We start from the raw sequence: 56,860 nt of genomic DNA, 5'->3' as shown, positions 1-56,860 counted from the left end.
TTTACCGTATTAATTGATATATGGTATAGTCGCAGTTTTCGAAAATTATCACTTCACTCAAAAATAATGATTATTGGAACAGTAGTACTAAATGTTATAGCAATGATTGTGATTTTTGTATTGGAATATAATAATGTGAAGACGTTAGGGAATTTATCTTTAAATGAAAAAATATGGGCTTCCTTCTTTCAAGGTATTACTCCGCGGACAGCTGGATTTAATACGGTTGACTATGGAGGTATGGAAGAATCATCTATATTATTTACGATGATTTTAATGTTTATTGGTGCAGGAAGTGTATCAACAGGTGGAGGAATTAAATTAACGACGTTTGTTATCTTAATTACATCTGTCCTTTCTTTCTTTAGAAAAAAGGAGGAAATTGTTTTATTTCAGCGTACAATTAAAATGTCGACAGTAACGAGGGCCTTAGCGATTGCTGTTGCCAGTCAAATACTTATTTTAGCAGCGGTATTCATATTAATGCTTACAGAAAACTTCAGCTTTATTCAATTATTATTTGAGACAATATCAGCGTTTGGCACAGTCGGATTAACGATGGGAATTACTGCAAAGCTATCGGCATTCGGAAAATGTATTATTATGTTTGTTATGTTCTGCGGATTAATTGGACCATTAACACTTGTGTTCTCTTTAGCGCGACCAGCAAAACAAAAAATAAAATATCCATCGGAAGATGTGTTTACAGGATAAGGTATCCCGCGTTAAGCGAGATACCTTTTTCTTTTTTAGAACAGGGAGAACAATAGACCAATAAGTGCTACTCGGAATAAAATTGCGATAAGTGCAGCAATTCCACCGACAACTGCAGCGATACCGCCAGTTACAGTAGCTCCGCGATTATAAGCGTAAATACCGAGTAAAACAGAAACAAGACCAAATAGTGTTGGAAATGTAAATAGTGATAAGATAGATAGCGCAAGAGCGATAAAACCAGCAGTTGATCCAGCAGCGGACGATTTTACAACATCTTTATCGTCTTTATCATCGTAATCATAATCAATGCGTTGTGGTGCAACCTCAGCGGCGTACTCTTCTTTATAGTCACTATAATCACTATCTATTCTATCTCTTTTTTTATAATCATCAAATTTCTCAGTCAAAGTCATGACTCCTTTCATAACAAGGTTCAATAGTAGTATGTATCTCTTTTTCTTTTTTATCCCGCTATTTGTGGGAGTCGAGCTACGTACACATCCCACTGATTAAAGTTTCACTATACCGGAGCATGTACAGGGAGTAGTATCTTTTAAAAGAAGGAAAATGTTTTTTTGAAATAGGAAAAGTTAGTATGACTTCCTCTATTTTGGAAAATATAAAAAGGAATAATGAGGAAAGGGTGCAATACATAATGGAACATCCAATTGAAAATTTAATGAAAACGGCAATGACAAATTTAAAAGAGATGGTAGATGTAAATACAATTGTTGGGAGCCCGGTTTCAACAGCTGACGGAAATGTAGTATTAACAGTATCTCAAGTGGCTTTTGGTTTTGGAGCTGGTGGAAGTGATTTTAAAGGGGATTTCATCACTGAAAAACATAACGGTGGGCAAAATCAGCATAAAGAGAACAAACAAGGGCATCCATTTGGAGGAGGAAGCGGGGCTGGGGTTTCCATTAGTCCAGTAGCTTTTTTAGTAGTTGGTTCTAATGGGGTGCAAGTATTACATCTCAACAGCAGTACACATTTAATTGAAAAGGCTTTAAATACTGTACCAAGCACTGTAGATAAATTTGTGAATGGTCGTCAAAAGTGAACTTGCATTTTTTAGGAATTATGATATATTAGAAAAAGTGCGCTTTAGGATGATCGGAATAATTGAAATGTAAATATATATGATGTGTGGAATAAGGGAGAGGAATTTATGATTAATATCAAAAACTTAGTAGTTGGCTTATTTATGTTAGTAAGCGGCTTTGTTGTATATGTAATAAAAGAAAAAGCTCCATTCTAAAACAGACAAACCGTTAATGTCTGTTTTTAGTTTGCGGAAAAAAGTTGACAAGTTATTGTATTGGTGTTAAAATTTTAATTCGTGTCTCGGTTACAGCTAGTGTAAAGTAAATATCTCTTATGAATGCAATACGAAAAGTTTGCGAAAGATCGGGTAATTTTATCAACAACTTTTGTGAACAAACCCTATAAATTGTATTTGTAAGCTATATATGTATACTAGTGAATCAAGGAGCGGTCAGTGGAACCGTAATGATGAGAGAGAGGTAGGGCTTTCATCCAGTATATGTTACTTTCCCGTTAGGTGAATATAAAAAAGAGGACTCCTTTTAAAAGGAGTCCTCTTTCATTTTTTAAGTGCGACTTTCAACTTGTTGACAAATTTCATCCGTTGTTAAACCGTGAGCTGTAATGACTGATCCTTTAATTGATGTATCTGCAATGCCCATCACATTAGAATCTTGCCCAGTTACAATGCAACAATCACACCCTTGTGCATCCTGTTCTGAGTTAAGTGTAACAACTTCATGACCTTGTTGTTGAAGAGCTTGTTGAACGTCTGTTAATGAGTTTTCAACGCCAATTCTAGCCATAATTATCACCTCCTACCATCTAATTGCTAGTATGCTCAAGTTCACTGCATATATTTATGAAAAGACGGTAGGAAGTAAATCTTTGTTTAGTCGTTATATACGCCAGTAAGCATTTGACTAACGAATTGATCGTTTAATGTATCTTGTGCTGAAGAAGTATTTGAATGGATGTCGATTGAAGCAATAAAATGATTATGTTCTTTCGTATTTGGTTCTACCTCTACGTAATTATCGAATTTACAAAAACCTTTCGTATCCATTAGATCAAATAATTGCAGCATTTCTACTACCTCTTGTCTCGTTCCTTTAATTTGTACACACGCCATATTTATTTCCTCCTTTATTTTGACAAATTGTTTTTTAAAAATAGGATTATGATTACGAAATGAAAAATATGAATGTTATTTTTAGACAGCGCTATTTTTGTTATTTTCCCCCTTTTTCAGCAAAAGTCGTTATATATCCCCGGATTTATAAAATCGGACGTCCGTTTATTGAATACAATAGATTCGTATCAATTGATGAAAATCCTTCTTTTAAACAAATATTTTTTTAGTGGAAATTGGCGAAAAAAATTTTTTGACTTTTTGTAAACGTTAACAATGTTGTTAAATCAGTATAAGCAAAGAAGTACGTACGATTAAAAATTATAAATTTTCTAAAAATTCACTTGATTTATTTAGAAAGGAGAGTAAACTAGGAAACAATAAAAAATTCATAGAACATAGGAGGCGCTTCTAGTGAATGAGCAATGGATTTTCTTAAATGGAGAATTTGTTCCAAAAGATGAGGCAAAAGTTTCAGTATATGATCATGGCTATTTATATGGCGATGGAGTGTTTGAAGGAATTAGAGTTTATAGCGGTAATGTTTTCCGTTTGAGAGAGCATCTTGTCCGGCTGTATGAATCAGCAAAATCAATCCTTTTAGAAATTCCATATTCATTAGATGAAGTAACAAATATTGTTGTTGAGACGATTCGACAAAATAAATTATCTAATGGATACATTCGCCTTGTTGTATCAAGAGGAGCAGGAAATCTTGGATTGGATCCCGATTCATGTAAGAAGCCGAATGTAGTAGTAATTGCAGAACAATTATCTTTATTCCCACAAGAATATTATGAGAAAGGGATTCCAGTTGTAACAGTTGCAACGCGCCGAAATCGTCCCGATGTTTTATCCCCTCAAGTAAAATCTTTAAATTACTTAAACAATATTTTAGTTCGTATTGAAGCGAAATTAGCTGGAGTACAAGAAGCACTTATGTTAAATGATCAAGGATATGTAGCTGAAGGATCAGGAGATAACGTGTTTATTGTTAAAGGAAATAAATTAATTACACCACCAAGTTCTGCTGGAGCGTTAGAAGGTATTACACGAAACGCCATTTTAGAAATCGGCGAAAAACTTGGGTATGACGTAAGAGAAGAGTTATTTACAAGACATGATGTATATGTAGCTGATGAAGTGTTTTTAACAGGAACAGCTGCTGAAGTGATTGCTGTTACGACAGTAGATGGTAGAACGATTGGCTTAGGGCAAACAGGTCCACATACGAACCGTTTATTAAAAGAGTTTCGTAAGTTAGTTGTAGAAGATGGAGAGAAAATTTACGAAGAAAATAAAGTTGGATAACAACTTTTTTAACATAAGAAAGCGTTGATAGGGAGGAGTAGTTGATTGTGAAGCCTCACAGAGAGTCGGTGGTTGCTGAAAACCGATGGTTCACGTCGACGAACATCGCCCTTGAGTGCTAAGCTAAAGCATTTGTCTAGGCTTAGACGGTAGCTCCGTTATTAGCTAGATCCATTTATGGATCACTGAGGCAAGAGTATTCTTGCGAAGAAGGGTGGTACCGCGAAATCTTTCGTCCCTTCAGCACATAGCTGGAGTGTGGACGTAGGATTTTTTTATTGTATAAAAGTTTGAAAAAGGGGGCTTATAAGAACAATGTCTTCAAAAACGGAAGAGAAACTGGCAACTGGTGCACAGCTATTGTTAGAAGCGCTAGAAAAGGAAGGCGTAGAAGTGATTTTCGGTTATCCGGGTGGTGCCGTTTTACCTCTCTATGATGCATTGTATGATTGTGAAATTCCGCATATTTTAACAAGGCATGAGCAAGGGGCAATTCACGCTGCTGAAGGGTATGCCAGAATTACAGGGCATCCAGGGGTTGTAATTGCAACGAGTGGGCCAGGTGCTACAAATGTAATTACGGGTCTAGCTGATGCGATGATTGATTCATTGCCACTTGTAGTATTTACAGGCCAAGTAGCAACAACGTTAATTGGGAGCGATGCTTTTCAAGAGGCAGATATTATGGGACTTACGATGCCAGTGACAAAACATAACTATCAAGTGCGAAAGGCCTCAGATTTACCTCGAATTATTAAAGAAGCATTTCATATTGCTAAAACTGGAAGACCAGGACCAGTCGTTATTGACCTTCCGAAAGATATGGTAGTCGAGAAAGGTGAGCAATGTAGCAATGTACAAATGGATTTACCGGGATATAACCCTAATTATGAACCGAATCTACTTCAAATAAACAAATTACTCAAAGTAATTGAAACCGCAAAAAAACCGTTAATTTTAGCTGGAGCGGGTATATTGCATGCGAAAGCTTCGAAAGAATTGACAAATTTTGCTCGTAAATATGAAATCCCTGTTGTGCATACATTACTTGGTCTTGGTGGTTTTCCACCAGATGATGAACTATTTCTAGGGATGGGAGGAATGCATGGTTCTTATACAGCAAATATGGCGTTATATGAATGTGACTTACTCATTAATATAGGCGCGAGATTTGATGATCGGCTTACAGGGAATTTAGCTTATTTTGCTAAAGGGGCTACTGTTGCGCATATCGATATCGATCCAGCAGAAATCGGGAAAAATGTGCCAACTGAAATTCCTATTGTTGCAAGTGCTAAGCGGGCATTGGAAGTATTACTTGAACCAGAAGGGGGAAAAGAAAATCATCATGAATGGATCACTTTATTAAAGGGGAGAAAAGAACAATATCCATTCTCTTATAAAAGAAATTCTGAAAGTATTAAGCCCCAATACGCAATTGATATGTTATATGAAATTACGAAGGGAGAAGCGATTGTAACAACAGACGTTGGGCAACACCAAATGTGGGCAGCCCAATATTATCCGCTGAAAAATCCAGATAAATGGGTAACTTCTGGTGGATTAGGAACGATGGGGTTTGGATTTCCAGCAGCAATCGGTGCGCAAATTGCAAAGCCTGAAGAATTAGTTATTGCAATTGTTGGTGATGCTGGGTTTCAAATGACTCTACAAGAATTAAGTGTATTAAAAGAACACGCTTTACCCGTTAAAGTATTTATTTTAAATAATGAAGCTTTAGGAATGGTAAGACAGTGGCAAGATGAATTTTACAATCAAAGATATTCACATTCTTTATTACCATGCCAACCAGATTTCGTCGCTCTTGCGAATGCATATGGCATAAAAGGTGTTCGTATTGACGATCCACTTCTTGCAAAGAAGCAAATCCAGCATGCTATTGAATTACAAGAGCCAGTCGTAATTGATTGTCGTGTACTTCAATCAGAGAAGGTTATGCCGATGGTTGCGCCAGGAAAAGGTGTTCACCAAATGGAGGGAGTGGAAAAAGGGTGAAGAGAATTGTTACAGCGACAGTTCGAAATCAAAGTGGTGTTTTAAACCGAATTACAGGGGTTATGACACGAAGACATTTTAATATTGAAAGTATTTCAGTAGGTCATACAGAATCATCAGATATATCGCGAATGACGATTGTTGTACACGTTGAAAGTGAACAGCAAGTGGAGCAGTTAATTAAACAACTGCATAAACAAATTGACGTACTGAAAGTATCAGATATTACAGAAGAAGCGATGATTGCTAGAGAACTTGCTCTTATTAAAGTAGCAACTTCTGTAGCGAGGGCAGAATTATATAGTTTAATTGAACCGTTTCGAGCCGCTGTAATAGATGTTGGGAAGGATTCCATAGTTGTGCAAGTAACAGGTACGCAAGACAAAGTAGAAGCGTTAATTGAATTACTTCGTCCATACGGTTTGAAAGAAATTGCTAGAACAGGTGTAACAGCATTTACACGTAGTATGAAAAAACAAGATAAGCAAGTTATGTTAATTCAATAATCATTTAAATATAGGGGGAAATGAAAATGGCAAAAGTTTATTATGAGAAAGATGTAACAGTAAATGTATTAAAGGAAAAGAAAGTAGCAATCATCGGATATGGCTCGCAAGGTCATGCACATGCGCAAAATTTACGTGATAACGGATTTGATGTAGTAGTAGGTTTAAGAAAAGGTAAGTCTTGGAATAAAGCGAATGAAGATGGATTTTCTGTATATACAGTAGCAGAAGCAGCGGAAAAAGCTGATGTAGTAATGATTCTACTGCCTGATGAATTACAACCAGAAGTATATGAAGCTGAAATTGCACCAAATTTACAGGCTGGAAACTCCCTCGTGTTCGCACATGGATTTAATGTTCACTTTGATCAAGTAAAACCACCAGCTAATGTAGATGTATTTCTAGTAGCGCCAAAAGGACCGGGGCATCTCGTACGCCGTACGTTCGCCGAGGGCGGGGCTGTTCCTGCATTATTTGCAGTATATCAAGATGCAACAGGAGTTGCGACTGAAAAAGCACTTTCTTATGCTGACGGAATTGGAGCAACGAGAGCTGGTGTACTAGAAACGACGTTTAAAGAAGAAACAGAAACAGATTTATTTGGAGAGCAAGCTGTACTCTGCGGCGGAGTGACTGCACTTGTAAAAGCAGGGTTTGAAACGTTAGTTGATGCAGGATATCAGCCTGAACTTGCATATTTTGAATGTTTACATGAACTGAAGCTAATCGTTGACCTTATGTACGAAGGTGGACTTGAAAATATGAGATATTCAGTTTCAGATACAGCGCAGTGGGGAGACTTCGTATCAGGACCACGCGTTGTTACTGAAGATACGAAGAAAGCGATGGGGGCAGTATTAGCAGAAATTCAAGATGGTACATTTGCAAGAGGCTGGATTGCAGAGCATAAAGCAGGAAGACCAAATTTCCATGCGACAAATGAGAAAGAGAATAAACATGAAATCGAAGTAGTTGGACGTAAATTACGTGAAATGATGCCTTTCGTACAGCCGCGAGTAAAGGTAGGGGTTAAATAATATGAAGCAGGTTTTGTTCATGGATACAACGCTTCGTGATGGCGAACAATCACCAGGAGTAAATTTAAATGAACAAGAGAAATTACAAATTGCTAGGCAATTAGAGAGGCTTGGTATTCATGTAATGGAAGCTGGATTCGCGGCAGCTTCCGAAGGTGACTTTCAATCGGTAAAACGTATTGCGAATACAATTCAAAATGCTACGGTTATGAGTTTAGCTAGAGCGAAAGAAAGTGACATTCGAAGAGCATATGAAGCTGTGAAAGGTGCTGTATCTCCTCGTCTACACGTATTTTTAGCTACGAGTGATATTCATATGAAATATAAACTTTGTATGTCAAAAGAAGATGTGTTAAATAGTATTCATCGCTCGGTTACGCTTGGAAAATCATTATTTCCGACAGTACAATTTTCTGCAGAAGATGCGACAAGAACAACAAGAGATTTTTTAGCTGAAGCAGTAGAAGTTGCGATTCGTGCAGGAGCGAATGTAATTAATATTCCAGATACAGTTGGATATACGAATCCGGAAGAGTATTATTCTCTTTTTAAATACTTACAAGAATCCGTTCCATCATATGAAAAAGCGATTTTTTCTTGTCATTGTCACGATGATCTTGGTATGGCAGTAGCAAATTCGTTAGCTGCGGTTGAAGGAGGAGCATTGCAAGTAGAAGGAACGATTAATGGCATTGGAGAAAGAGCAGGGAATGCAGCGTTAGAAGAAGTTGCGGTAGCTCTTCATATTAGAAAAGATTTTTATAAAGCAGAGCCTTCAATGACTTTAAAAGAAATTAAGGCGACGAGTATATTAGTAAGCAGGTTAACGGGTATGGTTGTACCGAAAAATAAAGCAATCGTTGGAGCGAATGCATTTGCTCATGAATCGGGCATTCACCAAGACGGGGTTTTAAAAGAAGTAACAACTTATGAAATTATCGAACCAGCGCTTATAGGAGAATCTCAAAATCTCTTTGTACTTGGGAAACATTCTGGCCGTCATGCGTTTACGGAAAAAATGAAAGAGCTTGGTTATGAATTTACAAATGAAGAGCGAGATGCGGCATTCGAAGCATTTAAAAAGTTGGCTGATCGTAAAAAGGAAATTACTGAAGAAGATTTACGCGCACTTATGCTTGGTGAAGCAGCATTTGCAGCTCAGCAATATAACATTACGCAATTACAAGTGCATTTCGTATCAAATAGTACACAATGCGCAACAGTTGTGCTGAAGGATGAGGAAGGAAATGTATATGAAGATGCAGCCACTGGTTCTGGTAGTATTGAAGCGATATACAATGCGATTCAAAGAATTTTAGGATTAGAATGTGAATTGGCAGATTATCGCATACAATCTATTACACAAGGTCAAGATGCACTTGCTCACGTTCATGTTGAATTAAAAGAAGGTAGTCACCAAATATCAGGTTTCGGAGTTGCGCAAGACGTATTGGAAGCGTCGGCGAGAGCTTATGTCCATGCAGCAGGGAAATTAAAATCTCTTATAGCGCTTGTGAAATAAATATTTGATAGGTGAGAGAAGCTTTCCTCACCTATCAAATTAAAGTTCTGAAAATTCAGTTAAAAGGAGTGTTAAAAATGGAAAAACGTATCGTTTGTTTAGCTGGTGATGGTGTTGGTCCAGAAGTAATGGAAAGTGCGAAGGAAGTATTGCATATGGTAGAAAGGCTATATGGACATCATTTTCATTTGCAAGATGAGTACTTTGGTGGTGTTGCTATCGATTTAACTGGGCAACCATTACCACAGCGAACACTTGCCGCCTGTTTAGCGAGTGATGCGGTTTTACTTGGAGCAGTAGGTGGACCAAGGTGGGATAGTGCGAAAGAAAGGCCTGAGAAAGGATTATTAGCATTAAGAAAAGGACTCGGTGTATTTGCGAATGTTCGCCCTGTAACGGTAGAAAGTGCAACTGCACATTTATCACCATTAAAAAACGCTGATGAAATTGATTTCGTTGTCGTTCGTGAATTAACAGGCGGAATTTATTTTTCTTATCCGAAAGAGCGAACGGAAGAAGTGGCGACAGATACACTTACGTATCATCGCCATGAAATTGAACGTATCGTTTCGTATGCTTTTCAATTAGCGAATAAGCGGAAGAAAAAAGTAACATCTATTGATAAAGCGAATGTTTTAGAGTCTAGTAAATTATGGAGAACTGTGACAGAAGAAGTAGCACTTCGCTACCCAAATGTGGAAGTAGAACACATTTTAGTAGATGCAGCAGCTATGGAATTAATTCGGAATCCAGGAAGATTTGACGTTATTGTAACGGAAAATTTATTTGGTGATATTTTAAGTGATGAGGCTTCAGTATTAGCTGGATCATTAGGAATGCTTCCATCAGCAAGTCACGCTGAAAAGGGGCCTTCATTATACGAGCCTATTCACGGATCAGCACCGGATATTGCGGGGAAAAATAAGGCGAATCCAATTGCGATGATGCGTTCTGTTGCAATGATGCTTGGGCAATCGTTCGGATTAACGAGAGAAGGATATGCAATTGAAGAAGCAGTTTCTGCAGTCCTTAAATCAGGAAAATGTACAGCAGATATCGGGGGGACTGAAACGACAACTTCATTTACAAAGGCAGTTATTCAAGAAATGGAAGAGCAAGCGTTAGTAGGGAGAGGAAGATAATGGGGAAAAGGTTACTAGATAAGCTTTGGGAAAGACATGTAGTTGCGACTAATGAAAATGGATTGGATTTATTATATATCGATCTACATCTTGTTCATGAAGTAACGTCACCGCAAGCCTTTGAAGGCTTGCGGCTTACAAATCGAACAGTCCGCAGACCAGATTTAACATTTGCAACGATGGATCATAATATTCCAACGAAAGATGTTTGGAATATTACCGACCGCATTGCGAAGCAGCAACTAGATACACTTCGGGAAAACTGTAAACAATTTCAGGTGCCATTAGCGGATATCGGAGATGAAGAGCAAGGGATCGTTCATGTAATAGGACCAGAACTTGGACTCACACAGCCAGGAAAAACGATTGTTTGTGGTGATAGTCATACAGCAACACACGGTGCTTTTGGCGCACTAGCGTTTGGTATTGGTACGAGTGAAGTGGAACATGTATTGGCGACGCAAACGTTATGGCAACGAAAGCCGAAAGCAATGGGCATTGAGTTAAAAGGAAAGTTACCGCAAGGTGTTTATGCGAAAGATATTATTTTACACCTTCTTTCAAAGTACGGAGTAGCAGTTGGAACAGGTTACGTAATGGAATTTTACGGAGAGGCCATTCATGCTATGGATATGGAAGAGAGGATGACGCTTTGCAATATGGCAATTGAAGGGGGAGCAAAGGCTGGCATTATTGCACCAGATGAAAAAACGGTTGCTTACGTAAAAGGGCGTAAATATGCACCGAAAGACTATGAATCTATTAAGAAAAAATGGTCAGAACTTTATACAGATTTAGATGCAGTTTATGATTTACATATTCTAGTAGATGTTACGGATTTAGCACCGTACGTTACGTGGGGAACAAATCCTAGTATGGGTGTTCGGATCGATGAGAAATTGCCAGAAAAGCATGATGCAAATGACGAAAGAGCGTTTTCTTATATGGGGTTGAGTCCCGGACAAAGTACGTATGACATTCCAGTTCAACATGTTTTCATTGGATCTTGTACAAATTCTAGGCTTTCTGATTTAGAAATTGCTGCATCTGTCGTGAAAGGTAAAAAAGTAAAAGAAGGTGTGCGAGCACTTGTTGTACCTGGATCTCAAAGGGTAAGAGAAGCAGCGATGCATAAAGGATTACATCGCATATTTGAAGAAGCTGGATTTGAATGGAGAGAGCCCGGATGCTCAATGTGTCTAGGTATGAATCCAGATCAAGTGCCTGAAGGGGAACATTGTGCCTCTACGTCAAATCGCAATTTTGAAGGAAGACAAGGAAAGGGAGCACGAACGCATTTAGTTAGCCCGGCAATGGCGGCAGCGGCTGCGTTATATGGTCATTTTGTTGATATTAGAAAGGAGAGTTATGATGGAGCCATTTCGTATTCATAAAGGTACTGCCGCAGTACTGATGAATGATAACATTGATACAGATCAAATTATTCCGAAGCAATATTTAAAGAGAATTGAAAGAACTGGGTTTGGGAAGTTTTTATTTGATGAGTGGCGATATGATAATAATCGCCAAGAAAACCCTAATTTCCCGCTTAATGCACAAGAAAGAAAAGGAGCCAGTATATTAATCACAGGCGATAATTTTGGATGTGGCTCGTCAAGAGAACATGCTCCATGGGCACTTGCTGATTATGGTTTCCGCGTTATTATCGCTGGAGGATTTGCCGATATCTTTTATATGAATTGTATGAAAAATGGCATGTTACCGATTGTAATGGATAAAGATATGCGTGAACAACTTGCTAAAACAGATGCGAGAGAACAAATCACAGTTGATTTAGAAAATGAAATAATGACAACGAATACGCATAGATTCCATTTTACAATCGAGAAAATGTGGAAAGAGAAGTTATTAAATGGTTTAGATGAAATTAGTATTACAATGCAATATGAACAAGAAATAAAAGAGTATGAAAGAAAAGTGGCTTTACATTAAAAAAATGACGGAATATTAAAAATGTATTTACATTCAAAATTAACTGTTATATACTATGTGAAAATCAGAGGAGAAAGGGAGTAAGTATTATGAATATCGTGCAATCTATTACAATGCTTACACAACTACATCATCATACATGAAACCCTTGAACCTAGCGTGAAAACGTGTAGGTACAAGGGTTATTCCCGTTGTACCTACACTCTACTGAAGAGCCTTGTAGGTATTTTGTCTACAAGGCTCTTTTTATTTTCGGCTTAGGGGAATGAAATAGGCATACATTAGAAGGGGAAAGGTGTGAAAATTTAGATGACAAAATGGAAACGGGCAAATCCAAATGGAACGAGAGATTATTTATTCGAAGAATGTACGTTAATTGAAGAAGTAGAACAAAAATTAAGGCTTACTTTTTTAGAGAGAGGTTATGAAGAAATAAGAACACCTACAATTGAATTTTATGACGTTTTTGCATTTCAAAATAGACCGATAGATGAAGAGAAGATGTATAAATTTTTTGATGAAAAGGGAAGGATTATCGTTTTACGTCCAGATATGACAATTCCTTTAGCGAGAGTTATTGGAACACAGAGATGGGATACGCCACTTAAAGTGACGTATAGCGGGAATGTATTTCGAGCGAATGAATCCCATTCTGGAAAATATAATGAAATCGTACAAAGTGGTATTGAAGTTATCGGGATTGATAATGTAAGAGCTGAAATTGAATGTGTAATAAGTGTCATTCAAGCACTTCAAAAGTTGAAGGTGCAATCTTTTACAATTGAGATTGGGCAAGTACAGTTATATAAATGTATTGTAAAAAAACTCTCCATCCATGATGAAGAAGAAAGGGGACTTAGAACGTATATAGAAAGTAAAAATTATGCAGCCCTCTCAAATTTTATCGGAGAAAAGAAATTAAATCGATGCGATGAGACAGTAAGGTTACTTGAGAAATTGCCAAGGCTATTTGGAAATTTAGAAGTTATTGAGGAAGCAGAAAAGCTTGCTTCAAGTAATGAAATGAAAATGGCAATTGCAAGAATAAAAGAAATGTATGAAACAATTGAAACGTTAGGATATGGTTCTTACATATCAATTGATTTGGGCATGATTCAACACTTAGATTACTATACGGGTGTTATTTTCAAAGGATATATATATGAAATTGGAGAAGAAATCGTTAGTGGCGGAAGATACGATGAGCTAATTGGCAATTTTGGAGAAATGCTGCCAGCTGTTGGACTCGCGGTACAAGTAAATCAAATTGTGAAGGCGCTGCAAGAGCAGCAAGAACCATATGAACGAAATCAAATTGATATTGTGATTCATTATGAGTTAAATAGATTAGCGGAAGCAGAAAGGCTACGAAATTTACTTCGAAAGGATGGGAAAAATGCTTGGTTATCTCTATTCTCTAATTTAAGCGATACCTTTCAATTCGCAAGAAAAAATAAAATAGGAACGGTCGTTGAGGCAAAGAATGAATACTTAGTGGAATATGTATGGAATGAGAAATGGGTAGTCCAGAAAGAAGGAGAGGCTTCATGCGTAACATTCAAATTGCGTTAACGAAAGGAAGATTAGAAAAACATGTCATTCCACTTTTTGAGCAGATTGGAATTGATTGTTCCGAGCTCAAAAATAAAGGTCGGAAGCTTGTATTTCAAAGTAAAAATACAAATATTTCATTTATTTTAGTAAAAGCGGTTGATGTTGCTACTTATGTAGAACATGGGGTAGCTGATATTGGCATCGTTGGAAAAGATATTTTAATGGAAAACGAGAAAGATATTTATGAAATGCTGGATTTAGGAGTGGGGATTTGTAAGTTTTGTGTTGCTTCTATTCCTACGTATAATCCGAAGAGTTACCGGAAGAAAAGAATCGCTACGAAATACCCACATATTACTTCTACTTATTTTCATGATAAGGGAGAGGATGTAGAAATTATTAAAATAGAAGGTTCTGTAGAAATCGCTCCTCTTCTTGGATTGGCAGATGCGATTGTAGATATTGTTGAAACAGGAAAAACATTACAAGAGAATGGACTCATTGTATTTGAGGAAATGTACTTTATATCGGCTCGGATGATTGTAAATAAGGCAGCCTTAAAAACTAAAAAAGACGAAATATTCAGTATTATAAATATGATGGAGCAAGAAATCTTATCAGGGAAATAGGAGGATTTAAAATGGAAATCATTTATGAAGACTTTAAGGAGGCATTATCTAAAATAAAAGTGCTAAGAGAAAACGCTAATATAATAGAAGAAACTGTTCAAAGAAGTGTAAGAGAAATCATTAGACATGTAAGGGAAGGGAATGATGAGGCTTTATCTTTCTATACAAAAAAGTTTGATGGTGTAGAGATGAAAGATTTTCGTGTAAGTGAAGAAGAAATACAGCAAGCGAGTATGTTTGTAGAGAATTCATTTTTAGAAGCTTTAAAAGAGGCGAAGAAAAACATTGTTTCGTATCACGAAAAGCAAAAGAAGTATTCAATCTTCGATTGTGAAAGTAAAGGCATAATTAGAGGGCAGCTCATTCGGCCATTAGAAAATGTAGGTGTATATGTACCAGGTGGGACAGCCTCATATCCTTCTTCAGTATTAATGAATGTATTGCCGGCGAAACTTGCAGGTGTGAAAAAGATTGTAATGGTAACACCGCCGAGGAAAGGGGGAATTGATCCTCATATATTAGCTGCTGCAAATCTTGCGGGAGTAGATGAAATTTATACGATAGGTGGCGCACAAGCAATTGCTGCTTTAGCATACGGGACGGAATCGATTCCGAAAGTGGATAAAATAGTTGGACCGGGAAATTTGTACGTCGCTCTAGCGAAACGAGAAGTATACGGGATAGTAAATATCGATATGATTGCTGGTCCATCAGAAATTGTAGTTGTCGCGGATGAAACAGGTAATGCAAAATATATCGCAGCGGATTTATTATCGCAAGCAGAGCATGATGAGAGAGCAACGGCGATTTGTATTACAACGAATATGGAACTAGCTAAAGAAGTAGAAAAAGAGGTAGAAAGACAGTTAGAAACGTTACCAAGAAGTGAAATTGCACGTGAATCAATAAATAGAAATGGAGCCATCTTTATCGTTGCTTCTTTAGAGGAGGCACTAAAGTTATCAAATAAAATTGCTCCAGAACATTTAGAGTTACATATAAAAGAACCGATGAATGCTCTAGATTATGTGAAACATGCAGGCTCTATTTTCCTTGGGCCATATGCACCTGAACCGCTCGGGGATTATTTGGCGGGACCGAATCATGTATTACCAACGAGCGGAACGGCAAGATTTTTTTCTCCGTTATCAGTCGATGATTTCGTGAAAAAATCAAGTTTTATTTCTTATACAGAGGAAGCATTAAAAAATGTACAGCATCATATTGTAGAGCTTGCAAATAAAGAAGGGTTACATGCACATGCGAGAGCAATCCAAATAAGGTTTGAGGAGGAAAAATAATGCGTCAGTCCAGTCAAGCACGTGAGACGACAGAAACAAAAATTAAATTAAGTTTGCAGCTTGATGAAAGTACGAGTGTATCTATTCAAACGGGGGTTGGTTTTTTCGATCATATGCTGACTTTATTTGCTAGACATGGAAGATTTGGATTGCAAGTTGAGGCAGAAGGTGATGTATTTGTCGATGCACATCACACCGTTGAAGATGTTGGAATTGTACTCGGAAATTGCTTGAAAGAAGCATTGCAAAATAAAGAAGGAATTAATCGTTACGGTTCCGCGTATGTACCGATGGATGAATCTTTAGGATTTGTTGCAATTGATATAAGTGGACGCTCATATTGTGTATTTCAAGGGGAATTAACAAATCCGAAGCTCGGGGATTTTGATACAGAATTGACGGAAGAATTTTTTAGAGCAGTTGCACATGCTGCCAATATTACATTACATGCGCGCGTTCTATACGGAAGTAATACACATCACAAAATTGAAGCATTATTTAAAGCTTTTGGTAGAGCGCTTAGAGAAGCGGTCGAAAAAAATGCCAACATTACTGGTGTAAATTCAACGAAAGGGATGTTGTAATTGATTGCCATTATAGATTATGGAATGGGGAATATTCGCAGTGTAGAGCAAGCATTAAAATATATTGAGGCAGAGTACATTGTAACGAGTGATAAAGAAGAGATATTGAGAAGCGATGGCGTGATTCTACCGGGAGTAGGTGCATTTCCGAAAGCGATGGAAGTATTAAAAGAAAGAGATTTAGTGTGTGTACTAAAAGAAGTTTGTGACATAGGAAAACCACTCCTCGGTATATGTTTGGGCATGCAACTTTTATTTGAACGAAGTGAGGAACTAAAAGATTGTAGCGGGTTAGGTTTACTACCAGGTGAAATTCGGAAGTTAAAAGTTTCGTATAAAATTCCTCATATGGGATGGAATGAATTAAGGAAGGAAAGAGAATTTCCGCTTTGGAATGGATTAGTGGATGGTTCTTTCGTGTATTATGTTCACTCATATTACGCGGATTGTCCAGATGAAATTGTATGCGGAGTAAGTGATTATGGAATGCAAATACCAGGGTTTGTCGCGAAAGGAAATGTATTTGGTGCACAGTTTCATCCAGAAAAAAGTGGCGAAATTGGCATGCAAATATTAAAAAATTTTCAAGGAGTGGTAGAAGCATGGAAATCTTCCCAGCTATCGATTTAAAAGAAGGGCGATGCGTTAGACTTTATCAAGGAGAGTTTAGTAAAGAAACGGTGATGAATGAAGATCCGGTAGCGCAGGCGATCATATTTGAAAAGCTTGGAGCGGAAATACTACACATTGTTGATTTAGACGGTGCAATTGCTGGCGAGTCGTTAAATTTGCCCGTCATTGAAAAAATCTGCAAGGCGGTACGTATTCCTGTGCAAGTGGGAGGAGGAATTCGTTCACTTGTAACGGTGGAGAAGTTATTGTCAGCAGGTGTAGAAAAAGTGATTTTAGGAACAGCAGCTCTTTATGATAAGTCATTTTTAGAGGAAGCAGTTCGTCTATATAAAGAGAAAATCATTGTTGGAATTGATGCGAAAAATGGTTTCGTAGCAACGAGAGGTTGGCTTGATCTGTCTGAAATTTCTTACGTTAGTTTAGCGAAACAAATGGAAAGTTTAGGTGTTCAAACGATTGTGTTTACAGACATTTCGAAAGACGGGACGCTTGCAGGTCCAAATTTTGAACAATTAGCGATACTTCAAAAAAGTGTGGGCATTCGTCTCATCGCCTCTGGAGGAGTGGCATCTATTCAAGATGTGAAAAAGTTAAATGATATGAATATATATGGTGTCATAATTGGAAAGGCGCTTTACGAGAAAACGATTGATTTAGAAGAAGTGTTACAGGTAACGAAGTTATGTTAGCGAAACGAATCATTCCATGTCTAGATGTGAAAGAAGGGCGAGTCGTAAAGGGTGTAAATTTTATAGGATTACAAGATGTCGGTAATCCGGTTGAAATAGCTGAAGCATATAACGAGGCAGGGGCAGATGAAATCGTATTTTTAGATATTACAGCGACTCATGAAGGAAGAAAAACGATTATAGATGTTGTAGAAAAAACAGCAGCTAAAGTATTTATTCCTCTTACGGTTGGCGGGGGGATTTCAAGTGTGAAAGATATGTACAATTTACTAAGAGCTGGAGCAGACAAAGTTTCAATAAACTCAGCGGCAGTGCGAAACCCGAAGCTTATAGAAGAAGGGACAGAACACTTTGGATCACAATGTATTGTCGTGGCAATTGATGCTAGAAAAGTAGCAGAAGGTAAATGGAACGTATACGTCAACGGCGGAAGAGTTGACACAGGAATGGATGCCATAGAATGGGCGAAGCGTGTTGTTAAACTTGGGGCAGGTGAAATTTTGTTAACGAGTATGGATGCAGATGGAACGAAAAGCGGATATGACCTTCGTTTAACAGAAGAAATTTCAAAAAGTGTTTCCATTCCAGTCATCGCATCAGGGGGCTGTGGTCATACGGATCACATTATAGAAGTTTTTCAAAAGACAACAGTTGATGCAGCGTTAGCGGCATCCATCTTTCATTATGGTGAGGCGACAGTGCAGAGTGTAAAGCGAAAATTAAGAGATGCAAATGTTGAGGTGCGGTTATGAAACCTAATTTTTCAAAAGGATTAATACCAGCAATTGTCATCGAAGAAGGTACGAAAGAAGTTTTAATGCTAGCTTATATGAATGAAGAAGCATATGAAAAAACGTTAGAGACGAAAAGAACATGGTTTTATTCTCGTTCGAGGCAGTCGTTATGGAATAAGGGGGAAACATCAGGGAATCTTCAATATGTGCAATCTTTATATTTAGATTGTGATCAAGATTCAATTGTTGTGAATGTGAAACAAGTAGGACCTGCTTGTCATACGGGAGAGAAGACATGTTTTCACTATCAAATTATATAGGGGGATACATATGGAAAATGCCTTTAAGTTGCTGTATAAAACAATTGAAGAACGAAAGGAAAGCCCACTTCCTGAATCGTATACAAATTATTTATTTTCAAAAGGAGAAGATAAAATTTTAAAGAAAATTGGTGAAGAGTGTGCTGAAGTAATTATCGCATGTAAAAATAATGATAAAGAAGAAGTAGTGAAAGAAATGGTTGATGTATTTTATCACTGTTTCGTTTTATTAGCTGAAAAAAATATTACATTGGAAGATGTCATGCGGGAGGTGAAAGAACGAAATGGAAAGCTTTCGAGAGTTGGGGATAGAAGGGAAATAGATACATTATAAGGGGGAATGTATATGAAAGTAGATTATCATCTTCACTTAGAAGAAGGACCGTATTCAATAGGATGGCTTGCTAAAATAAATGAAGCGCTGGAACGTTATGAACCGCTTCAAGAAAGGCATTCTATTGATTGGCTTATGAAAACACAAGAGCGTTTGCAAAAGCGTGTGAAGGAAGGGCCATTTACAACAGAATGGATGGACCTCTATTTAGAAGAAGCTGTGCGAAAAGGTATAACAGAAGTTGGGATTGTTGATCATTTATATCGTTTTCATGAAGCGAAAGGATATTATGAAAAATATGTAGATATTAGTGATTCTAAGCTCGGTCGTATACAGAAGGAATGGTTAGATCAAGTAAGGGTAGTTTCACTGTATGATTTTACAAAGGTCATTGAAGAGGCGAAAGAACGATGGAGTAAAAGAGGTGTCACACTTAAACTTGGAATTGAAGCGGATTATTTTATTGGTTGTGAAGGAGAGTTAAAAGAATTATTAGCGCTAGGAGACTTTGATTATATAATTGGTTCCGTTCATTTTCTAAATGGCTGGGGATTTGATAATCCAGATACGAAAGAATATTTTGAGAAGCATGACCTACGCGCATTATATGATATGTTTTTTAAAACAGTTGAGAGTGCGATTCGTACCGAGTTATTTGATATTATCGCTCATCTTGATAATATAAAGGTATTTAATTATCGATTGGATGAGAATGAACAGCTTTCTTATTATGAGGAAATTGCCTGTGCGTTAGTAGAAACGAATACGGCAACAGAAATAAATGCAGGATTATACTATCGTTATCCTGTTCGTGAAATGTGCCCAAGTCCACTATATTTACAAGTATTAGCTAAGTATGGTGTTCCAATTACGATTTCTTCGGATGCCCATTATCCAAATGATTTAGGGAATTATGTACAAGAAAATGTACAAACATTACTAGCTCACGGTGTTACTCAGGTTGCAACATTTACGAAGCGAGCAAGAGTAATGAGGTCGCTTGAAGAAGAAGTAACAAATTCAAAATGAAACGCAATTTTTTGATGAAAACCGTCCTTTTTGTTCAAAATAAGAAAGAATGAAAAGGAGGGTAAGAAATGGCGAAACAACAAAATAAACAAAATGTACAAGGTGCACAGCAACAAGCTTATACTTCTGAAACGAATGCTGAATCTCAATCGGTTATTGAGGAGCAAATTAGCGATACGGTTGCAGAAGGAACGATTGATGTGAAGCTTGGAAAAGAATCGCAAGAAAAAGCGTAAGAAAAGGGGAGAGTTGCATCTCCTCTTTTTTCATGGAAAAGTGTCGATTTTTAAAACTATAATCAAATTCCTTGGTTTTTATATGTGGATTTCTTACAATGAAATATAAGAGATATCTTATTTTCTATAGAAGAGGTGTTAGTAGTGGCAAAAATATTAGTAGCGGGAAAAATTCCGGAAATTGGATTAGAACTATTAAAAGATCATGATGTAGAAATGTACGATAAAGAGGAGTTAATTTCTATAGATGAATTAACAGAGCGTGTAAAAGATAAAGATGCATTGTTAAGTTTACTTTCGACAAAGGTGCCAAAAGAAGTTATTGATGCAGCGCCTCATTTAAAGATTGTTGCAAACTATGGTGCTGGTTACGACAATATTGATTACAAGTATGCGGGCGAAAAAGGAATTGCAGTTACGAATACACCGAAAGTATCAACGGAAGCGACTGCAGAATTAACATTTGCACTTCTTTTAGCAGCGGCGCGTAGAATTCCTGAAGGGGATACGTTATGTCGTACGACTGGATTTAACGGATGGGCACCGTTATTTTTCTTAGGACGAGAAGTTCATGGTAAGACAATCGGAATTATAGGTCTTGGAGAAATCGGGAAGGCTGTTGCAAAACGTGCGAAAGCATTTGGAATGGATGTTTTATATACAGGGCCAAATCGTAAGCTTGAAGCTGAAAGTGAGCTGGGGGCAACGTATGTGATGTTGGAAGAATTATTACAAACAGCAGACTTTATTACAATTAACTGTGCTTATAATCCAAATTTACATCATATGATTGATGAAGAGCAGTTTAAAATGATGAAGAAAACAGCGTATATTGTAAATGCTTCACGTGGACCAATTATGAATGAAGCAGCACTTGCTCATGCATTAAAAACGAATGAAATTGAAGGAGCAGCTCTTGACGTGTTTGAATTTGAACCGAAAATTACAGAAGAGTTAAAAGAATTAAAGAATGTAGTACTTGCTCCACACGTAGGGAATGCAACATTTGAAACTCGTGATGCGATGGCTGAAATGGCTGTCAGAAATATTTTAGCTGTATTAAACGGCGAAGAGCCAGTAACACCTGTAAATCAAAAGGTATTAGTTACAAAATAAAAAGAAACCTTCCGGACTCGGAAGGTTTTCTTATTTTTCTTTATTCGCTTTTTTAGACGGTCTTTGTCTAATGAATTGAGATAACATGTACAAAATATATAGTGGAATGGCAATAAATAAGAAAACAGAAAAATTTCCAAATCCTGTTTGATACATTGTAATAATGATTCCAACTAAAAATAGTGTAATAATGATGCTATATCGTGGAATTGGTACATCTTTTAAACTTGGGATACGAATGCGGCTCACCATTAAAAATGCGAACGTTACAAATACGGTAATAAGAACGATTTTTGGAATGGTATGTGAAAATAATGTTAAGAAAGCAACAAGCCCTCCCGCTGCTGTAATCGGTACTCCAGTGAAATATTTCATTGAAGTAGAAGATGGTGTTACATTAAATCGTGCTAAACGATATGCTCCGAAAAGAGGGAATAATCCCGCTATGTATAATCCGATGATTCCGTAGTTTGAGAAAGATGTGTAATACATTAAAACAGCTGGTGCTGCACCAAATGTTACGACATCTGCAAGCGAGTCGAGCTCTTTTCCCATTTGTGAATCAACACGTAATAAACGAGCAACACGACCATCAAGACTATCTAACATCATCCCGATAAGTACTAAAATAGCAGCTGATTTATAATATCCTAAAGATGCATAGCCGATTGATAAAAATCCGCTATATAAATTTCCGAGCGTAAATAAGTTTGGAATAGCTGCTCTATACAAAATCTGATCCCTTGCTTTCTGTAATAAATTCTTAATTAGTGTATGAAAGTTTACTTATTTTATCATACCATAAATTTATTCCTCATACGAAAGAAATTACCAATTTGTGAAAGATTTCATAGAAGGATGGTTTGAAAATTAAGTGAAAATAAAAAGAGGAAGCAACTTGTATAAAGTTGCTTCCTTTACTATTCAAATTTCGTTGTCATCGTTCCAGTTTTATATCGATTATTAGGATCGAAGCGTAATAAATCTCCATAAATTAATTTATCGGAGAGTTTTAATTCTGTTTTTGCTTTTTCAATATACGGCTGACATAGCGTCATGTCAGCTTCTTCACCCGTACTTCTTTTGTAGCACATATTTTTTGTATAAACATATTCTTCAGAAACAAAGCTACCATCACGCATTACCATAAGCGGGTCTTTCTCTTTAATAAATAAGTCAGTTCCAAATTCAACGGATTTATTTGTTTTAATACCAAGTAAATGAAGGAGCGTTGGCTTAATATCAATTTGACCGGATACTTTAGAAACAACTTTTCCTTCTTGGCCAGGCACATGAATAATAAGAGGGACTCGTTGTAATTGCATAGAATCGAATGGTGTAATAGTATCTTTTCCTAGGAACTGTGCCATAGCTGCGTTATGGTTTTCGGAAATACCGTAATGATCACCATAGATGACAATAACGGAATTATCATACAATCCTTCTTCTTTTAATTGTTTAATAAATAATTTAAGAGCTTCATCTGTGTAACGAACAGTTGGGAAGTAGCGGTTTACAACACCACTTTCCGAGTTGAATTCATCAACATATTGATCTTCCGGATTTAGAAGAAATGGAAAATGATTTGTTAATGTAATAAATTTTGTATAGAACGGTTGCGGTAAAGATTTTAACTTTGGAATAGATTGTTCAAAGAACTCTTTATCTTTTAATCCCCAACCGACAGACATTTGCTCCGTTCCTGCGTAATCATTTAAATTAAAGTAACGATCATATCCAAGCGCAGGATACATTACATCCCGATTCCAAAACGTTTTATCATTTGAATGGAAGACGGCAGAAGAATATCCGTATTTCTTTAATTGTTCTGGTGTCGCTGTGTATTCATTTGTTGCATGAGTAAAGAATACAGAACCACGATCTAGCGGATAAAGTGAGTTTTCAACGATAAATTCAGCATCAGAAGTTTTACCTTGTCCAGTTTGATGATAGAAGTTATCGAAATAGAAACTATCCTTAATAAATTCATTTAAAAATGGTGTAATTTCTTTTCCATTTATTTTTTTATTAATAACAAAGCTTTGTGTAGATTCCATTGAAATTAAAATTACATTTTTACCTTTTGCAGCTCCAAATAAGTTTTTATCAACTTGTTTGTCTTTTGAGTCTGTATAGTTTTTAATTTCAGAAAACCCATCCCCACTTGCAAATACACGCTCAGCTGAGGACTTGGATTGAAGCGTAATATCAAATAGATGATATGTGTATAAACCTAAATTCTTCACGACAGTTTGACGGTCAAATGAGCGTGAGAACATTTGTGGTTTATAAATAACTGATACAACAATTTGTAGTGCTAATAAAGCTGTTACACCGCTAAAGAAAGTTCGCTTCTCTGAGCGGGAAAGTGGTGTTTTGTCGCCAAATGATGGGAATTTACGCGAAATAAACATTAAAATAATTGCATCTGCAAATAAAAGTAATGTTTTGTACGTAAAGAGTTCTTTTATACTTGTCCCTAAATCAGCCATATTGTTTGTTTGGAATAAAACCGGGAAAGTAACGAAATCGTTATAGAACCCATAAAACATTGCGTTTCCAAATAAAATAAATGACAGTATAAAACTGATTCCAATTATAATTCGGTTTCGGTGCTTAGATGCAAGTAAAGCTAAGCCGAAAAATAAAAGTAACGCAGCTAGTGGATTGATAAAAAGCATGAATTCTTCAAAAAAATTATCAATTTTAATATCAAATGCTAGCTTGTACACAATATATGTTTTAATCCATAGTAAAACGACTGCAACGAGTGCAAATCGCAGTTTTGGAAACAGATGTTGTAGCATAATATACTCCTCTCCTAAAAAGCATGACAGTTCTTGAGAGTCAGTTTGCTTAACGACTCATTTTATATATACGAACAGTCCTTTGTTATTATGATTATTATACTATGAGTATCATTATACGAAAATAAAAGAAGGTTGTGGGCTTTTTTATAATAATCGAGTAGAAAAAGAGTGGTGGGAGACAATAAAACAGAATTTCTATGTATGATAATTATCGTACGCAGAAAGAATCGCGTGATAATACGGAGGTTATAATGCGAAAATTATTATATTTTATAGCATGCAGTAGTGTTATACTTTTTACTTCACCGAGTGTGTCGGTAGCCCAATATGATGCACCTCTTATGGAAGATGCACTTTATTCTGTTTTATTTCCAAAAATAAATAAAGCAATTGAAAAACAATATGGAAGTTTGAAACCTTATCAATGTCCTAAAATTATTAGTTTAAAAAAAGTGTATAGCGGTACATATTTATTTCAAGCAAGTATTGAAGTGACAAAGTATGAACGTGTTGCTGGGAAAATTGCTCCACCATTTGAGAAGGTAACGATTACATTTAATAACGAAGAAGGCGAATGGGAAGTGACAAAGATTTCAGTAAAGCGCTTACCAAACGATACAAAACTAAACTGTAAAAAAACAATATAAAAAATTGTTTGACAAATAAAATGGTCCTTTGGTATTGTTAATAGCAACAATTAGATGTTTGAAAATTAAATAGACTTACCTCATCTACTCTCAAAGGTAGAGGCCGCGATAGGAAAGAGTAAGCTATGGGAGATTTAATGGAATCTGTGATCATAGGTTGAAAGGGACTATTGCCGAAATATAAGAATAACCATCTTATTCATATATTGGGACTGCATTGAATAAATGTAGTACTGTCATAAGATTTATTTTATGGAGAGCTATTTGGAGATGTTGATGCGGTTTCTTATTTTGAGGAGATAACAACTCGTTTATTTTTTCAATATATATTTTTCCTAATAAGAAACGCGTGTGAACATTGTTCCGCGCGTTTTTTGTCTATCTAAAAGCGTGCTGCAATGAATAGAAGATTGGGGTTATGAGTTTTAGAGGAAATAAGGGAGGAATTTAAATGTATTTACACGGCACAAGCCGAATTAATGGGCAAGGACACTTAGAAATTGGAGGGTGCGATACGACGCAGCTAGCAAAGCAATACGGAACACCACTTTATGTATACGATGAAGAGTCTATTCGAGGAAAATGCCGAGCATTTCATCGTGCTTTTAAAGAAAGTGGTTTCTCTTATCAAGTAGCATATGCAAGCAAGGCGTTCTTGTGCATGGAGATGTGCCGAGTAGCTCGTGAAGAGAATATGTCATTAGACGTTGTCTCTGGGGGAGAATTATATACTGCGCTCCAAGCAGGATTTCCGGCATCACGTATTCATTTTCATGGAAATAATAAAACAGAAGAAGAAATAGTGATGGCTCTTCAGGCGAATATCGGTTGTTTTGTCGTAGATAACTTCTTTGAATTAGAAGTTTTACACGATTTAGCGATGCAACATGGGAAATTTGTGAACATATTAATTCGTGTAACGCCTGGAGTAGAGGCGCACACACATGAATATATTACGACAGGTCAAGATGATTCGAAATTTGGATTTGGCGTTTCAAACGGTCAAGCAATGCAGGCAATTGGATTTGCTTTACAAAAATCAAATTATAATGTGCTAGGGATCCATTCACATATTGGATCGCAAATATTTGAAACAGCTGGTTTTGTTCGAGCGATTGAAGTTCTTCGCCAATTTTTAGTAGAAGTGAGAGAGCAAACAAACTATGTAGTAAAAGTGTTAAATGTAGGCGGAGGATTTGGAATACGTTACACAGAGTCAGATACACCATTAACTCTTGAGACATATGTGCGAGCTGTAACAAGTGCAGTGAGAGAACAATTTACTGTATGTGAATATCCATTGCCAGAAATATGGGTTGAACCAGGCCGTAGCATTGTAGGTGATGCTGGGACAACACTTTATACAGTTGGATCTGTGAAAGATATTCCTGGTATTCGGAAATATGTATCAGTCGATGGTGGAATGACAGATAATTTAAGACCAGCTTTATATAGCGCGCGTTATGAAGCGATGTTAGCGAATCGAGGGAATGATGAGAATGAGGAACTCGTTTCGATTGCCGGGAAATGCTGTGAGAGTGGAGACATGTTGATTTGGGATATTCATTTACCGAAAGTCGTTGCTTCTGATTTACTAGCAGTTTCCTGTACAGGAGCATACGGGTACTCGATGGCGAATAATTACAATCGGATTCGAAGACCAGCCGTTGTCTTTGCAAAAGGCGGAACATCGCAAGTAGTTGTGGAACGCGAAACATATGAAAATATTATTGGGAACGATCGCATACGTATTAAAGAACTTGTCTAAATAGGAAAAGGAGTTGTTCGTATGGGCAATTCCTTTTTTATAAAATAAAATAATTAAAATATATCGGAAAACTAGGATTGAAAAAAATCAGAATTGTGATAAAATACAAATACAAAGCTTATCAAGAGAAGCGGAGGGAACTGGCCCGAAGAAGCTCGGCAACCTGCTTATAGAAAGCAAGGTGCTAAATCCAGCAAAATGGGATCCATTTTGAAAGATAAGGTAAAATATATTACCGAACAGTCTTTTCGAAATGGGAAAGATTTTTTTTATGAATAAAAAGGGGGGGCTGTTCGCGTGAGTGTACGGGAACATTTTGATGAAGTATCCGAGAAGATTGAAGCGATGCTTGCTGATATGAAATATGGTTCAATTACAATTGTTGTGCAAGATGGAAAAGTAATTCAGTTAGAGAAAAGTGAAAAAGTACGTTTAAAGTGAAAAGCGCTGACTAGAAAAACTAGAGGCGGTTTTAACCTATTTTCATTAGGTTAAAACCGTCTTTTTGCTTTTACAGGGGGAAAAAACATGTTGACGTATGAAACGTGGGAAGGAAATGTTGTTTCATTCTCGGAAGAAGACGAAACAAAAGGCGCGCTATCAGTATTAAAGTGGGCTTATGGAGAGTATAAAGATGAAATTGTCTACGCATGTAGCTTTGGGGTGGAAGGTATGGTATTGCTGCACATTATAAACCAAGTAAATCCATATGCTAAAGTCGTATTTTTGGATACAAATGTTCATTTTCAAGAAACGTATGAATTAATTCGGAAAGTGCGGGAAAGATTTCCTTCATTGAATATTATAGAAAAACAGCCAGAACTTACACTTGATGAACAGGCGAAGTTGCATGGTGAAAAACTGTGGGAGAGCAATCCGAATCTTTGTTGTAAGATTAGAAAAATTTTACCTTTAGAAAAATCATTAGTAGTGGAAAAAGCATGGATATCAGGCTTAAGAAGGGAACAATCAGAAACACGTAAGCATACAAAGTTTATAAATCAAGATCATCGTTTTCAATCTATTAAAGTTTGTCCACTCATTCATTGGACGTGGAAAGAAGTTTGGCGATATGTATACAAACATAGCTTGCCGTATAACCCGTTGCATGATATTGGTTATCCAAGTATTGGGTGTGAGAAATGTACGTTACCTGTTGGGGATGGTGGCGATTCAAGAGATGGTAGATGGGCTGGAAAAGTGAAAACTGAATGTGGTCTTCATTACCAATAAGATGAATCTTGAAATAAAGCTAAGAGAGGATATAGAAAAATGAGCATAGTAAACGAATTAGTAAACCGTATAGATGAGGCATATGACGTATCACAAATTGAAAAAGAAATTAAGTTAGACAATATTGCGTTAAGTGATTTAGAACTATTGGCGACAGGTGGATATAGCCCCCTTACTGGTTTTTTAGGGAAGGAAGATTATGATTCAGTCGTAGAAACGCTTCGTTTAGCAAATGGTAGTGTGTGGAGTATACCAATTACATTACCTGTAACAGAAAAAGTCGCAGAAAGCCTGAAAGTTGGAGAGGAAGTAAAGCTTGTCAACAATGGAAATATATACGGTGTCATTCAAATAGAAGATATTTTTGTACCAGATAAAGAAAAAGAAGCGTTACTTGTATATAAAACAACGGATGGGGCTCATCCAGGAGTGGAAAAATTATATGAACGATCAAACGTTTACGTTGGAGGAACTATTATTCTAACAAAACGCTTTGAAAATAATCAATTTCCTTCTTATCATTTAGACCCAATTGAAACGAGGGAAGAATTTAAAAAACGTGGGTGGAAAACAGTGGTCGGATTTCAAACGAGAAACCCGGTACATCGTGCCCATGAGTATATCCAAAAGTCTGCTCTTGAAATTGTAGATGGTCTCTTTTTAAATCCGCTCGTTGGAGAAACGAAATCGGATGATATTCCTGCTGATGTAAGAATGGAAAGCTATGAAGTACTCCTTCAAAACTATTATCCGAAAAATCGTGTCTTTTTAAGTGTATTTCCTGCTGCAATGCGTTACGCAGGACCAAGGGAAGCGATATTTCATGCGTTAGTAAGAAAGAATTTTGGATGTACCCACTTTATTGTAGGGCGTGATCATGCTGGAGTAGGAGATTATTACGGAACGTATGAAGCGCAAGAAATCTTCACAAATTTTACGATAGAAGAGTTAGGAATTACACCACTATTCTTTGAACATAGTTTTTACTGCACGAAATGTGAAGCGATGGCTTCAACGAAAACATGTCCGCACGGAAAAGAAGATCATGTTATTTTATCGGGTACGAAAGTAAGAGAATTATTAAGAAACGGTGAGATTCCGCCAAGTACATTTAGTCGTAAAGAAGTAGTGGAAGTGCTAATTAAAGGCTTGAAAAAAGAAGTAGTAACAGAATAGGGAGAGAACGAGATGGATACGAATATTACTTGGCATACAGCTTCGGTTTCAAAAGATGAGAGAAGAGTGAAGAATGGACATCATAGTTTTGTAATTTGGTTTACTGGTTTATCAGCTTCGGGTAAATCTACAGTAGCGAATGCGGTCGCTCGTAAACTGTTTGAAAAGAATATTGGAAATTATGTGCTGGATGGGGATAACATTCGCCACGGTTTAAATAAAGACTTAGGATTTTCTGAAAGTGATCGCATGGAAAATATAAGACGTATTGGCGAAGTGGCAAAGTTATTTGTAGATCAAGGAGCAGTTGTCCTTACAGCATTTATTTCACCATTTCGAGTGGACCGTAAACAAGTAAGAGATTTATTAGCGGCAGATGAATTTATTGAAATTTTTGTGAAGTGTCCGATTGAAGAGTGTGAGAAACGTGATCCGAAAGGACTTTATAAAAAGGCAAGGAAAGGTGATATTAAGGATTTCACAGGTATTGATTCGCCTTATGAAGAGCCAGAGCAAGCGGAATTAATTGTAGAAACGCACAAATATTCTATTGAAGAATGTGCAGAACAAATCGTGAAGTACTTACAAGAGCGTAGTTTTATATAGGGGGATAAACAATGAGTTATGAAAAAGTATGGGCTAACAATGAAAAATTAAATCAGACCGAGAAAAATAAATTAGAAAAAGATGGCTTAGAAATTTTTAATGATATTCCTTACTATGCGGAAAATGGTTTCGAATCTATTCCGAAAGAAGAGTGGGATGCCTTTAAATGGGCAGGCTTGTATTTACAAAGACCGAAAGAAGCTGGTTATTTTATGATGCGGGTAAATATTCCGTCAGGGATTATTACAAATGCACAGGCAGAAGTACTTGCTTCTATCGCTGAAGATTATGGACGTGATGTAATAGATATTACGACGAGACAGGCGATTCAGTTTCACTGGTTAGAAATTCAGCAAATTCCAGATATTTTTAAAAGGTTAGCAAGAGTTGGGTTATCTTCAGCGGGGGCTTGTGGTGATATAACGCGGAATATTACAGGTAATCCGCTTGCTGGCATTGATGCAAATGAACTATTTGATACAACGCATATTGTAAAAGAAGTATATGATTACTTCCAACATAATGAAGAGTTTTCTAACTTGCCACGTAAATTTAAAATGTCTATTAGTTCTAATATTTATAATTCAGCAAACGCAGAAATTAACTGTGTTGCATTTACGCCTGCAACGAAAGAAATAGATGGTGAGAAAAAAGTTGGTTTTCATATAAAAGTAGGTGGAGGATTATCAGCTCGACCGTATTTAGCTGATGAATTAGATGTATTCGTTTTACCAGAAGAAGTGAAGGCGGTGGCGATTGCAATTGCTACTATATTCCGTGATTTTGGATATCGTGAGAAACGTCATTTAGCGCGTTTGAAATTTCTTGTTGCGGACTGGGGAGCAGAGAAATTTAAAGAGAAACTAATAGAGTATACAGGGCCTTTACAAAGTAAAGGGGAAAGTGCACTCAAAGGATGGAATGCAGGCTATTTTTATGGTGTTCAAGACCAAAAACAAGAGGGATTAAAATATGTAGGTTTTAATGTACCGGTAGGTCGTTTACATGCAGAAGAAATGTTTGAGGTTGCAAGAATCGCAAAGCAATATGGAAATGGACAAATTCGTACATGTAATTCACAAAATTTCATTATTCCGAACGTTCCTCCGGAAAATGTAAAAGGATTACTTAGTGAACCGCTGTTTGAAGCGATATCTGCAAGCCCGAAATCATTTATTGGTCATGCGGTTTCATGTACCGGTATTGAATATTGTAATCTTGCACTAGTAGAAACGAAAGAAAGATTACGTCAAATTGCAGAATACTTAGATACACAAATTGCACTCGATGTTCCAGTTCGAATTCATATGGTAGGCTGCCCGAATTCATGTGGTCAACGTCAAATTGCTGACATTGGGTTACAAGGGGTGAAAATGAAGACGAAGGAAAAAGGCATTGTTGAAGCGTTTGAAATATACGTAGGTGGAACATTGTTAGATGGCGGTGCCTACAATCAAAAGTTAAAAGGAAAAATAGATGGCGAGGATCTACCTGATGTACTTGCATCATTTATAAGTTATTTCAAAGAGAATAAATTACCAGCCGAGACATTTTATGATTTTGTAGGTCGTGTTGGTGTAGATACATTACAAATAGCGTTAAATAACGTGTTAGAAGAAGTCATAGCGTCTTAGGAGGGACGATATGGATTTATATCGATTTGAAGCTGTATTAGTGAGTGATATTGTTCCGATAGTTGTTGTTGCTCAAAGTGAAGAACAGGCATTTAAGCTTGCGGAGATTGAGCTTGAAAAGCATTTTTTACCGTTGCCAGAGGTAAAAGAGATTTCTTTGTTTGAAAAAAAGAAGATTCGAAAAGGTGCGGCATTTGTTATTCATGAGTAGAGATCAGTAATACGAAAAAATAAAAACTTCCATTCTTATATACGAATGGAAGTTTCATTTTAATAGAAGAAATGAGGAGAGATGATGGGAAAGGTTTATATTGTTGGAGCGGGTCCTGGCGATCCAGATTTAATTACTGTTAAAGGGTTGAAATGTATTGAGAAGGCAGATGTTATTTTATACGACCGACTTGTGAATAAAGAGCTGCTTTCACACGCGAAGCCTGACGCGGATTTAATTTATTGTGGAAAACTCCCGAATTATCACACGATGAAGCAAGAGACAATTAACACGTTTCTTATTAAGTATGCGAAAAAAGGAAAAGTTGTAACGAGGCTTAAGGGCGGCGATCCATTTGTGTTTGGTAGAGGGGGAGAAGAAGCTGAAGCATTAGCAAAGCAAGGTGTACCATTTGAAATCATTCCTGGTATTTCAGCTGGAATAGCTGCTCCTGCTTATGCGGGCATTCCAGTGACGCACCGTGATGCAAGTGCAAGTTTTGCTATTGTGACTGGGCATAGGAAAGAAGGTGCTGAAGAAGAAGTGAAATGGGAGAGTTTAGCGAAAGGTGTAGAGACTTTAGCGGTATATATGGGGGTTAGTAATTTGCCCTACATATGTGAGCAACTTATGAAGCATGGAAAAGATAAAAGTACGCCAGCTGCTATTATTGAGCAGGGGACGACGTCTATGCAACGCACAGTTGTTGGAACGTTAGGGACAATTGTAGATGTTGCGAAAAAAGAGCAAATTCAAAATCCGAGTATGATTGTAATTGGAGAGGTTGTCCGTTTTAGAGAAAAAATTCATTGGTTTGAGAAGCAGACAGAAAATGCTTATCAAGTAAGTGGAGTGTTGTAAAATGAAAGCCGTCTTATATATATGTCATGGAAGTCGTTTGAAGACAGCGAAAGAAGAGGCGATTCAATTTATTACATCGTGTATGAGCCGTATAGAAGCGACTATTCAAGAAGTTTGTTTTTTAGAGTTAGCGAATCCTTCTATTGAAGATGGTTTTCGTACATGTGTGAAGCGTGGGGCCACTGAGATTATTGCTATCCCTGTTTTTTTATTAGCGGCAGGGCATGTAAAAAAAGATATCCCTTTTGAATTGGAAAAATTAACTAATCAATTTTCGGATGTTAAAGTGACCTATGGTAATCCGTTTGGTGTATCAGAAACACTTGTTAAATCGGTGTATAGCGGAAGTGGCATCGAACAGGAAGATAAAAATGAAGTGACGTTACTTCTCGTTGCAAGAGGGAGCAGTGATCCTGAAGTATTAAGAGATATAAACTGGATTGCTTCTTTATTTCAAACAAAAGAGAAGGTTAAAAAAGTAGAAGTTTGTTATTTAGCGGCTGCAGAGCCAAAATTTGAGGAGAAGTTAAAGGAAGTTGTAGAACAAAAAGAAAAGAACATCGTTGTACTGCCTTACTTGTTATTTACAGGTTTACTTATGAAACATATTGAGAAAGAAGTGCGCCAATATGAATTGGGAGAGATAAAAATCAGTCCATATTTAGGGAAGAATGAAGCGTTTCAAGATATGTTAATTCAGAAAACGACGGAGTTATTGAAAGGAGATCAGTATGTATCCACTTACAGTGCGAGTTAATGAGAAACGCGTTGTTGTTATTGGTGGGGGAAAAGTTGCAGGATTTAAAATTATTCCTTTACTCAAACAGGGTGCGGATATAGTTGTGATAAGTCCAGAATTAGATGCGAATTTAGTAAAACTTGTGGAAGAAAAGAAAATTCGTTGGTATCAAAGAGAATATGAGAAAAGTGATATTAAAAGTGCTTTTTTAGTTGTTGCAGCGAGTAGTGATTCAATATTAAATGAACAAGTTGCTGAAGATGCCGCCGAGAATCAATTAGTAAATGTTATTACAAATCCGGAAAGTGGTAATGTTCATTTTCCGGCAGCAATTCATCGTGGTTTACTTAATATAGCAGTTTCTACTGGGGGAGCGAGCCCTAAGCTCGCAAAAAAAATTCGAGATGAGATTGCAAATAAATATGATGAGACATATGAATCGTATTTAGATTTTTTATATGAAGTAAGGGTGAAGTTAAAAGATTTACAGTTAGAAAAGAGAGAGCGAAATATATTGCTCCAAGAAGTGTTGAAATCAGTATATGTGCAAAACGAGGGGAAAAGAGAAAGTTTTTTACGAGAATTAGAGGAAAAGGTTTTAAAATAATAAAAGATAAAGTGAGCTTTACAAATATAAAAATATAATTTATAATCACAAGTAACTTCAATAGATAAAATCGATGAGCAAGAAGAGTACGTATATTTGATGCGTTCAGAGAGCTGGGGTTAGGTGGGAGCCCGGTACGATAAAATATACAGAATGGGCTTGCGAGAGGTATGTTGAACATTGTAGTAGGCAACCCGGGTTCCGCCGTTAAAAGGATAGAGTATCGGAATTATTCCTGTACTTGAACAAGTGGGATTTATCAATCCAATTGAGGTGGTACCACGGTATTTATATTACATATATCGTCCTCTACATGCATATTTGCGTGTAGGGGACTTTTTTATTTTCTAAAGGAGGTGTGCGAGTATGAAATGAAAGTTTATAATTAACAAAAGTTTAAATATTCAGAAAAGGAGAATTTATGATGAAAGAAACACAGCAATGGACGTCGAAAATAGGATTTGTACTCGCAGCAGCCGGAGCCGCAGTAGGTCTTGGTGCGATATGGAAATTTCCATATGTTGCAGGTAATGGCGGGGGAGGCGCATTCTTCCTTGTATTTTTACTATTAACTTTATTTATAGGTATGCCTCTTTTAATAGCGGAGTTTGTTATTGGACGTAGCACGCAAAAAGAGGCCGTTACAGCTTATAAAGTACTAGTGCCAAATAGCAAAGTATATCCTTGGATTGGTCGTATGGGAGTTGTTACTTGTTTTAGTGTACTATCTTTTTATAGTGTTGTAGGTGGATGGATTTTACTTTATTTATATTATAGTGTGACAGGAAGTTTCTGGAATAGAGCAGCTGATTATGGACAATTGTTCGGTGAAACGATTTCAAATCCGTTAAGTGCGATTGGAGCACAATTTATCTTTATGCTTTGTACAATTTTTGTCGTAAGTAAAGGTGTAGAGAAAGGTATAGAAAAGGCAAGTAAGTACATGATGCCGCTATTATTTATTTTATTTATTGCGATTATTGTTCGTGCGTTAACACTCGATGGTGCTTTTGCTGGAGTAGAGTTCTTCTTAAAGCCAGATTTTTCAAAGCTTACAGCAGATACGATTTTATACGCGATGGGACAATCTTTCTTCTCACTAACAGTAGGTGCCTCAGTAATGGTCACGTATAGTTCGTATTTAAAGAAAGAGGAACATTTAGCGAAATCAGCAACATCTATTGTAAGTTTAACTGTTTTTGTTACAGTACTTGCAGGATTAGCAATTTTCCCAGCGATTTTCGCATTAGGAGTAAAACCAACTGAAGGACCAGGATTACTGTTTATCGTCCTTCCAGCAGTATTTGCAAAAATACCATTTGGTCAATTTTTCTTTATTATGTTTTTAATTTTATTCTTCTTTGCGACTTTAACATCAGCAATTTCAATGCTTGAAATTGTAGTAGCATCTGTTGCGAAAGGTAATGAGAAGAAGCGTCCGTCAGCATCATTATTAATCGGTATTCTTATTTTCGCAGTCGGTATTCCATCAGCTTTATCATTTGGGATTATGAGTGACGTGAAAATATTCGGGAAAACATTCTTTGATTTAGTTGACTTTTCGGTAAGTAACGTATTGCTGCCGTTAGGAGTACTAGCTATTTCATTATTTGTACCAAATAAAATGAGTAAAGAGTTATTGATGAAAGAATTAGAAGTGACGGAAACGAAGGGGAAAACGTTATTTAACATTTGGTTCTTCTTACTTCGTTATGTTATTCCGGTAACTGTAATAATTGTATTTTTAAATGCGATAGGTGTATTTAAAATGTTTGCATAAAAAAAGGCGGGGATCTCCCGTCTTTTTTTATGTGGATGTTGATGAGTGTAATAAACGATTATATGCTTTATAGGCTGTAGTGACTGCAAGGAATGAACCGATTAAAAATAATACTGAGCCGCCAAATGTAAATATCCGGCCAATATACGTCTCTCTAGCTTCTTCTATTTTTTGTTGTAATTGCGTATTCATATTGATCACCCCGTAAACTATAGGCATTTAGTTATAGTCTATGTAGAATGCCTATATTGTGTGAAGTGTAAATAAAAAACCTCGGTAGGCACCGAGGTTTTTTATAATCCGATATAAGGAGATGGGTCAACTGCGTTTGTCTTGCCGACATTCCATTCTCCAAGATGAAGTTCGAAGTGTAAATGTTGTCCGTATGATTGGCCCGTGTTCCCCATAAATCCAAGCTGATCGCCTTGTTTTACAGTTTGTCCATTCGATACAGAACGGCTATTCATATGAGCATATACTGTCGTATATGTTTTTCCGTTTATACGGTGAGATAAATACACTACGTTTCCGTAACTAGATGATAATTCTGAACGAATAACAACACCATCTGCAGCGGCGATAATTGGAACCGTTCCCGAAGCGGCGATGTCAATTCCTTTATGATTATCTAAAGAACGTACACCAAATCCGGAAGTTTTTGATCCAGCTGCTGGTTTGATAAAGCCACCGATATTTGTATCATGTGGTGTTGGGGCCGCTTGAGTTGCTTGAGCAGATTTAGTAGCTTGTTGTTTGCGAGCCTCTTCTGCCTGGCGAGCTTCTTCCGCTTTACGAGCTTCTTCGGCCCGTTTTTCTTCTTCAATTGCTTTTTGAACAGCTTGACGTTGATTTTCTAAAATGCCTTTGGATTCTTCTAATCCTTCAATCTCTGAATCTACTTTTACTACTTTCGTATGTAGATCGTTAATAAGAGTTTGTTGCTGTTGTTGGTTATTTTGTAATTCTTGCTGTTTTTGTTCTAGTTTTTGTTCAGATTCTTTCAGTTGTTGTTCTTTTTTCTCAACAGCCTCTTTTTCTGTAGTTACAGCATTTTGATCAGAAGTTTGTTTTTTTACAATATCTGTATCGTTGTTTAATATTAAACTTACGGAGTACATATTATCAACAAGATCGGCAATGTTTGAAGAATTTGTTAGTACCTCTGTAATAATATTTGTACGAGGTTTTTCTTGCATAGATTGTAATCGTTGTTTAATAACTTCCTGACGTGTATCTATGTTTGTTTGTAATTGTTCTATATGTTTCTTTTTGTCAGCAATTACTTGTTGAGTTTTGCTAATTTCTTTTTTTGTATCGTTTAATTCAGCTTCGTTTTTATTAATAGAAGTAGTTAATTCATCAATTTTCTTCTGTAATTCTTGAATTTCTTTTTCTATTTGTTCTTTCTCGACTGATTTATTTTGTAAGTCACTTTGTTTGCCTTCTAATTCAGATTGAATGTTAGATAATTTATCTTGATTCGTTTCAGCGTATACGGGTGAAAGTAACGGGGAAGCAAAAATCGTTCCTGCTGCTAAAACACTAAACGCTGCAAATTTCTTTTTCATTGTTGTCTGACTCCTTTCTCTATGAATGTTATATATCATAAGAAGAAGAGTGTCTATCGTTGTAATCATAATGTAAAGAAAATTTTATAAAATTGCTAAGTTTTGTCGGAATTTATCATTTTTCAACTGTAATTGTCATAGTACATACATTTTATTCATATGTGTAACAAAGGTATATTTTGGAATTAATCTGTAAAATGAAGAAGGAAAGTAATCGTTTTTATGAGGTGAAATATTACTTGGAAAGCTAATAAAACACTAGTGAGGAATCGTTCTCATGTTAGGTTTTCTGACATGGGTCTGCTTTTTGTCAAGAAAATTATTTGTGTTCGGGCAAAGTTATTTTGTTGTCAGATTTAAATTTTTGATTTATGATTTTTAACAGGGACAAAATGTAGTGAATTGTCGAATAATATGTAATACTCTTAATTTCTTAGTTTTATAGAGATAGAATGAGAGATAGAGTGACACATCGAAGAGGGGGTTACAACAAATATGAAAAGAATAGGACTTGCATGGCAAATATTAATAGGGCTTGCGCTTGGTATTGCGGTTGGGGCGATTTTCTTTGATAATCCAGCTGTTGTGAAGTACTTACAACCAATTGGTGATATTTTCATCCGATTAATTAAAATGATCGTTGTACCGATTGTTGTAGCAAGTATTGTTGTTGGGGTTGCTGGTGTTGGCGATGTTAAAAAACTAGGTCGACTAGGCGGAAAAACAATTCTTTACTTTGAAATTATTACAACAATTGCAATTATTGTTGGTCTATTAATAGCGAATATTTTCCAACCAGGAAAAGGCGTAAATATGGAGCAGTTAACAAAGACAGATATTTCGAAATATACACATACGACAGAACAAGTACAAAGTCATTCATTTGCAGATACATTTGTAAATATTGTTCCAACGAACATTATGAAGTCGTTAGCTGACGGAGATATGCTTGCTATTATCTTCTTCTCTGTATTATTTGGTTTAGGTGTAGCAGCAATTGGTGAAAGAGGAAGACCAGTTCTTCAATTTTTCCAAGGTGTAGCTGACGCAATGTTTTACGTAACAAACCAAGTTATGAAATTTGCACCATTTGGTGTGTTTGCACTAATTGGTGTTACAGTTTCTACATTTGGTCTTGCTTCATTAATTCCATTAGGGAAATTACTAATTGTCGTATATGGAGCAATGATCTTCTTCGTCGTAGTTGTCTTAGGACTTACAGCGAAAATATTTGGAATCAACATTTTCCAATTCTTTAAGATTTTAAAAGACGAGCTGATCTTAGCGTATTCTACAGCAAGCTCAGAAACAGTTTTACCAAAAATCATGGAGAAAATGGAGAAATTCGGTTGTCCGAAAGCAATTACATCTTTCGTTATTCCGACAGGTTATTCATTTAACTTAGATGGATCAACTTTATATCAAGCAATTGCGGCTCTTTTCTTAGCACAAATGTACGGTATTGATTTATCTATTACACAACAAATTACATTATTGCTTGTATTAATGGTTACATCAAAAGGTATCGCAGGTGTACCGGGCGTATCATTCGTTGTATTATTAGCGACACTTGGTACAGTAGGTATTCCACCTGAAGGCTTAGCGTTCATTGCTGGTATTGACCGTATTTTAGATATGGCTCGTACAGCAGTTAACGTTGTAGGAAACTCTTTAGCAGCTGTAGTTATGTCTAAGTGGGAAGGTCAATATGACGCTGAAAAAGGACAAGCTTATTTAAAAGAGATTTCTGAAAAGGGTCAAGCGGCTTAATTATAATATGAACAAGCTCTCACATAATATGTGGGAGCTTTTCTGTATATAGAAGAGGAGCAGACATAATGAAACGTAAATATGGTGACGGTTCTTCGTGGAAGAGGCTAATAGAAAAGAGTTATACGGTTAAGCAAGTGGAAGAGGGAATGCTCGGAATACTGGATATAAAAAAGGTGAGAGAGCCTAGTTGTAAAGAATATGATGGTGAAGAACTTTGTATTGCAGCGGATCAGTATACGTGGATTCAATATTTCATAGACGGGAAAAACTTTGCGATTACCGCTATGTTAGATGATCAGAAAAAATTAGTGCAATATTATATCGATGTGGCGAAAGAATATAAAATAGACGATCGTGGTTTACCGTATTTTGATGATTTATATTTAGATGTAGTATTATTACCTAGCGGTAAGGTGTATGTATTAGATGAAGAGGAGCTAGAGGATGCTTATAAAAGTGGTGATGTCACGAAGGAAGAGTATGAGTTAGCTTGGTACACTACGAAATGGATATTAGCAACAATAAAAAATAATGAATTTTATTGGATTTCAATGTTGAAAGAAGAAATAGAAAAGTTAAAATGATTGTTGTATTCGAATTTTTGTATAATTACCAAAAAAATCTATACAAAAAATAATTGACTTTTGTTTTGTAAGCGAGTAAAGTTAGGAAAGAAATTATTATTAAAAAATAAATATGAAACCTTCTTATAAAGAGAGGCGGAGGGACTGGCCCTACGATGCCTCGGCAGCGGACTCGATTTCAGAGTGCTGTGCCAAATCCAGCAAGCGTGTGCTTGAAAGATGAGAAGAGTGTTTCTTATAGATGTATAAGACCTCTTCTCATCGGAAGAGGTCTTTTGTTATTCATTAGAAAAAGGTTGAAACTAGGGAGAGATGATACTTTGAAAGAAACGAGAGGAAATGGTTTAGCTTTATTACCACTTGGGATATTTTTGGCGCTATTTATTGGTTCTGGAATTATTACAGGTGATTTCTATAAATTGCCGATACTTGTAGCGATCTCAATTGCTGTAGGAGTCGCTTTAATGATGAATCGTAAAGAAAGTTTTAATGTGAAAGTAGAGCGGTTCGCTAAAGGTGCAGGAAATCCGGATATTATGATTATGGTATTAATTTTTGTGCTTGCAGGTGCATTTTCTGAAACTGCTAAAGGAATGGGCGGAGTAGACTCAACTGTTAATTTAGCATTAACTATTTTACCGCCAGGATTTATCGTAGCTGGAATCTTTGTTATTGGGGCATTTATTTCATTAGCGATGGGAACTTCAATGGGAACAATTGCAGCATTAGCGCCGATTGCTGTAGGTATTAGTGGTCAAACTGATATCTCAATTGCGCTTGCAATGGCTACTGTTGTTGGCGGAGCGATGTTTGGTGATAATTTATCATTTATTTCAGATACAACAATCGCAGCTGTTCGTTCACAAGGAACAGAAATGAAAGATAAGTTTAAAACGAACTTTTTAATTGTGTTACCAGCGGCTATTATTACAATTGTGCTATTAGTAATAGTTACTTCAGGGAGTGACACGCAAATTAAAGCACATAGCTTTGATTGGATAAAGATTTTACCGTACGCAGGAGTACTGATTACAGCGCTACTTGGCTGGAATGTACTTATTGTATTAACTGGTGGAACTGTACTATCTGGTGTTATCGGTCTTATAGATGGAAGTTACACGTTAGAAAGTTTCTTTAAAAGTGTAACGACTGGAATGGGCGGTATGATGGAGTTAGTATTACTTGCTATATTAATTGGCGGTATGGTTGAATTAATCCAATATAATGGTGGTATTCAATATTTAATGAATGTATTAACACGTAATATTCGTTCGAAAAAAGGAGCGGAATTTGGTATTGCTGGTTTAGTGAGTATGACGAATATGTGTACAGCGAATAATACGATTTCAATTATTTTTACAGGCCCGCTTGCAAAAAATATTGCAGATCAATATGAAATAGACCCTCGTAAATCAGCGAGTGTATTAGATCTTTTCTCATGTTGTGTGCAAGGATTAATTCCGTACGGTGCCCAAATGTTAACGGCAGCAGGATTTGCAGCGTTATCTCCAGTTGAATTGTTACCGTATGCATTTTATCCAATTTTAGTTGGAGTATGTGGGATTGTTTCTATTTTAATTGGGTTTCCAAGGTTTTCGAAAGTAGCTAAGAAAAAAGAGTATCATAAAACTGCTTAATTTAATATGAATGTTAGTAATTAAAAAACGTGCAGAGAATAGACTCTGCACGTTTTTTTGCGTAAAGGGCTGAATATGACTCGGTCTTAAGTCTGAGTAGAAAACGGTTCTTAAGCTCGTTATGGAAAGATGAAAAAATAGTTAAGATAAGAGTATCAAATCGAAGGGAGGCAAGCACAAGATGAAACAATTTCTAGCGTTTATCGCAGCCGGTATTTTGGCTTTAATTGCTCTTGGTAGTCTTGCTGGTATTGTAGGATTCGCAATCGGAGCAGGAGTTGTATATTGGAGCTATAAATCATTTGTGCGAGCTAAATCATTTTTTGGAAAGTTAGCTTGGGGTATTGTTGGTTTAATCGGTTTATCCATTGCACTTTCTCATTCGCCAGCATTAATCGGTATCGCTGCTTTAGTGGTTTTATACTACGGATACCGTGAGTGGAAAAAAGAAAAAGATGTAGTTGTTGGATCTGCTCCAGAAAGTTCTAAATCATATAGCAACTTTGAAGATGAGTGGAACAAATTAATGAAAAACTAAAACAATAAATCAAATTATAATTAAAGTAGAAGAGAGGAAGATTTATAATGAAACAATCTTTATTCGGACGTGTACGCGATGCAATTTTAGCTGATTTTCATAACGTGTTAGATGAGAAGGAAAGAAAAAATCCAATTGCGATGTTAAACCAATATTTACGTGATAGTGAGCGTGAAATAACAAAAATTGAGAAGTTAATTGGGCGTCATAAAACATTAAAATCTAACTTTGCTCGTGAGCTTGAGCAAGCACGTTATTTCGTTAATAAAAGATCAAAGCAAGCTATCATTGCTCAAGAATCAGGTGAATTACAATTGCACGAACGTGCGTTAGAAGAGGTAGCTTATTATGAAGGGCAAGTAACTCGATTAGAAGAAATGTATGCAGGTGTTGTAGAGCAAATTGATGAGTTAGAGCGTCGTCTTTCTGAAATGAAAAATAAATTAAAAGAAATGCACGCAAAGCGTATGGAACTAATGGCACGTGAAAATATGGCACATGCAAATCGTCGTATGAATACTGCGATGCATAAAATGGATGAAAATAATCCATTCTTACGATTTGAAGAGATTGAAGATCATATTCGTGACTTAGAAACTCGTATGAATGAAGAGCATGAGCGTGACACATTTGATATGAAAATTGCAAAACTTGAGCGTGAAATGAAAGAAAAGAATGATGTATCGTTAACGAAAGAGTTAACAAAATAATAGTAGTATATTATAAAACAGGCTTATGATATAGTGATAGGAGAAAAGGTGTTGGAAAGCAATGCCTTTTCTTCTATGTATATGTGACAAGAAGGGGGGAGCTGAAATGAAGAAACATTTTTCAAAGACACAATTAATGGGGATGCTCCTCATCATATTTGGGTTCGGTCTTTTTCTTGATATGATACTTGGACATTTTGAACCAGGTGGTCTCATTTTTGCATTTATTATGCTTATGTTTGGAAGGCATTATCGTAAAAAGAATCGTTATGTACGGGGAAATGTATTTTTATTTGTTGGTGGTATCGTATTTTTATTCTTCTTATTTTCATCAGCAGCATTTGTTCTTGTCGTATTTGCTTGTTTAGCTTTAATTGGTTATCAATTGATTCAACAAGGGCATCAGCAAAAAGCAATGAAGGTTGAAATTAAAGAAAAAGGGATGATAGACGAAGAGAAGCAAATATATCGTACAGAACCATATTTGAAAAATATGTTTGTAGGCAATGTGCGAATGATGGATCATATTTATGAACTTGAGGATATTAATGTTCAATATGGTGCTTGTGATGTGGAAATAGATTTAACAACTGCTATGATTCCAGAAGGGGAAACGGTAATTGTTATTCGAGGTGTCGTTGGTAATATTCGTTTATATGTGCCATATGATATTGAACTTTCTTTAAATCATTCTGTTATTGTCGGGCGTGTGCTCTTGCCAGGTCATGAAGAGACAGGGTTTAACCGCAATGTTACATTTAGAACAGAGCAGTATAAAGAGGCTCCTCGACGTATTAAAATTATTTCTTCGCTTGTCGTAGGCGACACGGAAGTGAGGAAAGTATAATGAAGAAACAAAAAAATATTTCGTGGATGTATATTCGTTATTCTATGTTGTCCTCTGTTAGTATCGCACTCATTTGTACAATTGTATATGTATGGAAAAGCGAGCAACAAGTGTATGATTTATTATGGAAGGAATCCATCGCTTCTGTTCCAATTGGCTTGTTTATTATGACTACAAGTTTACTTATCGGGGGAATTGTAGGATATGCAATCGGTTACTATATAGAGCAGCGTATACAAGGATTAAATACGTTTCTATTTGAAGTAGAGCGAGGGAATTTTCCGAGCGATGTTTCGTTTACTGCAGATGATGAATTTCATGAAGTGGAACGAAAAGTAATCGTTCTGGCTCGTCGATTAGAGGAGCAAGCTGGACTCTTTCAAAAAGTAACGAATGAACGAGCTCATTGGAATGAAGAGATGAGACAAGAAGCGATTTCTCAAGAAAGGCATCGTTTAGCAAGGGAGTTGCATGATTCAGTAAGTCAGCAGCTTTTCGCAATGTCGATGATGATGTCAGCGATTAATGAACAAATAACTGAATTTCCAGATGTGACAAAAAAACAATTGCAACTTGTTGAAAATATGGTTGTAAATGCTCAATCAGAAATGAGAGCATTGCTCCTTCATTTACGTCCTGTACAATTGGAAGGTAAGAAACTGACAGAAGGTATAGAGGAATTATTAACGGAATTATCGCGAAAACAACATATGAAAATTGAATGGCTTATTGAGCCAATAGAATTAAAAAAAGGTGTAGAAGATCATTTATTCCGTATTGTGCAAGAAGCGCTATCAAACACGTTGCGACACGCGAAGGCAAAGAAAACAGAAGTGCGCCTTCGAAAAATTGATCAATATGCGATTTTAAAAATCATTGATGACGGCGTTGGGTTTGAAGTAGGGGTTAATAAGGCTGGTTCATATGGCCTAAGATCGATGCAAGAGCGTGTTCATGAAATTGGTGGGACACTCAAGGTACTTAGTTTCCCGGCCAAAGGTACACAAATAGAAGTAAAAGTACCGATTATGATTGAGAGAGGAGGAGAAGTATGATAAAAGTATTGCTTGTCGATGATCATGAAATGGTTCGTATGGGTGTATCGGCATATTTATCTACACAGCCAGATATTGAAGTAGTAGGGGAAGCTGAGAATGGAAGAAAAGGATCAGAATTAGCATTGCAATTAAGGCCGGATATTATTTTAATGGACCTTGTTATGGATGAGATGGATGGTGTTGAAGCAACACGTGCTATTATTCAAGAATGGCCAGAAGCAAAAATTGTAGTTGTAACAAGCTTTTTAGATGACGAAAAATTGTATCCTGTTATTGAGGCTGGGGCGACCAGTTACTTATTAAAAACATCAAGAGCAAGTGATATTGCTGATGCTGTACGAGCTACTTATGATGGAGAAACAGTATTAGAGCCGAAAGTTACCGGGAAAATGATGTCCCGTATGCGTCAAAAGAAAGAGCAACCTTTGCATGATGATTTAACGGAAAGAGAGTTTGAGATTTTGTTATTAATCGCAGAAGGAAAAAGTAATCAAGAGATTGCGGACGAGTTATTTATTGCACTGAAAACGGTAAAGACACATGTGAGTAATATATTAAATAAATTGAATGTAAGTGACCGTACTCAGGCGGTTATTTATGCATTTAGGCATCAATTAACGAAGTGATAAAGTGAAACTTTAATCAGTGGGGAGGTTGTTCCTCCCCCACTGATTATCAGCCCTCACCAATCGGGCTTTTATGGGCAGTTAATGCGGGATAAAGTGAAACTTTAATTGGCGGGGAATTCCTCGCTGATTATTGGCTCGATACAATATAGATTTGGCGTTAAAACTATTGAATGTTTTTATTGACGATAAATAATGTAAGCGTTATCATTGAGGTGTTAACAGTACATATAAAGGGGAGAATGTATATGTTAGTTCAAACTATATTCGGAATGGATAAGTCTAAAAAATTAGGGGATTATGTGAACGCATTACAAGCGCTTTGTGAACAATATAATGTTGAAACAGATAAAATTGCGATTATTGAGGCTACAGAGGAATACTATTTATTTTTAGTAAAGCAAGAAGAGCACTATGATGTTGTCAAGGTAGAAACAGTTGATACGAATATTGAATATTATACGAAGGCTTATAAAATAAGCAGTTTTAATCATACTGCGTATCAAATGTAAAAAAACTCCCTTTTGGGAGTTTTTTTTAGGAGGCTTTTACTTCGTGAGATTCGGTTACTAATGGAACTTTTTTCGTACCGCTTAACTTAGCCATTGCAAGACCAATAAGAGCTCCTACTAATGCTGGTATTAGCCAGCCGATTCCTTCATTATATAAAGGGATAAATTCAAAATATGGTGTGATAAATGAAACTGAAATACCACCTTGTTTTAATCCATCAAATACGCTCACTACAGCTGCTCCAATTAAAGCACCTACATAAACAGAGCGATATCCACCGAAGTATTTATGAAGTAATGATAGTAGTACGAGTACAATCGCAATTGGATACACAACAAGTAGAATTGGAACAGAGATTGCGATAATTTTCGTTAAACCTAAGTTGGCAACTAGTAATCCTAATGCGCAAATGATACTCGCGAACGTTTTGTATGAAAATGTAGTCAATAATGTTGAAAAATATTGACTGCACGCAGATACGAGTCCAACGCATGTCGTTAAACAAGCGAGTGTAACGATAAGAGATAATAGGAGCAAACCGTATGGACCGAATAATTGTTGTACGATAACAGTAAGTAGCTGTCCGCCATTTTTTGCATATCCGAGCGAGACGCTAGTTGCCCCAAGCCAGCCGAGTGCACCGTATACAAGTACGAGCCCTGTAGCGGCAATAAGCCCTGCTTTTGCTGTGGCGATGGCAATGGACTTACGATCATTCACACCTTTAGAGCGAATTGCATTTACAACGATAATTCCGAATGCAAGTGCTGAAATAGTGTCCATTGTTAAGTAGCCTTCCATAAAGCCTTTGAAGATTGGAGAAGTTTGATACTCTTGCATTGCTGGTCCTGATTGCCCAAGTGGTGTAAATACACTTTTAACAAACAATAAGAAAATAGAGAGTAATAAAATAGGTGTTAATACATTTCCAATACGATCAACAAGTTTAGATGGATTCAAACTCAGCCAAAATACGATAGTAAAGAAGATGATTGTATATACAAATAGCACTAGGCTGCTAGAGCGGATTGTTTCTGGTAAGAAAGAACTAACACCCATTTCATAAGCGACATTTGCAACACGTGGGATGCCCATAGATGGACCGATAGCAATGTATACAATTACTGTAAAGAAAATTCCGAATAATGGATGAACATGACTTGCAAGTTGCTGCATTCCATTTCCAGATAGAGAAATTGCGATAACAGTTAGTAGTGGTAAGCCAACTCCTGTTAGTAAAAATCCAATCATTGCTGGCCAAAAGTTTTCACCTGCATTTTGGCCAAGCATGGGAGGGAAAATTAAATTACCTGCCCCAAAAAATAAAGAAAATAGCATAAGACCCGTGAAAAAAATATGTTTTTTTGATACAGTGTTCATTGTTTTTCCTCCTTTTTTAAATTCATTTGTAAGAACACAAAAAACTCGTCCCTAAAGAAAGGGACGAGTTATATTTACCCGCGATACCACCCTAATTTACACATGTAGAAATAAATCTATATGTATACGGCTTTGCAACGTACAACATGATACGTGTTCCTTGTAACGGGGGACGGCCGGTAAGAACTTACTGTAACATTCGGTTCTACTTCTCGGAGATGATTTTCGGTTACGCGCTGAACGTTGGCTTTCAGCAAATCGCCAACTCTCTGGGGAACAGTTCTATAACGTACTCGTTCTCGTCAATGAATTTTTATTCAAGTATTCTGACAGTATTGTTGCATGTTTTTTTTAGAAAGTCAATATGTTTTTTGAAAGATATATTTATATACGGAAATATCGAAAGTGATATTCGTTGTTGTAAAGGAAATGATGAATTGTAAAATGGGAGTGAAAATTTGCGGAGAATTGTAAATTTTATAGAGAAAATTGATATTTATAGGAGTGAAGAAGGGATTGTTTGAATTTATAGAGAATAATACAACAATCCACTTGCTGGAAAGAACAAACCAAAAGAGGTGACTGAAATGCTTGCGATGGGAGTATTATTTGGCATTATTGCTATAATTGGTTTTATGTGGTTATATTATTCGCGTTCGTTTAAACAAGCAGAAGTTTTACTCTTTCAAAAAGGTAGTTTGTTGACAAATCAGTCTAGATATTTAGTATGTCCGAAGTGTGGAAGTGCACAGGCCAGAAGTGGAGGATATCAAGAGTGTTGCAAAATTAGATTATGAAAGAAAGGAAGCCTCACATTATTTTGTGAGGCTTCCTTCCTTACAACTTCATGGCGCTCCAAATTGTCCATCGATCTCTTTCAATAATAGGAGAGACGTTTTGTAATGCGGTCTGTATATGTTGTAGAAGTTGAGAAAGTTCATCATCTGTTAACTCATATAGAATGGATCGACCTGTTCGAGGAGATAAATCTTGCAATAATGTTTCTACAGAATCATGTATTTTTCGTATTTCCCATTGTGTTTGTGTGGGAAGTACATGAAGAGAATGTTTTTGTAATTCTGTCTGTATAGTGTTGGTTTTTGGACGTCTTTTTGACTCTATTTCAATAAGTTTTGGAAATAGAGAGAAAAAATATCCGCGAATGTGTTCGGGACTTCCTGGAATTGTACAATCTTCAATTGTTCGATCTTGTAAAATAAGTACACCGTTTTTATTTAATATACGAGAAGCTTCACGTAAAAATGTAGGAATGTCTTGTAAATGATGAATAACTGCACGCGAAATAACTATGTCGAATGTTTCATTAGGGTATGGGATATTATGTGCATCACCGTGGATGAATGAAATGTTTGAAAAGTTGTTACAATTTTCTTTTGCAGCTTGTAATATTTCTTTTGAAAAATCAAGTCCCACAACATTATTGGCTCCCATAAGAGCGAGTTCTTTCGTATAAATCCCACCACCACAGCCGATATCAATTATTTGCTTGTTTTGTATTTCTGTAATGTTTTTTACCATTTCAGCCCAAGAAATATGAGCGTTTCTTGTTGCATATGTGTACTTATTATTTTCATCATGAAAATTAATGGACATGATAAAGACCTCCTTTCAATGATTAGTATAGCGTATTTAATAGGATGTCACGTTTTTGTTTTATGTATGAAGATTATAAGGATTTCTTATCGTAAGAGGAGGATTAATTTGAAAGGGAAATATGTATTGGTGTTGTTGTTTGTTATGTTACTAGCAGCTTGTGGTCAAGTTGAGCCGAAAAAAGAAACAAAAAAAGTAGAAGAGACGGTGAATGAAGTGAAAGAAACAATAGGGGTAACCGTTATACAAAAAAAACATAAAGAGAAAAAGTTGCAGGAATCAGAAGCGAAGTTAGTAATAGACATTTTGAATAAAGCTGAGAAACAAGAAATAACAGGAAGCTTCGGTGAACCTGAATATGAAATACAAATTAGTAGAGATGGGAAAAAAGAAACTTATTATGCATGGTTAAGGGGAGAAGATAGACGAGGATGGGTGCAATATAAGAAAGCTATGTATATGTTGAATGAAAAAGATACGGAAAAGCTTTTGGATATATTTCCAAATGTCTCAGAACAAAAAGAAGATGAGATGCAGGTAAGCCCTTTAACGGAAGTAACAAAAAAAGATTTGCAGATTACCGCGTTTCATATTAAAACAGGCGATCAAAACGTGAATTATACGGTACGGTATACGATTTCACAATCACTATACAATAAGTTAGTGAAGGAGCAAGAATATTATTTGCAACTCAATTTTCCAGAAAAAGTTCAAAAATTAATTGGAGCAAAAGAGAGTGAAATGATTTTAGGTGAAAAAGTAAAGGAAGGGTATAAGCAATATGAATTACATGCTACTGTTCCGATAAAAAGCGCTTCAGAATCACAATTAAAATCATTAGAAACATATTACGAAAGTTATGATTTGAAAATATTAAACAGTAAAAAAGAAAAAATAGGTGTGTTTCAAAATATAATTCAGATTGTTAAAGATTATGGTGAAAAAATGAATTTTCAAAGATAAAGTAAGACTTTAATTAGCCCTTACGGATTGGAATGAATATAAACTCGTCAAATCTATATGACCTTTCCTAGGAAATGATAATAGAGAGGGGAAAGCACCCCTCTCTATTACTTTGCTTTTGCAGATGGCTCATTCATTGATTTTCGTGTAATAAGAAAAGAAATCATAAGAGCGGAAAGGATGACAAGGGCAATAAATACGTGATTGGGCAACAAATCTAATAATAATACGTAACTAACGGTATAAAAAATAAGAGTTGAAGCTAAAAACGATAGAGCACCTATTATAAGAGATTGTAAATTCATTTTTGTACACCTCCTTTTATTTATATTTTTGGCTGAAAATGGATTATATAAACATTATTTCTAACAATAGAAAAAAATATGTCATAATAGAGAAAAGAACAAGCTTTAATGAATGAATATGATTCATTAATGAGAGATAAAGGAGAGGAATATGAAAAATAATAAAAAAGCATTATGGGGAATTATTGTTGCGATAGGTCTATTTTTACTGTCTAAGTTAAAGTGGATATTTGCAATTTTTAAATTAGCAAAGTTTTCAACGGTATTTAGTATGTTTCTATCGCTTGGCGCATACGCAGTTCTATATGGTTGGAAATTTGGAGTGGCGCTCATTTATTTGTTGTTTGTTCATGAAATGGGCCATTTATGGGCTGCGAAAAGAAAGGGGATCCCAACATCGCCAGCAATCTTTATTCCATTTATGGGGGCCCTTATTGGAATGAAAGAGATGCCGAAAAATGCGAAAGATGAAGCTTACATTGCCTATATGGGTCCGTTTTTCGGACTTCTGTCATTTTTACCAGCGATACCGCTTTATATAATGACGAAAGAGCCATTTTGGGCGCTTGTTATTTTGCTTGGAAGTATGATTAATTTCTTTAATTTAATTCCCGTTTCGCCGCTAGATGGTGGGCGAATTATTTCAGTTGTCAGTACTAAAATTTGGGGAGCAGGCCTTATTTTATTACTTGGCTATTCAATTTACTTTAAAAGTATTTTGGGAGGATTTATTGTTATTATCGGTTGTATGGAGTTATATAGAGTAATAAAGAGAGATGAGCCGATTAAGGAATTAGGGCATAAAATTGATGGGATGAAAGAATATGTTACTAGGCTTGAAGAGGAATTAAAAGAAACGGGTGCTGTACATCGGACTATATACGTGATGCATCATGAGATGAATGCATTAAGACAAAGAGAACGGGAAAAAGAGTTACAAATAGGTGAACTTCAAAAAATGGAAGTGTTAGAGTATCTTTTACCGAAGTTCGAACCGTTAGATTATGTTCCATATGAAGATGAAAAAGATGAGTATACAATTCACATAAGGGAAGCATTTGAAGCGTCAGAAAGAAAATTAAATGAATGGAAAACAGAAAAGGAACAACAAGAAAACTATTATAAAGTGGATGCGAAAACGAAATGGACAGTATTTGCTTGTTATATCGGATTAATGGCTATACTCGGTTACACAGCTTATGAAGGATATATTGTTTTACAAGAACATTTGCCAACGAGAAATGTATAGAAAAATATTGTCGAAATGATAGGAAGAATTTATACAGGAATTATATTTCTACGAGAGAAAGTTACAAGTATAGTCATACATTGTAATATTTTTAGTAGAGAAGGAGTTCTGTATATGAAGAAATTGTTAAGTGTATTCGGGATTATTATCGTGATGATCATTGCAAGCTATAGTCTTATGAAAGTGCTGTTACATTATGCGAATAAGCCTGCTGAGGTAAATACAATAGCTCAAATAGAAGATGTGCAAGAAGAGACAAAAGTGCTAAATTTTATTCGAATGACACATGAAAGCTATAATAATTTCTTAAATTACGGTAAAGCAGAGAATTATACAGACGGGGATTGGAATCAATTTAAGCAATGGTTTCAACAACAAGAATTATCGTTAAAAAATATACATACAGAAATAAAGAATGAAAAAATAAAACGTGATGTAAATAGAAGCTATGAAATTGTAAAAAAAGGTGTGGAACTTCAAAATATTGAGTATGTAGTGTATGCCCACCGTGTATATCATGACTTGGATATTATCGTAAATAAATATAGAGGTGAAACGAATATCTGGGGATATACGGAGTTTGGCGATGGGAAAGATATAAAAGTAATTGAACAAGCTATACAAACAAAATAATAAGCTAGCTAGAATTCTAGTTAGCTTATTTTCTTTTGTAAATACAATGTTCATATATTATTCACAAAAACACCGTGTTAATAGTGATTAAAATCACAATCTGCATTATAAGATTCAGTTAAACTAAAAACAGTTAAGGAAATAGAGGAGTGGGATACAATGTTAAGTGCAAAAACAATTGAAATCGTAAAGTCAACAGTACCATTATTACAAGAAAAAGGCGTTGAAATTACAACGAGATTTTATGAAATTTTATTTTCGGAACATCCGGAGTTATTGAATATTTTCAACCATACAAATCAGAAAAAGGGAAGACAACAACAAGCGTTAGCGAATGCTGTTTATGCAGCTGCAACGTACATTGATAATTTAGAAGCTATTATTCCAGTTGTAAAACAAATTGGTCATAAGCATAGAAGTTTAGGTATTAAAGCAGAGCATTACCCGATTGTAGGTACATGTTTACTACGTGCCATTAAAGAGATCGCAGGTGCACCTGATGAAGTTTTAAATGCATGGGGAGAAGCATATGGTGTCATTGCTGATGCATTCATTAGCATTGAAGCAGAGATGTATGAAGAAGCTGCACATAAAGAAGGTGGATGGAAAGACTTCCGCAACTTTGTGATTGTTAAAAAAGTGAAGGAAAGCGATGTTATTACGTCATTTTATTTGAAACCTGAAGATGGAGGGAAAGTTTCTTCATTCATCCCAGGTCAATATGTAACGATTCAAATCAATATTGAAGGTGAGACATATACACATAATCGTCAATATAGTTTATCCGATGCTCCTGGGAAAGAATATTATCGTATTAGTGTAAAAAAAGAAAAAGGTGTAGATACACCAGACGGTAAAGTGTCTAATTACTTACATGAACATGTAAAAGAAGGAGATGTTTTACCAGTAAGTGCACCAGCGGGAGATTTCGTGTTAAATATGGATTCAACATTACCAGTTGTACTAATTAGTGGTGGAGTAGGGATTACACCGATGATGAGTATGTTAAATACGTTAATTGAACAAGATTCAAAACGTAATGTATATTTTGTTCATGCAGCAATAAATAGTAATACACATGCAATGAAAGAACACGTTAAGACAGTAGAAAATGAATATGAACAAGTTAAAGCATATACTTGTTATTCTGCACCGACTGAAAAAGATTTAGAAATGAAGAACTTTGATAAAGAAGGTTTCATTGAAAGTGAATGGTTAAAAACTATTATTCCGACAACTGAAGCAGAGTTTTATTTCTGTGGTCCAGTAGCATTTATGAAGCATATAAATGCTGCACTAACTGATTTAAGTGTGAAACAAGAGCATATTCATTATGAATTTTTCGGCCCAGCAACAAGCTTACAATAAGCAAAAAAACGAGGTATTTATTTTACCTCGTTTTTTATTTGTTCTCGTAATAAACGGTTTACTGTTTCACGACGTATACCTATCAGTTGACCAATTTCGGTTTGTGTTAATATTTCATATATAGGAATGTCACCTAAATATAGGGTGAACCATTCTTGTAAACGATGAAGACGTTCTTTCGGAGAGACGGTTGTCAATTGATCAATTCGTTGTTGCATCATTCTTAATTTAGATTGCAATTGCATAGCGATGTTAGCATACGATTCGGGATTTGCTTGAAGTCTCTCGTACCATTCACTACTAGTGATCGGTTCCACTTCTGTTTTTATTAAAGCGATAGCTGTACCGTGATATTCTTTCGGTGAAATTAAAGAATGATGAGGTATCGTTTCACCTGGAACGATAATGTTGAATAAAAATGGTGTTCCGTCTTCTTCTAGCCGAACTACTTTTAATAAGCCTGTTTTTATAAAGTATAAAGGACCGTCCTCGCCTTGACGGAATAGTACATCTCCTTTGTGTAGAATCAATGTTAGCCCCCCATTAATATGTTTCTATTTCTTCTATTTTAGCGTATATGTATATAGACAATATGCTATTTCAACAGCAATTTCATTGACGAAATGTATGCTATTACAGTAGTATACTATTTAGTGTGTAATAGTACTAGCAATGAATACGCTGTAGGGGGTTTAGTATATTGTTAGATGCGATGAGAATGACGGATATGAGAATTCCGGCGAATGCTATCATTCATGTAGAAGAGATGAAAGGTGGAGTCGTTTTATCCGTTGAAGTAGACGGCCAAATTATTTATACGATGGCTTATGATGAAGAAACAGATAGCTATGCTGAATTATATGATCGAAACGATAAGAGGGCGTGCCAAGTACATGAAGACTTCATGGGGTGGTCACTTCTTCATTAAAAAAGATGTCAATATGACATCTTTTTTTATTAAATCGATAGAATATACAAAGAAATGAAATATAAGGATAAAATTTGTAATAATTGATTTTGCATTGTTAGCACTCTGTAACTGCAAGTGAACTATTTTTTCGCTATCATAAAGATAACAGTCGCAGTTATAGGAGTGGTCAACTTGAAGAAAGTACATATTTCAAATTATATGTTATTATGTGTTTGTTTAATTTTATTTGTTCTCCTCGGAGGATTTTTATATTCATGTGTATAAGAAAAACGCATTCTAAAAAGAATACGTTATAAAAGGGAAATAATGATTAATCTAGTTCCAAGAATAATCAACGTAATACGTAATAAATTAATTACGGCGTTACCACTTAGTTTTGTATTAATGTAAGCCCCGATTTTTCCGCCAATCCATGCACCCGGAATCAGGATTAATGCATAAATCCAGCTGACATTTCCAAGTGAGATGTGAGTTGCAGAACTTACAATTGCTGATAGAAATACGATGAACATTGAAGTTGCTACTGCAATATGTGCTGGGAATGCAAAAAGAAGCATCATTGCTGGAACAAGTAAGGCACCGCCACCAATTCCAAATAATCCAGATATAAACCCAACTATAAAGGCGATAAAGATAGCAAGAAACGGTGGGAATTGGTAGTGTACAGTATTTCCATCATTATCTGTAAAAGAACGCTTAATTACAGACGTATTTGAGAGGGAAAGAGGTTTTAATTTGTCTCGAAGCATAAGTAGAATTGAGACGAATATAAGGAAAATCCCAAAGTATAAAGAAAATGTGTCTTGGTTTAAAAATTTATTTGCCCATGATCCGATAATACCACCAGGGCCGCTTCCGATAAATAAAATAAGTCCACTTTTATAATCTACTCGCTTATGCTTCATGTAAGTAAGGGTGGAAGATAGTCCTGTGAAAACGACTGTTACCATAGAAGTCCCTACTGCAAGTTGTGGTGATAAACTGTGTAATCCAATTAATAACGGAACAATAATAATTCCGCCTCCAAGCCCAACTAGGCTGCCGACTGTTCCGGCGATTAGTCCGATGAAAAGTAACATGATGTATTCCAAAATTGCCAACTCCTCTAAATAACTTATCCACCAATTATTATACACGCTTTTTAATGAGAAATAGGCTTGTTCACAAAAAAGTCGTCTTCCTAGAAAAATAAGGAAGACGACTTTTGATTAGAAAACAAAATGTAATAGGTAGTAAAACAGAGCAGCTAAAGAAGCTGAAATAGGAAGTGTAATAACCCATGTAATTAACATGCGTTTTGCAGTTCCCCATTTTACCCCTTTCACACGGTGAGAAGCACCAACCCCTAAAATAGAAGAAGAGATAACGTGCGTCGTACTAACCGGTAAGTGAATGAATGTTGCACCGAAAATAACAAGTGATGATGATAAATCGGCAGCTACACCATTTACAGGACGAATTTTCATAATTTGTCCACCGACAGTTTTAATAATTTTCCATCCGCCGACAGAAGTACCAAGCCCCATTGCGATAGCACAAGATAATTGTACCCAGAATGGGATATCGCTAGAAGTATGATAGTTATTAGCCATAAGAGCCATCGTAATGATTCCCATTGCTTTTTGTGCATCATTCGTACCGTGTGTGTAGGCTTGTAATGCTGCAGTGAAAATCTGGAATATACGGAAGTTCTTATTCGTTTTTGTTAAGTTAAAGTTTTTAAATACTACTTTAAAAATACTGTATACGGTATAACCAATAACGAAAGCGATAATCGGTGAAATGATTAAAGCTTCAATAATTTTAATAAATCCTTTAAGATTTAGCGAGCTAATCCCAGCGGCCGCAATTGCTGCACCTGCGATTGAGCCGATAATTGCATGCGAAGAACTACTTGGAATACCGTAGTACCAAGTAATTAAGTTCCAAGCTATCGCCGCAAGCAAAGCAGCTAAAATTACAAGAGAACCATTTTGTAAGGCGAATGGATCAACGATATCTTTTGTAATCGTTTTTGCTACACCTGTAAATGTCATTGCGCCCAAAAAGTTCATAATAGCCGCCATAATAATGGCATGTCTAGGCTTTAGAGCTTTCGTTGAAACAGCCGTTGCAATAGCGTTTGCTGTATCGTGAAATCCATTGATAAAGTCAAAAGCTAAAGCGCAAATGACTACTAAAACGGTCAGTATCAAGAGTGTATCCATGATCAAACTCCTTACGCGTTCTTCATAATAATTGTTTCTAATACGTTTGCAACGCTTTGACAGCTATCAGCTACTTCTTCAAGCTCTTCGTAAATCTCTTTAAATTGAATAATCTTAATCGGATCTTTTTCACGAGAGAATAAGTTCTTAATCGCATGACGGCGAATATCATCACACTGTGATTCATAATCCTTAATCTTAATCGCATTTGTACGAATGTCGACTAATTTTTTGTTAGACATTAATTCAACAGAGTTTGCAATCTCAATCGCACATTGATTAATTGCTTCTACGAATTTAATCATGTATTCATCTGCTTCTGTAATAGAATACATTTCGAACAGACCAGCACTGTGATCTAATCCGTCTAATACATCATCCATACTCATTGCAAGTTGTAGGATGTCCTCACGTTCAATCGGAGTGATAAACGCTTTGTTTAACTCCATAATGATTTCGTGAATAAATGAGTCACCTTTTGACTCATACTCTTTCATGCGCATAGAAAACTCTTTTAAATCGCTAGCATTTTTAATTTTATACTCCACGAAAAACTGCGCGCCTTCTTTTAAATTTTCGGAAACATTCATTAACATTTCAGAAAATTTATCTTTTTTTGATTTAAAGACCATTATTGTTACCCCCACAAAAGTAATATATGTAAAATATATTGGCTAATCAATTCTAACAAAAAACTGTCGTTTTTTAAAACATTTTATCGAAAAGTTTACAAAAACTTAAC

The 56,860-nt window shown here is 36.1% G+C and carries 64 protein-coding genes, 3 riboswitches and 3 other annotated features (1 of these 70 cut by a window edge); of the genes, 50 read left to right on the top strand and 14 right to left on the bottom strand.

Going from position 1 to position 56,860, the window contains the following annotated elements; genetic code table 11:
• Window positions 1-714, top strand: partial view of a TrkH family potassium uptake protein gene (locus tag ABWK52_RS10005; RefSeq protein WP_058839471.1) — the 3' portion only. The gene continues 630 nt to the left of window position 1, outside the view; only the last 714 of its 1,344 coding nucleotides appear in the window; its start codon lies off the left edge, out of view; it ends in the stop codon at window positions 712-714.
• 35 nt (window positions 715-749) lie between these two features.
• Here ABWK52_RS10005 and ABWK52_RS10000 read toward each other — a convergent pair whose 3' ends face one another.
• Complete coding sequence (locus ABWK52_RS10000; RefSeq protein WP_000136535.1) at window positions 750-1,124, bottom strand: hypothetical protein; 375 nt, start codon at window positions 1,122-1,124, stop codon at window positions 750-752.
• Between the two features lie 188 nt (window positions 1,125-1,312).
• Here ABWK52_RS10000 and ytfJ point away from each other — a divergent pair, with 188 nt between their 5' ends.
• Both ytfJ and ABWK52_RS09990 read left to right on the top strand, forming a co-directional pair.
• Window positions 1,313-1,780 (top strand): GerW family sporulation protein, encoded by a 468-nt coding sequence (gene ytfJ, locus ABWK52_RS09995; protein ID WP_000204234.1) that lies wholly within the window; start codon window positions 1,313-1,315, stop codon window positions 1,778-1,780.
• 108 nt (window positions 1,781-1,888) lie between these two features.
• Window positions 1,889-1,978, top strand: a complete 90-nt coding sequence (locus tag ABWK52_RS09990; RefSeq protein ID WP_000608227.1) for a hypothetical protein — start codon at window positions 1,889-1,891, stop codon at window positions 1,976-1,978.
• 352 nt (window positions 1,979-2,330) lie between these two features.
• Here the strand turns inward: ABWK52_RS09990 and ABWK52_RS09985 are convergent, their stop codons facing one another.
• Together ABWK52_RS09985 and ABWK52_RS09980 are read right to left on the bottom strand one after the other, a co-directional pair.
• A complete protein-coding gene (locus tag ABWK52_RS09985; RefSeq protein WP_000101017.1) occupies window positions 2,331-2,570 on the bottom strand; it encodes a YkuS family protein in 240 nt (79 codons plus the stop codon).
• An 86-nt stretch (window positions 2,571-2,656) separates the two neighbouring features.
• Entirely contained in the window at window positions 2,657-2,896 is a 240-nt protein-coding gene (locus tag ABWK52_RS09980) for a DUF3911 family protein (RefSeq protein ID WP_000752512.1), read from the bottom strand.
• A gap of 414 nt (window positions 2,897-3,310) precedes the next feature.
• Here ABWK52_RS09980 and ilvE point away from each other — a divergent pair, with 414 nt between their 5' ends.
• The 20 genes from ilvE (at window position 3,311) to ABWK52_RS09880 (ending at window position 21,542) form a co-directional block, all read left to right on the top strand.
• On the top strand, window positions 3,311-4,207 hold the full coding sequence (gene ilvE, locus ABWK52_RS09975; RefSeq protein ID WP_001005487.1) for a branched-chain-amino-acid transaminase: 897 nt from the start codon (window positions 3,311-3,313) through the stop codon (window positions 4,205-4,207).
• Between the two features lie 15 nt (window positions 4,208-4,222).
• Window positions 4,223-4,450, top strand: a binding site (T-box leader).
• A gap of 72 nt (window positions 4,451-4,522) precedes the next feature.
• The gene (gene ilvB, locus ABWK52_RS09970; protein ID WP_000095832.1) at window positions 4,523-6,223 is read left to right on the top strand and encodes an acetolactate synthase large subunit; all 1,701 of its coding nucleotides are present in this window, start codon (window positions 4,523-4,525) and stop codon (window positions 6,221-6,223) included.
• Window positions 6,220-6,729: an acetolactate synthase small subunit gene (gene ilvN, locus ABWK52_RS09965; protein ID WP_000822952.1), complete on the top strand. Its 510-nt coding sequence runs from the start codon at window positions 6,220-6,222 to the stop codon at window positions 6,727-6,729. Before ilvB ends, ilvN begins: the two co-directional genes overlap by 4 nt.
• Before the next feature lie 26 nt (window positions 6,730-6,755).
• Window positions 6,756-7,766 (top strand): ketol-acid reductoisomerase, encoded by a 1,011-nt coding sequence (gene ilvC / locus ABWK52_RS09960; RefSeq protein WP_001151747.1) that lies wholly within the window; start codon window positions 6,756-6,758, stop codon window positions 7,764-7,766.
• Window position 7,767: 1 nt separating this feature from the next.
• The gene (gene leuA / locus ABWK52_RS09955) at window positions 7,768-9,288 is read left to right on the top strand and encodes a 2-isopropylmalate synthase (RefSeq protein WP_000815755.1); all 1,521 of its coding nucleotides are present in this window, start codon (window positions 7,768-7,770) and stop codon (window positions 9,286-9,288) included.
• 77 nt (window positions 9,289-9,365) lie between these two features.
• On the top strand, window positions 9,366-10,430 hold the full coding sequence (gene leuB, locus ABWK52_RS09950; protein ID WP_000415384.1) for a 3-isopropylmalate dehydrogenase: 1,065 nt from the start codon (window positions 9,366-9,368) through the stop codon (window positions 10,428-10,430).
• Complete coding sequence (gene leuC / locus ABWK52_RS09945; protein ID WP_000518102.1) at window positions 10,430-11,824, top strand: 3-isopropylmalate dehydratase large subunit; 1,395 nt, start codon at window positions 10,430-10,432, stop codon at window positions 11,822-11,824. The genes leuB and leuC overlap by 1 nt, the downstream gene beginning before the upstream one ends.
• Window positions 11,802-12,383, top strand: a complete 582-nt coding sequence (gene leuD / locus ABWK52_RS09940; protein WP_000433189.1) for a 3-isopropylmalate dehydratase small subunit — start codon at window positions 11,802-11,804, stop codon at window positions 12,381-12,383. Before leuC ends, leuD begins: the two co-directional genes overlap by 23 nt.
• A 309-nt stretch (window positions 12,384-12,692) precedes the next feature.
• Window positions 12,693-13,955: an ATP phosphoribosyltransferase regulatory subunit gene (locus ABWK52_RS09935; RefSeq protein ID WP_098541388.1), complete on the top strand. Its 1,263-nt coding sequence runs from the start codon at window positions 12,693-12,695 to the stop codon at window positions 13,953-13,955.
• Window positions 13,931-14,566: an ATP phosphoribosyltransferase gene (gene hisG / locus ABWK52_RS09930; protein ID WP_001244487.1), complete on the top strand. Its 636-nt coding sequence runs from the start codon at window positions 13,931-13,933 to the stop codon at window positions 14,564-14,566. Before ABWK52_RS09935 ends, hisG begins: the two co-directional genes overlap by 25 nt.
• An 11-nt stretch (window positions 14,567-14,577) precedes the next feature.
• Entirely contained in the window at window positions 14,578-15,867 is a 1,290-nt protein-coding gene (gene hisD / locus ABWK52_RS09925; RefSeq protein WP_000402913.1) for a histidinol dehydrogenase, read from the top strand.
• Window positions 15,867-16,451 (top strand): imidazoleglycerol-phosphate dehydratase HisB, encoded by a 585-nt coding sequence (gene hisB, locus ABWK52_RS09920; RefSeq protein ID WP_001249951.1) that lies wholly within the window; start codon window positions 15,867-15,869, stop codon window positions 16,449-16,451. The genes hisD and hisB overlap by 1 nt, the downstream gene beginning before the upstream one ends.
• Window positions 16,452-17,081, top strand: a complete 630-nt coding sequence (gene hisH, locus ABWK52_RS09915; protein WP_000560336.1) for an imidazole glycerol phosphate synthase subunit HisH — start codon at window positions 16,452-16,454, stop codon at window positions 17,079-17,081.
• A complete protein-coding gene (gene hisA / locus ABWK52_RS09910) occupies window positions 17,054-17,773 on the top strand; it encodes a 1-(5-phosphoribosyl)-5-[(5-phosphoribosylamino)methylideneamino]imidazole-4-carboxamide isomerase (protein WP_000402298.1) in 720 nt (239 codons plus the stop codon). Before hisH ends, hisA begins: the two co-directional genes overlap by 28 nt.
• The gene (gene hisF, locus ABWK52_RS09905) at window positions 17,767-18,525 is read left to right on the top strand and encodes an imidazoleglycerol phosphate synthase cyclase subunit (protein WP_098021182.1); all 759 of its coding nucleotides are present in this window, start codon (window positions 17,767-17,769) and stop codon (window positions 18,523-18,525) included. The genes hisA and hisF overlap by 7 nt, the downstream gene beginning before the upstream one ends.
• Window positions 18,522-18,827: a phosphoribosyl-AMP cyclohydrolase gene (gene hisI, locus ABWK52_RS09900; protein ID WP_000803961.1), complete on the top strand. Its 306-nt coding sequence runs from the start codon at window positions 18,522-18,524 to the stop codon at window positions 18,825-18,827. The genes hisF and hisI overlap by 4 nt, the downstream gene beginning before the upstream one ends.
• A gap of 10 nt (window positions 18,828-18,837) precedes the next feature.
• On the top strand, window positions 18,838-19,161 hold the full coding sequence (gene hisE, locus ABWK52_RS09895; RefSeq protein ID WP_000426357.1) for a phosphoribosyl-ATP diphosphatase: 324 nt from the start codon (window positions 18,838-18,840) through the stop codon (window positions 19,159-19,161).
• A gap of 12 nt (window positions 19,162-19,173) precedes the next feature.
• Window positions 19,174-20,190 (top strand): histidinol phosphate phosphatase domain-containing protein, encoded by a 1,017-nt coding sequence (locus tag ABWK52_RS09890; RefSeq protein WP_000861846.1) that lies wholly within the window; start codon window positions 19,174-19,176, stop codon window positions 20,188-20,190.
• A gap of 68 nt (window positions 20,191-20,258) precedes the next feature.
• Entirely contained in the window at window positions 20,259-20,426 is a 168-nt protein-coding gene (locus tag ABWK52_RS09885) for a YozQ family protein (protein ID WP_001118880.1), read from the top strand.
• Between the two features lie 144 nt (window positions 20,427-20,570).
• A complete protein-coding gene (locus ABWK52_RS09880) occupies window positions 20,571-21,542 on the top strand; it encodes an NAD(P)-dependent oxidoreductase (protein WP_001062829.1) in 972 nt (323 codons plus the stop codon).
• Between the two features lie 30 nt (window positions 21,543-21,572).
• On the opposite strand, the gene pssA is transcribed toward ABWK52_RS09880, so the two are convergent.
• Complete coding sequence (gene pssA / locus ABWK52_RS09875) at window positions 21,573-22,274, bottom strand: CDP-diacylglycerol--serine O-phosphatidyltransferase (RefSeq protein ID WP_000285417.1); 702 nt, start codon at window positions 22,272-22,274, stop codon at window positions 21,573-21,575.
• 188 nt (window positions 22,275-22,462) lie between these two features.
• Window positions 22,463-24,349, bottom strand: a complete 1,887-nt coding sequence (locus ABWK52_RS09870; RefSeq protein WP_000939082.1) for an LTA synthase family protein — start codon at window positions 24,347-24,349, stop codon at window positions 22,463-22,465.
• Window positions 24,350-24,603: 254 nt separating this feature from the next.
• On the opposite strand from ABWK52_RS09870, the gene ABWK52_RS09865 reads away from it, so the two are divergent.
• The 12 genes from ABWK52_RS09865 (at window position 24,604) to ABWK52_RS09810 (ending at window position 35,614) form a co-directional block, all read left to right on the top strand.
• Entirely contained in the window at window positions 24,604-24,999 is a 396-nt protein-coding gene (locus ABWK52_RS09865) for a DUF3888 domain-containing protein (RefSeq protein WP_001228823.1), read from the top strand.
• Between the two features lie 89 nt (window positions 25,000-25,088).
• Window positions 25,089-25,270: riboswitch (Lysine riboswitch) on the top strand.
• A 180-nt stretch (window positions 25,271-25,450) separates the two neighbouring features.
• A complete protein-coding gene (gene lysA, locus ABWK52_RS09860) occupies window positions 25,451-26,767 on the top strand; it encodes a diaminopimelate decarboxylase (RefSeq protein WP_000280645.1) in 1,317 nt (438 codons plus the stop codon).
• 115 nt (window positions 26,768-26,882) lie between these two features.
• A riboswitch (SAM riboswitch) is annotated at window positions 26,883-26,991 on the top strand.
• 73 nt (window positions 26,992-27,064) lie between these two features.
• Window positions 27,065-27,208, top strand: a complete 144-nt coding sequence (locus ABWK52_RS09855) for a YezD family protein (protein ID WP_000116158.1) — start codon at window positions 27,065-27,067, stop codon at window positions 27,206-27,208.
• Between the two features lie 87 nt (window positions 27,209-27,295).
• Window positions 27,296-28,000 carry a phosphoadenylyl-sulfate reductase gene (locus ABWK52_RS09850; protein ID WP_098541390.1) on the top strand — a complete coding sequence of 235 codons (705 nt, stop codon included), beginning with the start codon at window positions 27,296-27,298 and terminating at the stop codon, window positions 27,998-28,000.
• Between the two features lie 39 nt (window positions 28,001-28,039).
• On the top strand, window positions 28,040-29,176 hold the full coding sequence (gene sat / locus ABWK52_RS09845; RefSeq protein ID WP_098541392.1) for a sulfate adenylyltransferase: 1,137 nt from the start codon (window positions 28,040-28,042) through the stop codon (window positions 29,174-29,176).
• 12 nt (window positions 29,177-29,188) lie between these two features.
• Window positions 29,189-29,782 (top strand): adenylyl-sulfate kinase, encoded by a 594-nt coding sequence (gene cysC, locus ABWK52_RS09840; protein WP_000380499.1) that lies wholly within the window; start codon window positions 29,189-29,191, stop codon window positions 29,780-29,782.
• Window positions 29,783-29,793: 11 nt separating this feature from the next.
• Window positions 29,794-31,416, top strand: coding sequence for a nitrite/sulfite reductase (locus ABWK52_RS09835; protein WP_098507903.1), 1,623 nt, complete (start codon window positions 29,794-29,796; stop codon window positions 31,414-31,416).
• Window positions 31,417-31,426: 10 nt separating this feature from the next.
• The gene (locus tag ABWK52_RS09830) at window positions 31,427-31,627 is read left to right on the top strand and encodes a DUF3906 family protein (RefSeq protein WP_000366918.1); all 201 of its coding nucleotides are present in this window, start codon (window positions 31,427-31,429) and stop codon (window positions 31,625-31,627) included.
• A gap of 84 nt (window positions 31,628-31,711) precedes the next feature.
• Window positions 31,712-32,488, top strand: a complete 777-nt coding sequence (cobA, locus tag ABWK52_RS09825) for a uroporphyrinogen-III C-methyltransferase (RefSeq protein ID WP_000521255.1) — start codon at window positions 31,712-31,714, stop codon at window positions 32,486-32,488.
• Between the two features lies 1 nt (window position 32,489).
• On the top strand, window positions 32,490-33,245 hold the full coding sequence (locus ABWK52_RS09820; RefSeq protein ID WP_000648885.1) for a sirohydrochlorin chelatase: 756 nt from the start codon (window positions 32,490-32,492) through the stop codon (window positions 33,243-33,245).
• Complete coding sequence (locus ABWK52_RS09815) at window positions 33,220-33,834, top strand: NAD(P)-binding protein (protein ID WP_000283363.1); 615 nt, start codon at window positions 33,220-33,222, stop codon at window positions 33,832-33,834. Before ABWK52_RS09820 ends, ABWK52_RS09815 begins: the two co-directional genes overlap by 26 nt.
• A 64-nt stretch (window positions 33,835-33,898) precedes the next feature.
• Window positions 33,899-34,147 (top strand) — a binding site (T-box leader).
• Between the two features lie 111 nt (window positions 34,148-34,258).
• Complete coding sequence (locus ABWK52_RS09810; RefSeq protein ID WP_000665441.1) at window positions 34,259-35,614, top strand: sodium-dependent transporter; 1,356 nt, start codon at window positions 34,259-34,261, stop codon at window positions 35,612-35,614.
• Between the two features lie 27 nt (window positions 35,615-35,641).
• Here ABWK52_RS09810 and ABWK52_RS09805 read toward each other — a convergent pair whose 3' ends face one another.
• Both ABWK52_RS09805 and ABWK52_RS09800 read right to left on the bottom strand, forming a co-directional pair.
• On the bottom strand, window positions 35,642-35,806 hold the full coding sequence (locus ABWK52_RS09805) for a hypothetical protein (RefSeq protein WP_001096002.1): 165 nt from the start codon (window positions 35,804-35,806) through the stop codon (window positions 35,642-35,644).
• Window positions 35,807-35,907: 101 nt separating this feature from the next.
• Entirely contained in the window at window positions 35,908-37,182 is a 1,275-nt protein-coding gene (locus tag ABWK52_RS09800; RefSeq protein WP_098541394.1) for a murein hydrolase activator EnvC family protein, read from the bottom strand.
• 495 nt (window positions 37,183-37,677) lie between these two features.
• Between ABWK52_RS09800 and gltP the strand changes: the two genes are divergently transcribed.
• The 9 genes from gltP to ABWK52_RS09755 all read left to right on the top strand — a co-directional run bounded on the left by gltP (window position 37,678) and on the right by ABWK52_RS09755 (window position 45,467).
• Window positions 37,678-38,952 carry a glutamate/aspartate:proton symporter GltP gene (gene gltP, locus ABWK52_RS09795; RefSeq protein ID WP_000821131.1) on the top strand — a complete coding sequence of 425 codons (1,275 nt, stop codon included), beginning with the start codon at window positions 37,678-37,680 and terminating at the stop codon, window positions 38,950-38,952.
• A 68-nt stretch (window positions 38,953-39,020) separates the two neighbouring features.
• On the top strand, window positions 39,021-39,539 hold the full coding sequence (locus ABWK52_RS09790; protein WP_000824661.1) for a DUF402 domain-containing protein: 519 nt from the start codon (window positions 39,021-39,023) through the stop codon (window positions 39,537-39,539).
• 120 nt (window positions 39,540-39,659) lie between these two features.
• A riboswitch (SAM riboswitch) is annotated at window positions 39,660-39,765 on the top strand.
• A gap of 94 nt (window positions 39,766-39,859) precedes the next feature.
• Window positions 39,860-41,176: a Na+/H+ antiporter NhaC family protein gene (locus ABWK52_RS09785; protein ID WP_000665486.1), complete on the top strand. Its 1,317-nt coding sequence runs from the start codon at window positions 39,860-39,862 to the stop codon at window positions 41,174-41,176.
• A gap of 181 nt (window positions 41,177-41,357) precedes the next feature.
• On the top strand, window positions 41,358-41,714 hold the full coding sequence (locus tag ABWK52_RS09780) for a flagellar basal body rod protein (protein ID WP_098541396.1): 357 nt from the start codon (window positions 41,358-41,360) through the stop codon (window positions 41,712-41,714).
• 47 nt (window positions 41,715-41,761) lie between these two features.
• On the top strand, window positions 41,762-42,424 hold the full coding sequence (locus ABWK52_RS09775; protein ID WP_000814134.1) for a PspA/IM30 family protein: 663 nt from the start codon (window positions 41,762-41,764) through the stop codon (window positions 42,422-42,424).
• Window positions 42,425-42,530: 106 nt separating this feature from the next.
• Window positions 42,531-43,271, top strand: a complete 741-nt coding sequence (liaF, locus tag ABWK52_RS09770; protein ID WP_000716096.1) for a cell wall-active antibiotics response protein LiaF — start codon at window positions 42,531-42,533, stop codon at window positions 43,269-43,271.
• Entirely contained in the window at window positions 43,271-44,326 is a 1,056-nt protein-coding gene (locus ABWK52_RS09765) for a sensor histidine kinase (protein WP_000744326.1), read from the top strand. Before liaF ends, ABWK52_RS09765 begins: the two co-directional genes overlap by 1 nt.
• On the top strand, window positions 44,323-44,955 hold the full coding sequence (locus tag ABWK52_RS09760; protein ID WP_000598707.1) for a response regulator: 633 nt from the start codon (window positions 44,323-44,325) through the stop codon (window positions 44,953-44,955). The genes ABWK52_RS09765 and ABWK52_RS09760 overlap by 4 nt, the downstream gene beginning before the upstream one ends.
• Window positions 44,956-45,128: 173 nt before the next feature.
• The gene (locus ABWK52_RS09755) at window positions 45,129-45,467 is read left to right on the top strand and encodes a DUF3922 domain-containing protein (RefSeq protein WP_002061028.1); all 339 of its coding nucleotides are present in this window, start codon (window positions 45,129-45,131) and stop codon (window positions 45,465-45,467) included.
• Between the two features lie 25 nt (window positions 45,468-45,492).
• Here ABWK52_RS09755 and brnQ3 read toward each other — a convergent pair whose 3' ends face one another.
• Entirely contained in the window at window positions 45,493-46,848 is a 1,356-nt protein-coding gene (gene brnQ3, locus ABWK52_RS09750) for a branched-chain amino acid transport system II carrier protein BrnQ3 (protein WP_001099143.1), read from the bottom strand.
• A 56-nt stretch (window positions 46,849-46,904) separates the two neighbouring features.
• Window positions 46,905-47,163, bottom strand: a binding site (T-box leader).
• Window positions 47,164-47,435: 272 nt separating this feature from the next.
• On the opposite strand from brnQ3, the gene ABWK52_RS09745 reads away from it, so the two are divergent.
• Complete coding sequence (locus ABWK52_RS09745; protein WP_000880630.1) at window positions 47,436-47,645, top strand: hypothetical protein; 210 nt, start codon at window positions 47,436-47,438, stop codon at window positions 47,643-47,645.
• Window positions 47,646-47,685: 40 nt separating this feature from the next.
• Here the strand turns inward: ABWK52_RS09745 and ABWK52_RS09740 are convergent, their stop codons facing one another.
• Entirely contained in the window at window positions 47,686-48,462 is a 777-nt protein-coding gene (locus tag ABWK52_RS09740) for a class I SAM-dependent methyltransferase (protein ID WP_000026286.1), read from the bottom strand.
• A gap of 108 nt (window positions 48,463-48,570) precedes the next feature.
• Between ABWK52_RS09740 and ABWK52_RS09735 the strand changes: the two genes are divergently transcribed.
• Window positions 48,571-49,425, top strand: a complete 855-nt coding sequence (locus ABWK52_RS09735) for a hypothetical protein (RefSeq protein WP_000677064.1) — start codon at window positions 48,571-48,573, stop codon at window positions 49,423-49,425.
• 107 nt (window positions 49,426-49,532) lie between these two features.
• Here ABWK52_RS09735 and ABWK52_RS09730 read toward each other — a convergent pair whose 3' ends face one another.
• On the bottom strand, window positions 49,533-49,730 hold the full coding sequence (locus ABWK52_RS09730) for a hypothetical protein (RefSeq protein ID WP_001053356.1): 198 nt from the start codon (window positions 49,728-49,730) through the stop codon (window positions 49,533-49,535).
• 151 nt (window positions 49,731-49,881) lie between these two features.
• On the opposite strand from ABWK52_RS09730, the gene ABWK52_RS09725 reads away from it, so the two are divergent.
• From ABWK52_RS09725 to hmpA, 3 genes are all read left to right on the top strand, one after another.
• On the top strand, window positions 49,882-50,979 hold the full coding sequence (locus tag ABWK52_RS09725; RefSeq protein WP_353771924.1) for a site-2 protease family protein: 1,098 nt from the start codon (window positions 49,882-49,884) through the stop codon (window positions 50,977-50,979).
• 114 nt (window positions 50,980-51,093) lie between these two features.
• Window positions 51,094-51,612 carry a hypothetical protein gene (locus tag ABWK52_RS09720; RefSeq protein WP_098507905.1) on the top strand — a complete coding sequence of 173 codons (519 nt, stop codon included), beginning with the start codon at window positions 51,094-51,096 and terminating at the stop codon, window positions 51,610-51,612.
• Window positions 51,613-51,771: 159 nt separating this feature from the next.
• Window positions 51,772-52,980: an NO-inducible flavohemoprotein gene (gene hmpA / locus ABWK52_RS09715; protein ID WP_000947317.1), complete on the top strand. Its 1,209-nt coding sequence runs from the start codon at window positions 51,772-51,774 to the stop codon at window positions 52,978-52,980.
• A gap of 17 nt (window positions 52,981-52,997) precedes the next feature.
• Here hmpA and ABWK52_RS09710 read toward each other — a convergent pair whose 3' ends face one another.
• On the bottom strand, window positions 52,998-53,510 hold the full coding sequence (locus ABWK52_RS09710; RefSeq protein ID WP_000600585.1) for a Crp/Fnr family transcriptional regulator: 513 nt from the start codon (window positions 53,508-53,510) through the stop codon (window positions 52,998-53,000).
• Between the two features lie 170 nt (window positions 53,511-53,680).
• Here ABWK52_RS09710 and ABWK52_RS09705 point away from each other — a divergent pair, with 170 nt between their 5' ends.
• Window positions 53,681-53,908, top strand: a complete 228-nt coding sequence (locus ABWK52_RS09705) for a hypothetical protein (RefSeq protein WP_000883009.1) — start codon at window positions 53,681-53,683, stop codon at window positions 53,906-53,908.
• Window positions 53,909-54,201: 293 nt separating this feature from the next.
• On the opposite strand, the gene ABWK52_RS09700 is transcribed toward ABWK52_RS09705, so the two are convergent.
• The 3 genes from ABWK52_RS09700 to ABWK52_RS09690 form a co-directional block, all read right to left on the bottom strand.
• Window positions 54,202-55,002, bottom strand: coding sequence for a sulfite exporter TauE/SafE family protein (locus tag ABWK52_RS09700; protein ID WP_000455762.1), 801 nt, complete (start codon window positions 55,000-55,002; stop codon window positions 54,202-54,204).
• Window positions 55,003-55,119: 117 nt separating this feature from the next.
• Complete coding sequence (locus ABWK52_RS09695; protein WP_000380273.1) at window positions 55,120-56,118, bottom strand: inorganic phosphate transporter; 999 nt, start codon at window positions 56,116-56,118, stop codon at window positions 55,120-55,122.
• 11 nt (window positions 56,119-56,129) lie between these two features.
• Complete coding sequence (locus ABWK52_RS09690; protein WP_000231449.1) at window positions 56,130-56,750, bottom strand: DUF47 domain-containing protein; 621 nt, start codon at window positions 56,748-56,750, stop codon at window positions 56,130-56,132.
• Window positions 56,751-56,860: the final 110 nt, after the last annotated feature.

The organism is Bacillus sp. AP50 (genome assembly GCF_040492675.1).
Classification (GTDB): domain Bacteria; phylum Bacillota; class Bacilli; order Bacillales; family Bacillaceae_G; genus Bacillus_A; species Bacillus_A cereus.
Note: the sequence above shows the minus strand (reverse complement) of the source record. Positions and strands in the feature narration are given on the sequence as shown.

Bases quoted from the DNA above. Each gene is read 5' to 3' on its own strand.
- ABWK52_RS09990 (WP_000608227.1), top strand. From the start codon at position 1,889: ATGATTAATATCAAAAACTTAGTAGTTGGCTTATTTATGTTAGTAAGC.
- leuB (WP_000415384.1), top strand. From the start codon at position 9,366: ATGGAAAAACGTATCGTTTGTTTAGCTGGTGATGGTGTTGGTCCAGAA.
- ilvB (WP_000095832.1), top strand. From the start codon at position 4,523: ATGTCTTCAAAAACGGAAGAGAAACTGGCAACTGGTGCACAGCTATTG.
- ABWK52_RS09985 (WP_000101017.1), bottom strand. From the start codon at position 2,570: ATGGCTAGAATTGGCGTTGAAAACTCATTAACAGACGTTCAACAAGCT.
- ABWK52_RS09790 (WP_000824661.1), top strand. From the start codon at position 39,021: ATGAAACGTAAATATGGTGACGGTTCTTCGTGGAAGAGGCTAATAGAA.
- ABWK52_RS09720 (WP_098507905.1), top strand. From the start codon at position 51,094: ATGAAGAAATTGTTAAGTGTATTCGGGATTATTATCGTGATGATCATT.
- ABWK52_RS09695 (WP_000380273.1), bottom strand. From the start codon at position 56,118: ATGGATACACTCTTGATACTGACCGTTTTAGTAGTCATTTGCGCTTTA.
- ABWK52_RS09850 (WP_098541390.1), top strand. From the start codon at position 27,296: ATGTTGACGTATGAAACGTGGGAAGGAAATGTTGTTTCATTCTCGGAA.
- ABWK52_RS09690 (WP_000231449.1), bottom strand. From the start codon at position 56,750: ATGGTCTTTAAATCAAAAAAAGATAAATTTTCTGAAATGTTAATGAAT.
- cysC (WP_000380499.1), top strand. From the start codon at position 29,189: ATGGATACGAATATTACTTGGCATACAGCTTCGGTTTCAAAAGATGAG.
- ABWK52_RS09830 (WP_000366918.1), top strand. From the start codon at position 31,427: ATGGATTTATATCGATTTGAAGCTGTATTAGTGAGTGATATTGTTCCG.
- leuC (WP_000518102.1), top strand. From the start codon at position 10,430: ATGGGGAAAAGGTTACTAGATAAGCTTTGGGAAAGACATGTAGTTGCG.
- ABWK52_RS09760 (WP_000598707.1), top strand. From the start codon at position 44,323: ATGATAAAAGTATTGCTTGTCGATGATCATGAAATGGTTCGTATGGGT.
- ytfJ (WP_000204234.1), top strand. From the start codon at position 1,313: ATGACTTCCTCTATTTTGGAAAATATAAAAAGGAATAATGAGGAAAGG.
- ABWK52_RS09885 (WP_001118880.1), top strand. From the start codon at position 20,259: ATGGCGAAACAACAAAATAAACAAAATGTACAAGGTGCACAGCAACAA.
- ABWK52_RS09980 (WP_000752512.1), bottom strand. From the start codon at position 2,896: ATGGCGTGTGTACAAATTAAAGGAACGAGACAAGAGGTAGTAGAAATG.
- hisB (WP_001249951.1), top strand. From the start codon at position 15,867: ATGCGTCAGTCCAGTCAAGCACGTGAGACGACAGAAACAAAAATTAAA.
- ABWK52_RS09765 (WP_000744326.1), top strand. From the start codon at position 43,271: ATGAAGAAACAAAAAAATATTTCGTGGATGTATATTCGTTATTCTATG.
- leuA (WP_000815755.1), top strand. From the start codon at position 7,768: ATGAAGCAGGTTTTGTTCATGGATACAACGCTTCGTGATGGCGAACAA.
- ABWK52_RS09730 (WP_001053356.1), bottom strand. From the start codon at position 49,730: ATGAATTTACAATCTCTTATAATAGGTGCTCTATCGTTTTTAGCTTCA.
- ilvC (WP_001151747.1), top strand. From the start codon at position 6,756: ATGGCAAAAGTTTATTATGAGAAAGATGTAACAGTAAATGTATTAAAG.
- ABWK52_RS09935 (WP_098541388.1), top strand. From the start codon at position 12,693: ATGACAAAATGGAAACGGGCAAATCCAAATGGAACGAGAGATTATTTA.
- ABWK52_RS09835 (WP_098507903.1), top strand. From the start codon at position 29,794: ATGAGTTATGAAAAAGTATGGGCTAACAATGAAAAATTAAATCAGACC.
- cobA (WP_000521255.1), top strand. From the start codon at position 31,712: ATGGGAAAGGTTTATATTGTTGGAGCGGGTCCTGGCGATCCAGATTTA.
- sat (WP_098541392.1), top strand. From the start codon at position 28,040: ATGAGCATAGTAAACGAATTAGTAAACCGTATAGATGAGGCATATGAC.
- lysA (WP_000280645.1), top strand. From the start codon at position 25,451: ATGTATTTACACGGCACAAGCCGAATTAATGGGCAAGGACACTTAGAA.
- hisG (WP_001244487.1), top strand. From the start codon at position 13,931: ATGCGTAACATTCAAATTGCGTTAACGAAAGGAAGATTAGAAAAACAT.
- brnQ3 (WP_001099143.1), bottom strand. From the start codon at position 46,848: ATGAACACTGTATCAAAAAAACATATTTTTTTCACGGGTCTTATGCTA.
- hisI (WP_000803961.1), top strand. From the start codon at position 18,522: ATGAAACCTAATTTTTCAAAAGGATTAATACCAGCAATTGTCATCGAA.
- ABWK52_RS09725 (WP_353771924.1), top strand. From the start codon at position 49,882: ATGAAAAATAATAAAAAAGCATTATGGGGAATTATTGTTGCGATAGGT.
- ABWK52_RS09820 (WP_000648885.1), top strand. From the start codon at position 32,490: ATGAAAGCCGTCTTATATATATGTCATGGAAGTCGTTTGAAGACAGCG.
- ABWK52_RS09865 (WP_001228823.1), top strand. From the start codon at position 24,604: ATGCGAAAATTATTATATTTTATAGCATGCAGTAGTGTTATACTTTTT.
- hisA (WP_000402298.1), top strand. From the start codon at position 17,054: ATGGAAATCTTCCCAGCTATCGATTTAAAAGAAGGGCGATGCGTTAGA.
- ABWK52_RS09755 (WP_002061028.1), top strand. From the start codon at position 45,129: ATGTTTTTATTGACGATAAATAATGTAAGCGTTATCATTGAGGTGTTA.
- gltP (WP_000821131.1), top strand. From the start codon at position 37,678: ATGAAAAGAATAGGACTTGCATGGCAAATATTAATAGGGCTTGCGCTT.
- ABWK52_RS09775 (WP_000814134.1), top strand. From the start codon at position 41,762: ATGAAACAATCTTTATTCGGACGTGTACGCGATGCAATTTTAGCTGAT.
- leuD (WP_000433189.1), top strand. From the start codon at position 11,802: ATGGAGCCATTTCGTATTCATAAAGGTACTGCCGCAGTACTGATGAAT.
- ABWK52_RS09890 (WP_000861846.1), top strand. From the start codon at position 19,174: ATGAAAGTAGATTATCATCTTCACTTAGAAGAAGGACCGTATTCAATA.
- hisE (WP_000426357.1), top strand. From the start codon at position 18,838: ATGGAAAATGCCTTTAAGTTGCTGTATAAAACAATTGAAGAACGAAAG.
- liaF (WP_000716096.1), top strand. From the start codon at position 42,531: ATGAAGAAACATTTTTCAAAGACACAATTAATGGGGATGCTCCTCATC.
- ABWK52_RS09805 (WP_001096002.1), bottom strand. From the start codon at position 35,806: ATGAATACGCAATTACAACAAAAAATAGAAGAAGCTAGAGAGACGTAT.
- ABWK52_RS09745 (WP_000880630.1), top strand. From the start codon at position 47,436: ATGCTTGCGATGGGAGTATTATTTGGCATTATTGCTATAATTGGTTTT.
- ABWK52_RS09815 (WP_000283363.1), top strand. From the start codon at position 33,220: ATGTATCCACTTACAGTGCGAGTTAATGAGAAACGCGTTGTTGTTATT.
- hisD (WP_000402913.1), top strand. From the start codon at position 14,578: ATGGAAATCATTTATGAAGACTTTAAGGAGGCATTATCTAAAATAAAA.
- ABWK52_RS09810 (WP_000665441.1), top strand. From the start codon at position 34,259: ATGAAAGAAACACAGCAATGGACGTCGAAAATAGGATTTGTACTCGCA.
- ABWK52_RS09740 (WP_000026286.1), bottom strand. From the start codon at position 48,462: ATGTCCATTAATTTTCATGATGAAAATAATAAGTACACATATGCAACA.
- hisF (WP_098021182.1), top strand. From the start codon at position 17,767: ATGTTAGCGAAACGAATCATTCCATGTCTAGATGTGAAAGAAGGGCGA.
- hmpA (WP_000947317.1), top strand. From the start codon at position 51,772: ATGTTAAGTGCAAAAACAATTGAAATCGTAAAGTCAACAGTACCATTA.
- ABWK52_RS09780 (WP_098541396.1), top strand. From the start codon at position 41,358: ATGAAACAATTTCTAGCGTTTATCGCAGCCGGTATTTTGGCTTTAATT.
- ABWK52_RS09870 (WP_000939082.1), bottom strand. From the start codon at position 24,349: ATGCTACAACATCTGTTTCCAAAACTGCGATTTGCACTCGTTGCAGTC.
- ABWK52_RS09800 (WP_098541394.1), bottom strand. From the start codon at position 37,182: ATGAAAAAGAAATTTGCAGCGTTTAGTGTTTTAGCAGCAGGAACGATT.